Raw genomic sequence first — 57,671 nt, 5'->3', positions numbered from 1 at the left:
CATCAATGTATGACCAGCAACTCGCTCAGCAAATGTCGGCGGGTAAAGGGCTTGGACTGGCTTCCATGATTGAAAAACAGATGATGGGCCAGGGTATTGTCGGGAATGAACCCGCAGTGACGGCTCCGTTTAAGCCAGATACTCAACTAGCCCGAGCCATGCCTTCGTTTGTGCTGGAGCAAATGGTGCGTAAGGCGGTTCCCAAACTGCCGGAGAAATCCAGTGCGTTACCGATGAGCAGTACTGATTTTATCTCTCGCTTGTCAACGCCAGCCATGCTGGTTAGCCAGCAAAGTGGTATTCCTCATCATCTGATCATGGCACAGGCTGCTCTAGAGTCTGGGTGGGGGCAGCGGGAAATTCCTACTGCTGATGGTCGGCGTAGCCACAACATTTTTGGTATTAAAGCTGGTGGTAGCTGGGATGGCCCGGTCACGGAAGTGACCACGACAGAATATGAGCAAGGTATTGCTAAAAAGGTTAAAGCCGCTTTCCGTGTTTATAGCTCTTATCTGGAAGCATTAAACGATTATGCCAAATTGCTGACGCAGAACCCCCGCTATGCTGGTGTTGCTGCGGCAGCCACTGCGGAACAGGCTGCGGTTGCATTACAACAGGCTGGTTATGCGACTGATCCAGCGTATGCGAAGAAGCTGGTGAGTATGATTCAGCAGATGAAAAACTCGGGTGAAAAGGCGGTTCAGGCCTATACGCACGACCTGAGCGGGATTTTCTAATTTTCCTCAAGTTTTCAGCCCGCCTGCCGATAGCTATACAAGTTAATTTATAACGGCGATATCTTTTTGTGCCCGGTAATAGGTACTGCCCTGTCTGTGCATGAGTGAGAGTAAAAGGAACCCAGCATGTCCAACTTGATTAATACCGGAATGAGTGGTTTGAGCGCAGCTCAGGCAGCGTTGAGTACCGTGAGTAACAACATTAGTAATCAGGCTGTTACGGGATATAGCCGTCAAAATGCACTGTTGGCACAGAACAACGGCACAACGACCTCTGCTGGTTACATCGGTAACGGGGTGACGGTTGTCAGCATCAATCGTGACTATAACGACTTTATTGCCAAACAATTGCGTACCGCACAGGCAACAAGCAGTTCTACCACGTCGTATTACAGCCAGATCTCCAAGATCGATAACTTGTTGTCGAGTAGTTCATCCAGCCTGTCCACCACGATTCAGGATTTCTTCAAGAACCTGCAGAACCTGACCAGTAACTCCAGTGACTCATCTGTTCGTCAGACTGTTCTCGGCAAGGCGGAAGCCTTGGTCAATCAGTTTAAAATTACCGATCAGTACCTGCGTGATATGGACAGCAATATCAACGGTGAAATTTCCATCACCGTTACGCAAATTAATACTTATGCCAAGCAGATTGCGGATATTAACGATCAGATTATTCGACTGAAAGGGGCCAACAATGGTGCGTCACCGAACGACCTGTTGGACCAGCGAGATAACCTGGTTAATGATCTGAACAAGTTGGTTGGTGTGGATGTCGCGGTTCAGGATGGCGATGTTTACAACATCTCATTGAAAAATGGCCTGACTCTGGTTCAAGGTAAAAGTTACAACACACTTGTTGCTACCCAGTCCAGCACCGACCCGGCGCGTACCACGGTTTCCTATAATGATGCCATCGCTGGTGTAAGCGAAGTGAAAGAAAGCGCCATTACGGGTGGATCTCTCGGTGGTTTGCTCAGTTTCCGCACCAGTACGTTGGATAGCGCCCGTAACCAATTGGGACAGATGGCACTGGCGTTTGCCGATGCTTTTAACCAGCAACACAAAGCCGGGTACGATCTGAACAATGATCAGGGTGGGGATTTCTTTGGTATTGGCTCCTCTGTCACACTAAGTAGCGCCAAGAATACATCTGCAACTGAGTTGACCTCTTCCTATTTGAGCGATACTTACTCGATGCAGTACAACGGAACATCCTGGAGTGTGACCCGCTCTGACGGTACAACAGCAGCCTCAACCCTGTCAGGCTCGGCATTGACTTTTGATGGCTTCACTATCGATATTTCGGGTTCGGCAGCATCAGGCGATACGTTTAGTTTCAAAGTGTCACCGGGGCAATCCTCCATTTCGCAGACTGCACCAACAGGTTCGACTTCTGCCGCTTCTTTGACTCGTAATGACACCAATTACATCAAGGCGAGTGACTATAGTGTCAAGTTCGTTGGTCCGTCATCCAGTGACTGGTCAATTACGCGTTTGTCGGATGGTGCAGACCTGTCTTCTTCTGCGACGTATACCGCAGCCAGTGGTTCGACACCGGCTAGCCTGATTTTTGATGGAATGAAACTGGATATTTCCGGTACACCGGCAGCAAAAGACCTGTTTACGGTCAAGGGTGTACGCGATGTTATCGTGGATATGTCGGTGAAAGTGACGGATTCATCCAAGATTGCGGCCGCAGGCGTTTCGTTGACGTCAGCCGGTGGTGGTGTCAGTGATAATACCAACGCCAAAGCATTATTGAATTTACAGACCAGCAAAGTTGTCGAGAATAAATCCAGTGTCAGTCAGGCTTATGCCAGCCTGGTTGGGGATATCGGTAACAAAACCAGTACTGCCAAGGTTACCGATACATCACAGAAAAATGTGGTGTCGCAATTGACTACCGAACAGCAGTCTGTATCCGGCGTCAACCTGGACGAAGAATATGGTGACCTGGTTCGTTTCCAGCAGTATTACATGGCGAATGCCAAGGTAATCCAGACTGCTTCGACGATCTTTGATGCACTGTTGGCTATCCGTAGCTAAATTTGTGACGAGAAACAGTAAGGAATAAGTTATGCGACTGAGTACCAGTATTATCTTTCAGCAGAGCATGCAAGGCGTCACAGATGGATTGTCATCCTTCAGTAAAACGGGCCAGCAGCTCGCCAGTAACACTCGTGTGTTAACGCCTTCTGATGACCCCATTGCGGCATCCAAGGCGGTAATGGTTAACCAGTCCCAGGCTCAGAACGAGCAGTATACGCTGGCGCGTACTTTTGCCGAGAACGGTATGAACAGCGAATTGTCTGTTCTGACCAATGTGGCGACCGCACTGACCAGTGCCAGTACGACATTGTTAAGTGGCGACGGCACAAAGAATGATAACGATCGCCAGCTTATTGCAACCTCTCTGCGTGGTCTGAAGTCTCAGTTGCTCAATCTGGCTAACAGTACAGATGGTAATGGCAGCTATATTTTCGGTGGCTATAAAACGGACTCTCAGCCGTTTACTACTGATGCGTCTGGCACCGTTAGCTATGTGGGGGGCACTCAGGCCATTTCCCAGCAAGTGGATGCTAACCGAACCATGACGGTTGGGCATATCGGTTCTGACGTATTTAACAATGCTGGCGGCACCGCGGATATCTTCGGCGCGCTGGATAGCGCTATTAGTGCACTGGAAACCCCGCTGGAAGGTGCCACTGACGCCGTGAAAAGTGCGAATACAGCTTCAATCAATGCAGCTAGCCAGGGGCTTAAAAACGCGCTGACGAATGTGTCTTCTGCACAGGCAACGCTAGGCGTCCAACTGCAGGAAATCGATACGCTTGACGGTATTGGAACCGATCGTACTACGGCGAATAAACAGACATTGAGCGACCTGGTTGACATTGATTTGGTTGCGACCATATCCACATACTCAATGCAAAAACAGGCTCTGCAGGCTGCATACTCAGCGTTTAGTGATATGCAGGGGCTTTCGCTGTTTCAGCTTAATAAATAAAACGGAATAGCGACCCGTATTTGGATACGCTTAAACCGGGCGTATTCTTTTTGGCATGTCATCCTTAATAAGATGACATGCTTTTTTTTACCGTGTATTTGGCAATGTGATGGCATCAGGTCATTCTGTCTGGATAAACTGAAGGGTAAGGCAGAAAAATACCGAACAATAATGCGCGAGTTATCCGGCAAATCGGCTTAATAAGTCAGCCAACAAGTCGTAGGTTTCACCGAACAGTTTCTCTGCATAAGGCGAGAGCAGGAATACCAGAAAACCTACGGTGATGATGCCAGCAAAAAGGGTGATGGGAAAGCCGATAGCAAAGATGGTGAGCTGTGGCGCGAGCCGACTCAATAAACCCAGCGCCATATTGATAGTCAGCAGCAGTGTGATGAGGGGGAGGGCAAGCATCAGCCCGTTAGAAAATATCCTTCCACCAGCCTCGGCTAATGTCATAAATACATTACCGCTAATTGGCTCGGCACTGATGGGGATGGTATGAAAACTGTCAACCAGCAACGATATCAACCATAGATGCCCATTCATACTCAGAAAGAGCAGCAACGCCAGTAAGTTCATAAACCTGGCGATCACCGGCATATTCGGGCCGCCACTGGGGTCAAAAAAGGTCGCAAATGAAAGCCCCATCTGCAGGCCGATAATTTCACCAGCCAGACGGATAGCCGCAAACGCCAGTTGCATAGCAAAACCCAGCATCACACCTATCAGCACCTGCTGAAATAGCATCCAGATACCGGCTGCAGAAAATATTGGGGTTGAGGCGTGAGGGATACTCGGTGTAATGACAATCGTGATCAGTACCCCTAGTCCGATCTTTACCCGTCGAGTGATAGAGCGTTCGCTAAAGATCGGTGCGGTGCTAATAAGTGCGAGAATCCTGACCAGTGGCCAGAAGAATTGGTTGAACCAACCGATCATGTCGATGTTGCTGAGGGTGACCATGTCTATCCAATCATGTTGGGGAATTGACTGAACATCGTGCGCATATAGTCAAGAATGACACTGAGCATCCAGGGGCCAGCAACCACCAACGTAAAAAACACCGTCAAGACCTTGGGAATGAATGACAGCGTCATTTCGTTGATTTGCGTCGCTGCCTGGAGCAGGCTGATGATTAAGCCGCTGACCAGTGCAGCGATAAGTGGGGGGCCTGCCAGCATCAGCGCTATCTTCATTGCTTCATAGCCTAAAGCCATGACGGATTCAGGAGTCATACAGGCATTCCTCTGATGTGGTGAACAGCAGTAACCGCACCGACTAAGTATAGAAACTCTGGGCCAGCGATCCCAGCAACAATTGCCACCCATCAACCAAGACGAAGAGCATGAGTTTGAACGGTAACGAAATAGTAGCGGGAGGAACCATCATCATACCTAGCGCCATCAGCACACTGGCTACCACCAGGTCGATCAGCAGGAAAGGAATGAAAATTGTAAAACCGATCTGGAAGGCGGTTTTCAGCTCACTGGTAACATAAGCCGGCACCAATACCCGCATCGGGACCGCTTCCGGGCCTTGTAGCGAAGGAATCTGCGCAAGGCGGGTAAATAAAGCCAGGTCCGCTTCCCGAGTCTGTCGGAGCATGAACTCACGCAGCGGCTGTGAGCCTTTATCAATCGCGACTTCCATACTGATTTTATCTTCACTGAACGGGCGATAGGCTTCGTCATAGATACGGTTCAGTACTGGAGACATCACAAAAAAAGTCAGAAACAGACTTAACCCCAGCAACACCTGGTTGGGTGGTGCGGTTGGTGTTCCTAATGCATTGCGCAGCAGGCTCAGGACAATAATGATACGGGTAAAGCAGGTCATCATCAGCAATACTGCCGGAATAAAACTTAGCGATGTGATGAAAACCAGTGTCTGAATTGGCAATGACCAACTCTGCCCGCCGTTAGCTAAGGGTTGGCTGATAATACCCGGCAACTGAGCCAGAGCCTGAGGGGCGATCAGGAACAGAATGGAAACCGCAAGATAACGTAGCAGACGCAGCCATGCGGAGAAGGAAGTCGGACGCAGGGTGGTACTCATTCGGTTTTTTCCGGACGCGTGGTCGCTTTCTTGAGGAACTGGATAAAATTGGCTGGTGCAATTTTTTCTGTTGATGTCACGTTGCTAACAGGACGCGCAGGCAGAGTATGCAAATGGGTGATCTGCTGGGCTGTTATGCCTAGCACGAGCCAGGTATCATCAACTTCGACGATCACAATACGTTCGCGTTGTCCGACCGTACAAGACGACACCACTTTCATAATATTGCTGCTTTTGGCTTGCGGCGCGATACCAAGCTTTCGCAACAGCCAGGCGGCCAATAAAATAAGCAACAGTACACCGCTCAGCGCGGTGCCGACTTGCGATAACAACGCACCACCGGAAATAACGGATTCAGCAGCCGCGGGCGGCTGCTGAATTGTAGAGATAGTCTGTTGTGCAGTGCTCGCCATTTAACGGCCTAACCTGCGCATACGTTCCGACGGTGTAATAATATCAGTAATACGTACACCATACTTGTCAGAGACAACCACAACTTCACCCTGAGCAATCAGATATCCGTTAATCATGATATCCAGCGGTTCACCGGCCAGACCATCCAACGCTACCACCGAGCCCTGCGACAAACGCAGCAACTCTTTAATGGTCATTTTTGTACGACCAAGCTCCACTGTCAGTTTGACCGGAATATCCAAAATCAGATCAATATCTTGCATTGAACCCTGCGTGTCCTGCACATCAAAGTTCTTAAAGATACCTTCGGTACTGCCCGGCGCACTTTTTTCTGCCGACTGCTGCTCATTAAATGCATCAGCCCACAGATCGTCCACGGAATCCGTTTCTTCGGACGGTTTCTTGATGTCACTCATTGAGCGGTTCCTCGTCATTCAGAGAATTTAAAATGGGGTTAATCAAGTGTTCAACACGCAAGGCATATTGACCATCTAATGTACCGTATTGACAAGTCAATACCGGCACACCATCAACATGAGCCACCAGGCGTTCAGGTTTATCAATCGGCAGAATATCTCCGGGTTTGAGTTTCAAAACCTTTGACAGTCGAACCGGGATATCAACAAAGTTGGCAACCAGCTCCAGCTCAGAGTGCTGAACTTGCTTTGCCAATGTCTCACGCCAGTGCTGGTCTTCCTGCTGAGAGTTCTCCAGCGGAGGGTTAGCCAGCAATTCGCGTAAAGGCTCAATCATGGAGAACGGAATACAGATACTGAATTCACCAGTTAAAGTCCCGATTTCCAGATGGAAAGGGGTTGTCACCACAATATCGTTCGGCGATGTAGTGATGTTGGTGAATTTTACCTGCATTTCTGAACGCACGTATTCCACATCTAATTTGTAAATCGCATTCCAGGCATCACTGTAAGCGTCGAGTGCCAGTTTCAGCATTCGGCGCACAACGCGCTGCTCGGTATGCGTAAATTCACGACCTTCAACCTTGGTAGGGAAGCGACCATCGCCACCAAACAGGTTGTCCACGGCAATAAAGACCAGGCTTGGCGAGAATACAAATAGCGCTGTGCCACGCAGTGGCTTCAGATGTATCAGGTTTAGGTTGGTCGGAACCGGCAGGTTACGTGCAAACTCATGATACGGCTGGATCTTGATAGCCCCGACAGTAATATCCGGGCTACGACGAAGCAGGTTGAACAGCCCCATACGGAACTGACGAGCAAAACGTTCGTTGATGATCTCCAGTGCCTGCAGACGTTCACGAATGACGCGCCGTTGTGTATTGGGATCGTAGGGTTTGACATCCCCGTCTTTCTGCGAAGTAGCGTTGCTGGCATCAGCGCTACTATCGCCACTGTCACCGTTTAGCAGAGCGTCAATCTCTGCCTGTGAAAGAATGCTGTCACCCATAGTGATTACCGCAAAATGAAAGCAGTGAACAGGACATCGCTGACGACCTGGTTAGGTTGTCCAGGAACCAGCGGTGGGCTTAATACCTGCTTGATATCTTCAACCAGTTTTTGCTTGCCTTGTTCCGTTGCCAGAACAGATGAGCTCTGACGAGAAAACAACATAATCAAACGACTGCGAATTTCCGGCAGATAATTGGTCAGGCGCGCACGAGTTGCTTCATCCGGCACTCGCAGGGTGATCCCCACATACAGCACCCGATCCGGGTTGTTATCCGGAGATAACAGGTTAACAGTGAATGTATCCAAAGGCATAAATACTGGCGCTGGTGGCGGAGGCGGTTCACTGGCTGCCGTTTCGGCTTTTTTCTGACTTAATAACCACCAGCCTGCACCCGCAGCAGCCGTGGCCGCCAGGGCGATAACAATCAAGAGTATCAGCCAGAGGGACTTTTTATTACCGCCTGACTGGGCTTTCTTATTAGACGTAGCCAATGATATATCCTGTTATTTATCAGTATCTAATAGCTAAATTAGCCATTAGATAAATGCGTGATATCACGATTATCCCGCCTATTCACTGCTTCAATACAATGAATAAACAATAAAAAAAGCGTTAACTTCTTCATTAGGCAAAGATATCGACGCCATTAATACCGGTTGCTATTGATTGCAGCTGTGCTGGTACTGCCAGCGGTTCAATTTCAGCGGTGTTATGCTCGGACTGACCAAATTGCTGCTGATAAGACGAGGCGTTGCCACCGCCGTTACCATTGGCATTGCTTGCCACTTGCTGTTGTGACTGCTGCCAACTACTGGCATCTGATCCTACGCTGCTCTGCCCCAGGTTGATACCGCTCTCAGCCATTGCGCTGCGCAGATGGGGAAGGGCGGACTCCAGAGCGGATCGCACTTGGCTGTTACCGGAAATCAGGTGAATCTGCGCCTGATTATCTTCGATTTTTAGCATGATGTGCAGTGAGCCCAACTCTTCCGGGTGAAGTTTCAGTTCTGCAGTCTGCTGCCCATTACGGCTAAACATCACGACCTGCTGACCAAGGGCATCATTCCACTGCTGAGTGCCTAGTGGCGCATTGATCTGACTGGTCAGATGCTGGGCTGCGGGTTGCGTGGGTGTGGCGTTACTGGCGAACAGTGACGACAACGTCTGTAATGATGAGCTGGCGCTGGCATCAGCCGGTGCGGATGCAGCTATCGGATTACTGGCGCTGTCTTCCTTACGGGATGTCAGCAGAGAGTTATCTTTAGACTGGTCGGCGACCTGCAATCCAGTATTTTTGGCAACTGCAGCGGCGCTCGCGGACGCCGTTGAGCTATCCGTTGTTGTGGCTGCATTCAGTGCAAAATCACCTTGTGACGACGTATTACCGGTTTTTGCTGAACTCAGCAACGAGTTCAAAACACTGTTGCTGGTCTTGTCGTTTAATCCATCAGATAGCGATAGGCTCGACGCAGTGCCTTGGGCTGCCGTTTTTGCCTGAGCTGTAGTTTGTACTGGAATCATGGCAAACAACGCCTGCATAGCCAGTGCATCGGTATCGGTCGCTTTCTCGTCTTTTGCACTGACTTTCTTCTGAGCTTTGGCCAGTAGCGACTCAAGAGAATTGCCGGATTGCAAGTCGGCAAGCGTCAATGTTCCTTTCGTTAGTGCGCCCAGAATGGCATTCAATTCGTCACTGTTTGCTTCAATGCCGCTTTTTGCCAGTGCGTCTTTGAGGTCAGCACTTTCCTGATCACTGATAATGGTTTTCTTGGAGGATTGCACCGCTGACAATTTCTGCGAGAGCAACTGAACAAAATTTTCCGGTAGCTGGTCTTTGCCCAGCAGCGCAAGTAAGGAATTCCCCTGAGGTGCGGTTGTGCTTGCATCAGTCGTCGTGGTGATTGGCATTGCTGGCAAGTTCATAATTATGTTTTCCTCATTGATGCGCGTTGGGCGAATTCATCCATCCGCTTTTGTTCCAGGCGATTTTCATGCGCCAGCATTTTAGTTTGTTCACGCTGTTGCAGTGTACTAAATGCATTCAGTCGTTGCTGCTTTTCCTGCCAGGCTTTCATCGCCTGATCCAAACGAGAAGTCCAATTTAATAACTGATGCTGGTGCTGCTCGATCGCCTTTTCCAGAGTCAAAATAAACTGCTGATAATTTTGCCAGGAGGTATTGGCCATGCCTTCGGTCATTGAGTCATTGAGCCGTTGGCGGTAATCATCATGGTAACCTAACAACGTATTAAGTTGTTGTTCAGCCTGTAAATAGGCCTTCTGTACCAAGCCCAGATGCGTTGTCGCCGCATCAACCTCTTTTTGGGCCAAATCACGCAGCATGACGAAGGTAGACTGAGTCCTCATTCGCCCTCCTACCGATTATACGGGAAAATGTTATCCAGTGCCTGACAGGCTTCTTCAAATGAGCTTCGCTCAAACATTCCCTGCTGCAAAAAATGTTGCATTTGCGGATAAAGCTGTATCGCCCTATCAAGCAATGGGTCACTACCCGCGGCATAAGCACCGACATTAATCAGATCGCGGTTGCGTTGATAACTGGATAGCGACTGTTTGAATTGCCTTACCGCAGAATAATGGTTTTCATCTATCAATGCAGTCATTGCACGGCTAATAGACGCTTCGATATCAATAGCCGGATAATGCCCGGACTCTGCCAACTGTCGGGACAGTACGATATGACCGTCCAGAATGGCGCGGGCCGAGTCAGCAATTGGATCTTGCTGGTCGTCGCCTTCGGTCAGCACCGTATAAAACGCTGTAATTGACCCGCCACCGGAAATACCGTTGCCTGCACGCTCTACCAGAGCAGGTAATTTGGCAAAAACTGAAGGCGGGTAGCCTTTGGTCGCCGGGGGTTCGCCAATCGCCAGTGCGATTTCACGTTGCGCCATCGCATAACGCGTCAACGAATCCATAATCAACAATACATGATGACCACGGTCGCGGAAATCTTCTGCGATGCGCGTAGCATAAGCCGCGCCCTGCATACGCAGCAGAGGAGAAACATCCGCTGGGGCAGCGATCACCACAGAGCGGGCAAGCCCTTCTGTGCCGAGAATATTTTCAATAAAGTCTTTAACTTCGCGCCCACGCTCCCCGATCAGGCCGACGACGATGACATCAGCTTGAGTATAGCGCGCCATCATTCCGAGCAGCACACTTTTACCAACACCAGAACCAGCGAACAGTCCCATACGCTGACCACGGCCCACCGTTAGCAATGCATTGATGGCACGTACGCCAACATCCAGAACATGCTCGATTGGTGTGCGCTGGAGTGGGTTGAATGGGGCGCTCACCAGTGGCGCGGTGTAACCGGTATCCGGTGCAGGAAAACCATCCAACGGTCTGGCACTGCCATCGAGTACTCGGCCCAGCAATGCCGGGCCCAGCGGTAGCTGTTTACCCTGGCTGCTGCCGGAAAGACCTACGCGCTCATAGACCCGTGCTCCCGGTATGATCCCTTCGACCTCTTCAAGCGGCATCAGGAACAATTTCTGCCCATTAAAACCGACGACTTCGCTTTCAACTTCTTCAACCTGATTGCCGTTCTGGCGTTCAATCAGGCAGGTTGAACCTAGCGGCATATGCAGACCGGTCGCTTCAAGCACCAATCCCGTCGCGCGTGTCAGTCGTCCGTAACGCCGTATTGCAGGCGTATTGACGATGCGCTTTTCAAACGCATCGATCGAAGAAAGCCAACGGGAAAGACGCACTGTCATCAAAGTTCTCCCGGTGCGGCTAGTCGGCAAAGCTCATGCCAGCGGGTAGCAATACTTGAATCCAGGTCACCTTCCTCGGCGCTGACTTTACAGCCTCCTGGGTGTAACTGGTTATCCGCTAACAACCGCCAGCCGTGAAGGCTGAGGGTCGGGCCGAGGTGCTGTTCCACTCGCTCCAGATCAGAAGGGTGCACACGTAGTTGTGGCTTACCGCTGAACATAGGTTCCTGCTGGATCAACTGCTGTATTTGTCCCATTAATGCAGTACCGTCACAAACTGGCGACTGACCGATTACCTGTTTGGCGGCGGTTAAAGCCAACTGCATCAGTCGTGCGACAATGACACTGTCCAACGCGTCCAGCGTTTGCTGGAATTCATTGACCATTTGTTGCATCTGGGCAATAACTGGTTGCTGCTGTTGCGCTGCATCCTGTAAACCCTGCTGTGTACCCGTCTGGAGGCCGTCTTGATAACCGGCTGCGTAGCCTTGTTGCTTGCCTTCAGCAAAACCACTTTCCCGCGCCTGTTGTAGCACCTGCTCACGCAGGGTCGCCAGGTCATCCTCCGGCGGTTGAAAGTCAGACATGCCGAAGAAGTCATTGTCCCCTGGCTGCACCGCTGGAGAAATTGGAGAAGACGATATCGGCGCCACCACATCCGCGGCAGCGGGTCTAGGGGCGGAAAGGTCATCCAGTTTCCACGGCTGCCAGTCAAGATCGCTGGAAGAATTAGACAAACGCGTCATCGCCACCACCGATAATCATTTCGCCGCTGTCTGCCAGTCGACGTACAATGAGCAAAATGGCTTTCTGTTCGTTTTCCACCTGGGACATACGTACCGGACCACGGGTTGCCAGGTCGTCGCGCAGGATTTCCGCTGCACGCTGCGACATATTGCGCAGGAACTTCTCGCGCAGCGGCTGTTCTGCACCTTTCAGTGCGATCAGCAGAGACTCGGACTCCACTTCCTGCAGCAGACGCTGGATACTGCGGTCGTCCACTTCCACCAGGTTTTCGAACAGGAACATTTCGTCGATAATCTTCTGTGCCAACTCGCCATCGAATTCGCGTACTGCATCGATAACCGCTTCTTCGTGCTGCGTTTTCATCAGGTTGATGATCTCTGCCGCAGTACGAACACCACCCATCTTGCTGCGCTTGAGGTTTTGGCCGTCAAGCAATCCGTTGAGCACTTCAGTCAGTTCCGCCAGAGCCGATGGTTGCACCCCGCCGAAGGTGGCGATACGCAGCATGACGTCATTACGCATACGTTCGTCGAAGTGGGCCAGAATATCTGCCGCCTGCGCACGCTTGAGGTGCACCAAGATGGTGGCGATGATCTGCGGATGTTCGTCGCGGATGAGGTCGGCGGCGCTTTGCGGCTCCATAAAGTTGAGCGTTTCCATACCGGTAGACGTTTCCTTGCTTTCAAGGATGTCTTCCAGCAGGCTGGAGGCACGCTCTTCACCCAATGCCTTGACCAGGACAGAACGAAGGTATTCGCCGGCATTCACCCCTAACGCCGCATACTGCTCGGCCTCAATATCAAACTCGCGCAACACTTCCAGCAGTTCAGATTGAGAAACCTGCTTCATGTTGGCCATCGCAGTACTGAGATGTTGCACCTCACGGGTTGAGAGGTGCGTAAAAACTTCAGCTGCACGGTCTTCACCGATAGTCATCAATAAGACGGCGCTCTTTTCTGTACCAGTCAAACTCATAGTTCGTTACTCATCCAGTGGCGGATTACCAGCGCGACGACGCGAGGATCATTTTCGGCCAGTTCACGGATACGCTGGCTGTGCATCTCTGTGTGGGCCCGCTGTTCGGATTTCTTGTGCATTTCCTCTTCAATGCTACTGAGTGTGACAGTGACATCAGCATCCTGACCACGCAGTGCCGCCGCCGCCGCTGCCGCCTCTTGCAACTGCACACGCTTTTGCAACTGCGGGCGTACCAACTTACGATACAGAATCCAGCCGACAATCAGCACCAGTAACCAGCGACCAGCCTCAATCAGCAGATCAAAGAACGCTTGTTTTTGCCAGAAGGGCAGTTCGCCACCGGTGGCATCAGTGATGGTGAACGGTGTATTCACTACGTTCAGGGTATCACCGCGGTCACTGGAGAATCCCATGGATTCGCGAACCAACGCTTCGATTTTCTTCAACTGCTCATCATTGAGTGCAGCGGGTTTACCATCTTCACCCTGTGTGTAGTTAACCACGACAGCAACAGACAAACGCTGAATATTGCCGGTGTTTTGTTTGGTATGCCGAATGGTGCGATCAACTTCATAGTTGATCGTCTGATCGTGGCGGCTATTGTAGGTTTGATTGGCAGCATTGCTGGCAGATGTCTGAGTATTTGTGCCCGCCGCATTTGCATTATTCGCATTATTTGCGTTGTTTGTGTTATTGGCATTGTTCGCGTTATTGGCGTTGTTTGCCGGCGGGGTAGAGATTGGGGCAGTCGGTGCCGGTGTCGGCGTATTCGACAAAGCACCGGGCACGCCACCTACATTAGGACCACCGCGCTGATCACTCTGACTAATTTGCTGAGAACGAACCGCAGCCTGATTCGGCGGTTGGTTGGGTTGATACTGTTCGTCAGTTTGTTCACGGCTGGCAAAGTCGATCTGAGCGGTAACTTGCGCATGGACATTGCCTGCACCGACCACTGGCATCAGAATAGCTTCAATTCGGCGCTGGTAATTACTTTCAACTTCGTTGGTATATTTCAGTTGTGCGGCATTAAGGTCGCGGCCTGAACTGTCATTCTGCGTCAGCAGTTTACCTGTTTGGTCAACAACAGTGACTTTATCAGCCGGCAGGCCGGCAACGCTGCTGGAAACCAGATAGGTAATGGCGCTAATCTGGCTGTCATCCAGCGCACGTCCTGGTTGTAACGTAACGGTAACCGCCGCGGACGGAGACTTCTGTTCGCGCACGAACAGCGACGGCTTGGGAATGGCCAGATGTACGCGCGCACTCTGGATTGGCCCCAGGGTTTCCATTGTCCTTGCCAGTTCGCCTTCCAGTGCACGTTGATAATTAATCTGCTCACTGAATTGGCTGATGCCGAATTTTTCCTGATCAAGCAGTTCAAAGCCAACGGCACCACCTTTGGGTAAACCCTGCTGGGCAAGCTTCAGGCGAGTTTCATAAACCTTGTCCGATGGGATCATGATAGCCGCTCCGCTTTCACTGAAGCGGTAAGGGATATTCATTTTGCCCAGTTCGGAGACAATACTGCCGCCATCGCGTTCATTCAGATTGGTGTACAGAACCCGATAATCGGGGCCGCGAGCCCACAAGGACAATGCGACAATAATCGCAATAGTTGCAGCGGAAGCAATCAGTAACGGGATTTTAGGGTTGGCACGCAAACGGTTGAGTATTTCGCCAAAGCTTTTCCCACCGGTTGCGGCTCCGGATGTTAAGGCGTTCATACTCTTTCTCTGCCTGGTTGCTGAACGATATGGGTAACGTTGTAACGTAACAAAACAGAACTCCCTGATTGCGCAATCATAAAAACTCATCACCTACATTTACCGGCATGTCATTATTTTCCGTTACGGAAAATTTGATGGGTCGATAAGCTGGCATTTTTAATGTCATTTATACGATTTACTACTTTATGGATATGGTAGCGTATTGAACCTGTAAAGAGGTGTATGTGAAATAAACGACGCTGATGGCGCAGTTCGTTCGCTACATCTACATATGTTTATCATTTATTGGGCTTTTATATCATTCTCAATCTTTAGTTGAGGAAGTAGGCATGTCTATTCAGGGTATCGACGCAGTATTGCAGCAGATGCAGATTACCGCAACCAAAGCGGCCGGTGGAGCGGATTCTAACGTTGCGTCCCAGTCTGGTTTCGCTGGCGAGCTGAAAGCAGCGCTTGAAAAAATCAATGAAACGCGCACGCAGGCACAAGCGCAGGCAGAAGCATTTACGTTGGGTAAGCCAGGGGTTGCGCTGAATGATGTCATGGTTGACAACCAGAAAGCCTCTATTGCTTTGCAAATGGGGGTTCAGGTGCGCAATAAACTGGTTTCAGCCTACCAGGAAGTCATGAATATGACGATATAACCGGCAGGAAAAGCGCTGTCCGGTATTGATTTTTATATTTGAATCATTGTGGTCTTCAATGAAGAGCCTGAGGAAAGGGTGAATAACTCGTGGTTATTCGCCCTGATTTTTATGTAAAAAGAGCCCGTTCAGGTAAGCCGGGCTCATTCATATTGACGTGGTAGTAGTCAGGATTGCGGTTTTCCCGGGAGTATATCGCTGGAAAACTCAGCATAAGTGTTGTTAATCGATTTTTGATTTTGTGACTGTTGGATAAGTACCGCCAGTTCCTGCATCCTGTTTTGCAGCAGTTCTTTCACCTGCGATTCCGTATCCAGTATGTCCTGCAGAAGCTGCCGGAACTGTAATTGTATGGTACTTGGAATATTGGCAGGAACGGTAATCTGGCTGATTCTCTCTATTGACTGGATATAAATTATTTCCTGTTCGACAACATCATCCCATAATCCATTAAGCGCCATGGCCTTGATGTTTCGGATGAGTTTGAGTAACCCCTGATACTCAATGAGTAATGGAGAGAGGTTTTCCATTAGCGCGTTTCCGTCGTTGGTTGATAACCAGGTCCAATTTGTTTCCAGGCATCCGCAATATTACTGAGGAGAGTCTCCACTTCTATGATCGCCTGCAAATCATTATTGATATTGGCGTGTAATAACCGACGCACCATGTAATCGTAAAGATCGGAAAGGTTCTCCGCCAGCTCTCCACCTTTCTCCATATCCAGTCCGAGTTTCAACCCATTACTGATAATATCGATGGCTTTGGAAAGGGCATTCCCTTTTCCGACGATGTCATTTTGTTCAAGAAGAATTCTTGCCCGGACAAGCGCGCTCTTGGTGCCGTCAAATAACATAACAATCAGTTGATGCGGGCTAGCGCTCATTACCGCGCTTTCCACACCTACCTGAGCATAAGCCTGACTGACATTCTTTCTATACATGACCATGCGTTGGATAACCGATTAACAATAAATAAAAAGACTATAATTTTCATCACTGCGTGAAGTGCCGTGTAAATCAGCACTTCACGCATCACCCGGTTTAATTAGCTTGAACTGCTGGTTTTATTAAACTGCTGTGTCAGGTAACTACTGGTCGATGACAACGAGGCCAGCAACGTATTAAGTTGAGTAAACTGGGTCTTGTAACGATTCATCGTGGCATCAATGCTATCCTGAATACTAGTAAGCTGTTTGGTCACAGTAGCCTGACTGGTCTTGATGCTCGCCTGAGCCGATTTAATCAAACCATCCGACGAGTCCAGGGTCCGGCTCAGATAATTACCCGCCTGAGTTGCAAATCCAGTGGTGCTGCCGTCGCCAGTAAAAAACGTTGTTACGCTACTGGAACTGGTTTTCAGTGCATTGGTCAGTTTGGTGTCATCGACAAGTAGCTTGCCATCATTGGTTGGATCTTGAGTAATCCCCAGGTCAGCCATGGTATGCAGGGAACCACTACCACTCTGTAGATTGGTCATCAGGCTTTGTAACTGGCGCTGAATGGTACGAACAGTACTATCACCAACCAGTGCACCATTACTGGAGGATTGGCTACCACTACTTTGTTCATCTGCTGTCGGGGCAGTGTAATTAGTCTGAGTCTTGATGGTGCTCAGCACGTTGTTATAAGCCGTGACCCAATTCTGGATCGCTTGTTTCGTACTGGTAACATCTGAGGAAATAGTCAGGCTTTCAGCCGAAGAGCCTGTCGCTGACGCCGCTTTCAGATTCAGCGTTACACCACTAATAGCAGTAGTTACGGTATTACTCTGGCTGGTTACCGACATGCCGTTAAGCGTGAAGGACGCATCTTTGGCGGCAACCTGTTCAGTAAAACTACCCAGTGAACTGGACAGATTACCGCTTACCGAGATATTCATCGCAGATTGCGTACCGGTATCTTTTGCTGTCAGCATCAGGTAGTTGCTGGTGCCGTTGTTAATGATACTGGCACTGACGCTACCACCTGCATTGTTAATGGCATCACGAATATCATTTAACGATGTTTTATCATCGGTCAGCGTAATCGTCAGGGGCGTGGACTGGCTGGTCTGAGTGATGGTGATCGTACTGCTGGTACTGGAAGTGCCACCTGATACCAGAGCAGTGGATGCACTGCTAAAAGAGCCAGATATTTGCGACTGTGCTTGGGCAAGGTTATTGACGAAGATACTGTAAGTACCTGCAACTGCTGTGCTGTCGGTGGTGGCACTAAATGCAGTATTGGTACTGGTCACCGCTGTTGACGTGATACTCTTCATGTTCTGCAACGTGGTCGTTGCACTTTGCAGGCTCTTCATCGATGCTTCGACAGCGCTATACGCTGTCGCTTGTTTACTCAGACTGGTTTGCTTGTTGTTATAAGGTGTCAACCGCTGCTCTTCGACGGTTTGCAGCTTGGTGAGCAGTGAACTCAGGTCAAGCGAAGAACCACTAACAGAGGTACCCAAGTTCATACCTATCGATGAGATAATGTCTGAGTTACTGCTAACCGTCGTAGCCATAGAGATACCCTTCCGTTTAAATTGTGAACTGACAGTCTTATCGGCACTGTATCCGAAAAGTTTACAGACGTAATGTAAATTTCAGCGTAATCGTTATCCTCCCTGATTTCCATAGCGGCATAACCATCTGCAGGATTTAGTCCCGGCACGATGCATATGCTGCTGGGAACAATAGCGGTAATCGGGCGCGTTTCGACTTGCTAATGGTATTGAATGTGTTGCCTGAATCCGTTTGGCTGGCTGAATGTTAGATGCTTAGAGTCGCGTATCCACTGGTTGGTGCCATACCTGACACATGACGGTTATGTTGGTTTGCATGTGATGGAACCTTCATTACGCCTTGTCAGTAGGCCAGGAGCGATGCGCCAGATACTTTATATAAGTATAGTAAGAGAATGTACATATTAGAGAGGGTGAAGTCGGCGCTTTTCATGCGTCACCGCGTTGCCTATGGCTGACGCATGATGTTTGATAAGCACGGTGACGATGGCACTTACTTGCCTCATTACATTCTATGGCCTGTAGTGGTTGGTATGGCGCGACCGGTTATCACATTCTCTGCCAGTTGTTTCCGTTCATTATTTTCTTTGCTGTAAGTCCTTGCCGGACAGGTTTTTTGGGGGGAGAACGAAAATTTCAAAAAAAAACTAAAGGTTGTTTTACCCCGGCCGATACAGTTAGTGACGGTGATGACACCGGGGGCAACAGCCCATCCCCATTAATAGTGATGAAAGGAATATAATTATGGCAGTCATTAATACTAATAGTATGTCGCTGTTGGCCCAGACCAACCTGAACAAATCTCAATCCTCTCTGCAGACTGCTATCGAACGTCTGTCCTCTGGCCTGGCTATCAACAGCGCCAAAGACAACGCCGCAGGTTCTGGTATCGTTAACGGCATGACTGCTCAGATCAAAGGTCTGACTCAGGCTTCCAAAAACGCCAACGACGGTGTGTCTCTGGTACAGACCGCTGAAGGTAACCTGGACACCATCAACGACAACCTGCAGCGTATCCGTGAGCTGGCCGTACAGGCAGCGAACGACACCAACGGTACTAACGACCGTTCTGCAATCCAGACTGAAATTAACCGTCGTGTTGACGAAATCAACCGTGTTGCTGCCAGCGCAAACTTCAACGGCAAAGCGCTGCTGGACGGTTCGGTTACCGCTACCGGTTTCAACATCCAGGTTGGCGCCGGCACCACTTCTAACGATGCCATCTCTGTTGGCAGCTCTGCACTGATCAACGCCACTGCAGGCGGTCTGGGTATCACAACTACCAACACCGACGTGTCTACCGCTGCAGGTGCTACTGCACTGGTTGCGGCAATTGATACTGCTCTGCAGACCGTCAATACCGCTAAAGCGAACATCGGTGCGACACTGAACCGCTTCCAGTCTACCATCGACAACCTGAGCAACACCATCAACAACCTGAGCAGCGCTCGTAGCCGTATCCAGGATGCTGATTATGCAACTGAAGTATCTAACATGAGCCGTGCGCAGATTCTGCAGCAGGCTGGTACTTCTGTACTGGCTCAGGCTAACCAGGTACCGCAGACTGTTCTGAAACTGCTGCAGTAATCTCTGTTTACGCAGTCTCGAATTGAAAACCAACCCCTCGGGGTTGGTTTTTTTATTTTGTGACACAGTTCGGATAAGTGAATTAATTGGAATAAAAGTCGGCTTCTTAATCGACGAAATAGGGAAGTTATATTTTGATCCTCAGAGGATTGGTGAAAAGCGTTTTCTTATATACTACAAACAATTTTATCTCCGTATAAAGTATTGAAGGATATTTCTTGTGACCATGCCAGATACACAGCCTTTAGCGAATAATGACGACCTGGGTGAAGATACTGGTAAAATTCCATTGAGTTCGATAACGCCTCCCATTCCTTACTCTGCACCTTTCCATCTTCAGGCCACTGCACATCTTTACGGTGTCAGGTCGGCTGCGCCAGAAGCAGCGCGTGTGCTGGAAATTGGGTGTAAAGATGGTGGCAATTTACTGCCTTTTGCGCTTGCGAATCCGCAGTCGCAGTCTGTTGGTGTTGATCTTGATGCGGAGCACATTGAAAAAGGCAATGCACTGATAAAACAGCTGGAGCTGGATAGTATTGCATTATTTGCCCTGGACCTCGAATCTCTGCTGGCTTGTGATCCTGGGAAATTCGATTATATCATTATCCACGGGCTGTTTAGTCTTATTGGTGGTGAAACGCGAGAGGCATTGCTGCGTTTCTGCAGTGAGCACCTGACTGCAGAAGGCATGGTCTGCTATTGCTACAATACGTATCCGGGGTGGAAAACTGGCGAGATTCTGCGAGATGCCATTCAGCTTCACAGCAGTCTTGCCAATGATGAAAAGACGGCACAATCCAGTGCCCGAGCGATGCTGACCTATCTGTCGTTAGGAACTGCTCCAGACAATCCCCAGAATGCAGCGCTGAAAGCCTTTATTGAACAAGCTGAAAAACAGTCTGATGTAGATTTTGCGCTGCATTATTTACAGGGGCTGCATCAGCCTTGTTACTTCGTTGATTTCTATTCACAGATTACCCAAACCGGCTTTGCCTATGTCGGCGATGTTCGTGCTTACACAGAACTAGCTGGGCATTACGGCGATCAGGTTTCGCGTTTGCACGAGACGATTTGCCCTGAAAACACCACCTATCTGCGCCAGCAATACCTCGATTTTGCGGTTAACCGTTCTCAGCGTTTCAGTATGCTGATACCACAGACGAGAGCAGGGGATATTCTGTCTGAACCTGATCTGACAAAGCTGGCGGACTTGAACTGGGCTGGTAATTTTCAACGTGTTATGGCAAGTAATGGCAGTACGTTGAATGCCCACACGTCCGGTACTGGAGAAACCATCAGTACGGAAAACCCGCTAGTATTAAGTATTTTGGATACGTTGGGGGAGGCCTGGCCTGCCAGTTTGACGTTGGAACAATTGGTCTTTAATACCCGTTTACCGGAAAAGGAGTCCGAGAATCACCAGCAGGATGTATTGATCGCATTGAAAAACTTGTTTGTGAAAGGGATCAGCGGTATTTACACGCGGATAGGAAATTGTCCTTACCGGAACAGTAAGCATAAAATATTGACCGGTTTACCCGGTATTGCCACGACCGATCTGGCATTCAATTTCTGGCATGAGACAGTGTCGCTTGATAGTGATGAACGGCAGTTCCTGCAACAACTGTCATCATCGAGCCTGAGTAAAGATAGGGTATTTTATAGCCAGCTTTGGGCGCTGCGTAATAAAGGTGTGGTATGGGGCACTTCACGCGCATGGCGAGATTACTTGCAGGAAGCGATTGTTAATGCGGATGCCCGGCAGGTTGCTGTTTATATTCAGTCTCTGGTGATGTACACCAGTGAAACCAATGCTGGCGGTTTTGTTGAGCCGGAAAAATCGGCAGTGCATAAAAAGAATAAGCAGCAGGATAAAAATCCACTCAGTCGGAAAGTGTACGAAGAACTTGATCGACTAACTGCTCTGGGGCAGTTTGCAGAGGTCAGAGCACGAACGCAAGAGATTATCAGTACTTATCCCGACAATCTGGGGGTCTGGTATCCCTTTGTAAACACCTATGTTCGTACCGGCGATTTTGATGGTGCAATGGGAGTGATTACTCGGGCAATATCTCTGATGCCGTTCAACTGGGATTTTTATGTTGATCTGGCGGTGTGCTTCTGGAAAAAGAACGAATTGCATCAAGGTATGGCGCTAACCAGAAAAGTATTACGTTGTGATAAGCGCAAAGGACTGGCGTGGGATACACTGGCCGTACTATTAAATATCACCCATAGTCTTGATGCAGCATTTTTGTGTATGGAGAAAGCACTACAGATTGATCCAGAGAATCCCAACTTTATCAGTCATATGGGGATGGTGTGTCATAATCTGGGACGTAAGGATGCCATTAAGTATCACCGTAAGACTATTGAATTGATGCCACATGCGTTCCATTTATATAGTAATTTGTTGCTGGGCTTGTCGCACGATATCAGTATAACGCCGCAAGCGTTGTTTCAAGAGCACCTGATATTTGGTCAACGAGTGGAAGAAGCCGCAGCTCGTCATCACTGTCAGTTTGCCTATTCAATCAATAAAGATCCCCATCGGCCATTACGTATAGGCTTTATTTCTGGTGATTTTGGCGATCACCCGGTGACAAATTTTTTAGAGCCTATCTGGAATTCGCTTGATAGAAATGTGTTTTCGCTTTATGCCTACTCAAGTTTTCAACGTAACGATGCAAAGGCTGACAGCCTAAAACAGACTGCGGCTGGCTGGCATGATGTTGACAAGATGGGTGAGCTTGAACTGGCGAAACTTATTAATCAGGATGAGATCGACATTCTGATCGATCTATCCGGCCATACAGCATATAACCGTCTGCCGGTTTTGGCACTGAAGCCTGCGCCGATCCAGATGACCTGGATAGGATATCCCGGCACCACGGGGATGAAGACGGTTGACTACATTCTGCTTGATGAGCATTTCCTCATGAAGAGTAATCTGGATGCTTATTTGATAGAAAAAACTATCAGTATGCCATCGATAAAATTCTTTGAGCCGGATAAGAACAGCCCTGATGTTAATGGGTTGCCTGCATTGACCAATGGTTATCTGACTTTTGCCAGTTTTAATCGTCCACAGAAGATTTGTGATGAAAATCTCGCATCGTGGGCAAAAATTCTGGTTGCATTGCCAGACTCTAGGTTGATTATTGGCTATATGACGGGTCAGGAGACAATAGATTATTTGCGCAAGAAGTTGCTTGAGCTAGGTGTGAGATATGAACAGTTAGTATTCCGTATGCGTACTGGCTTACAGGAATATCTGAGAATGCACCATGAGGTAGATATTCTTTTAGATACTTATCCGTATACCGGCGGCACAACGATCGGTCATGCGTCTTGGATGGGGGTACCTGTATTAACCCGTGAGGGTGACTCTATCCCATCAAGACAAAGTAGTGCAATTATGCGGATTTTGGGATTGGATGAATTCATTGCACAGAATGACGATGAATTGGTAGAGAAAGCGCGATATTGGAGTGGTTCGCTGGATAAGTTAAGCGAGTTCAGGGCCAGAATGCGTAGCGTTATGGCAGCCAAAATTTATTCTGTGGATTCACCATCTATTTATTTTGAAAAAGCGATGCGTCAGGCATGGCAGATATATTGCGCTGGCGAGGTTCCTAAGTCATTCAGCATAAGTTCAGAGAGCAATTAAAGATCTGAGAGATAACGGTTGCTTTAGATTGTACTAGATGGCGATTTCTGCCATCAACTTGATAAAAAATGTGAAAATTCTGCTTAGCAACATAAGCGCAAGGATCGGTGAATGATGAGCAAGAATATCTATGTAACGAGCCCTTTGCTGCCCGAGCTTGATGAGTTTATGCCCTATCTGGAAAAGATATGGGATAACAAGTACCTGACAAATGGTGGGCCTTTTCATCAGCAACTTGAGCAGGAACTGGCAGAGTATCTGGGTGTTAAGCACCTGAGCTTGTTTACCAATGGCACGCTGGCGCTACTGACGGCATTGCAGGCATTGCGTATCACCGGTGAAGTTATCACCACGCCTTATTCGTTTGTGGCGACATCGCATTCGTTACTGTGGAATAACCTGAAACCTGTTTTTGTGGATATCGACCCCGTCACCTGTAATCTGGATCCTAAAAAGATCGAAGAGGCGATTACACCTCTCACATCCGCGATTCTTCCTGTCCATTGCTATGGTATTCCCTGTGATGTGGATAAAATTCAGGAAATTGCCGATGTGTATGGTCTAAAAGTAATTTATGACGCAGCACATTCTTTCGGCGTCAAAAAAGACGGAGCCAGTATTCTGAATTATGGCGATCTCTCTATCCTGAGTTTTCATGCAACCAAGGTATTCAACACCATAGAAGGCGGTGCGATTATCTGCCCTGATGCGAAAATGAAGAAGCGGATTGATTATCTGAAAAACTTTGGTTTTGCGGATGAGACTACCGTTGTAGCGCCAGGTATTAACGGCAAGATGAACGAAGTGCAGGCCGCGTTTGGCTTATTGCAGCTGAAATATATTGAACAGGCATTGGAAGATAGAAAGCGTATTTATCACTATTACCGTGACGGGTTAGCCCGGATTCATGGTTTAACAACGCTGAGCGTACCTGACTCAATTGACTGGAATTATGCCTATTTCCCGCTATTTATGGATGACTACTCATTCGATACTCGAGAGAAACTATATAGTGCGTTAAAAGCGCAAGGCATTATGTCTCGTCGGTATTTCTATCCGTTAATCAGCAGCTTCCCAATGTACCGAGGTATTAACAGCGCGAGTGCTGCTAACTTGCCTGTAGCGACGAATGTGGCCAACTCGGTGTTGTGTCTTCCTATTTATCCAGGGCTGGAAGCTGACGACCAGGATCGCATCATTGAGATTATCGAGCGCACGTTGAACGAAAACGTGTGTTAATGAACCGGCTCCCCTTATCGCGACTGAACGCGAGCAAAGGGGGCATATCTCCTCAGGAGATACCTGAAATTTTGTAACAGAGAATGGATATGTCGACGATAGATGCCTTAATGCTTGATGCCGGTTTTTCTGCGTTACCACTGCTGGAAGCGTGCCTGGAGCAGGGGGTTGCCATCGGTGTGTGTAGCGGTAAACCGGGCGATCCTGGTCATATCCGTGCAACCCGGTCGATTGTTGAAGATTATTCGGACAAAGAGGCAATCCTCGGTATTGTCAGAAAGGAAAATGTTAAGGCTATCCTACCCGGTGTGACGGATGTGTCTTACGAAACTGGGGCTTGGGTTGCTGAATCATTAGGTATGCCTGGTTTCGATTCGGTTGAGACAACCAACATTTTGCTGAGAAAAGATGAATTTCGTAGTTATGCTCAGCGCAAAGGCTTGCCTGTTCCCACTGCGGTACGTGATATTGCCTGCGCAGGACAACTGTCGTACCCAATTTTGGTGAAGCCGGTGGATGCCTATAGTGGCCGTGGTATTACGTTAGTCCAGTGTGAGCAGGATATTTTACCGGCTTATCAACTGGCTGCATCCTCCTCTGCAAGCGGTCAAGTCGTGATAGAAGAGTTCAAGCAGGGCTCATTGCACAGTCACTCGGCCTTTATTCGCAATGGTGAGATAGCCTGCGAGTTCTTCGTTAATGAATATTGCACCGTTTACCCTTATCAGGTGGACAGCAGCTGTGTCGCTCATCAAATGAGTGAAACGCTGAAAAATGCCGTCAGTGACTGTATCAACAGTATTGTTACCGATCTGAATTTATGTGATGGCCTGCTGCATACACAATTTATTGCCAATGGCGACGATTTTTGGCTGATCGAACTGACCCGGCGCTGCCCAGGAGATTTATATTGCCAATTGATTCGTTATTCCACCGATATCCCTTACGCGGAATATTTTGTGGCACCTTTTTTGTCGCTGCCGTCGACATTCACCAATAAGCGGCCAACGGCTCGCCATTATGTTGGCAGGCATACCGTATCGGTGTCTGAGAGAACGATCTTTAATGCGCTGCGTTATCACCAACTGCCCGGTGAATTATTGGAAAGTGTCGCGCTGAAAAAAAGCGGCGAAGTGTTGAACCCGGCACCAGGCGATCGCGCTGCCGTGGTGTTTATGACCTTCGATGAAGAAGCCGAATTGCTAAAAAGCACAGTGAACCTGAAAAATCACCTGGTGGTGAGCCACTCTTTTCTGGGGAAAGCGAAATGAAAAGTATGACAAACAACGGTGAGGCATTAAAAGTCGGGTTCATTGGCGGAGGTATTAATTCAGCAATCGGTGAAACACACAAGATTGCTTCGCAGATGGATGGACATTTCGAACTGGTGTCAGGTTTTTTCAGTCGGCATGATGATATCAATCAACAAACCGCTGCCAGTTGGGGAATTCATGAAGACCGTGTGTATCGCGATTTGAGCGGCTTTTTGCAGGCCGAAGCCAGCAAACTGGATGCGGTGATCATTCTGACACCGACGCCGACGCATAAAGATATTGTCATTGCTTGTATTGAGCATCAACTGCCCGTTATCTGTGAGAAGTCGCTGGCAACCAGTGTAGAGGAAGTGGCCGAGATTCAGCAGGCGCTGGAGCACATGAAGGGGACTCTGCTGGTTACTTTCAATTATTCCGGTTACCCGATGGTCAGGGAGTTAAAGCAGCGGATCGCCGATGGTGAGCTGGGCCAGATCAGGCAGGTTATGGTTGAAATGCCCCAGGAGGGGTTTCTGCGTCATGTGAAGAGTGGGGCGGTGCCGCGCCCGCAGGACTGGCGTCAGCATGATGGCGTGATCCCTACCGTGTCGCTGGACTTGGGGGTTCATGCCCATCAAATGGTGGATTTCATCATCGGTGAGCAGGCGCAGGATGTGTATGCGGTGCACCATCGATTCGGTGAGATTCCAGATGTGGTGGATACGGTTCACTGCATCTCTGGTTACACCAATCAGGTGGTGTGCAATTACTGGTACACCAAGGCAGCATTGGGTTACCGCAATGGGCTGCGTATCCGGGTTTATGGTAGCAAAGGATCGGCTGAATGGCTGCAAATGGACCCTGAACATTTGAAACTCTGCAATATTAACGGCGTTTCCTATGTAATAGACCGGACGCATCCGGATAACCTGATCGCATCCCAGCCACGATACAACCGCTTTAAAGCAGGCCACCCTGCTGGATTCATTGAAGCATTTGCTAATTACTACGAGGATGTTGCTTCCTATCTGAAAGAAGGTACACACGAGTATGTGTTTGGTGCCGATGTTGCGATGCGAGGTATTCGTTATCTCCAGGCCGCTGCCGCCAGCGCGCATTCTGGCGGGCGTATAACACTGTCATAATAACAGCATATAATGTCCATATGGTATTTTTATGCCATATGGTTGATAGTTTAAGTGCAGGAAAACCTTTTAGAAGGCTACTTATGAATAATTACATGCATATGAAATCCGCGCATCAGTATTATCGCGATGTGTTTAGTCGAGAAATTATGCTGGGTGATGTTGGTGATCTTCCTAAAGATATGATCATTGATTTAATTGGCAAAAGAAGTTGTGATATTTATCAGTTGAATAAAAAACTTGCTGAGAGTCCAAGTAATTTGCCTGAAGCACAGGATAAAGCACTGAGGTTGATGTTGCAGACTATTGCTCTGTCTAATCTGGCATTCGATGATAAATGGGGTGGGCAACAAGTCAAGTTACCTCCCGATTATGTAGAGGGTATAGTCAATTCACTTATTGATGCCATTAACTTGACACCAAACTTAGAATATTTAGTTGCATCGATACAAATTTTATTCCGTGTGGGAGCGGTAGAACATGCGGTTGCCTTAATAGAAAGTAACTTTTCGTTATTAGTTGATGTACCTGTCGTTTTCAAGATCTTATTGCTTACCTGTATTGTTGAAGAGAATTATGAGTACGCATTTCTTCTCGTTAAAAAGATGACTGAGAATTCGTACTTGATCGGTGAAGACCCATTGGCGTTGTTGATGATAGTGACGACCATATTTAAAAATGGTGCATATCCCAATAGTTATATTGATTTCACTTCTCTCGTTTCAGCGAGAAATCAACTGCCTTATGAAAGTTACACATGGCTATTGCAAAAAGAAAACAAAAATAAAAAACCTACGGTTTTAGTTTCCTGTGATGTAAAGTACTATCATCAGCATACTATTTATCTGCTATATTCATTATATGAAACCAATAAAGATAGCTTGAATGTTCACATCCATGTCTACAATATTGATGATGAAACGTTTAATGATATTAAAGCGAAAAAACAGCAATTCCCAGAGTTAAATATTTCATGCTCAACAGAGACATTTGGCGATGTCCCTGGGGTAAATGTTCACTACGCATCGAGACGGTTTATTTTTGCTAGTTATTTGTTGTCCATAAACGAAGGGCCACTATTGATTCTGGATGCGGATTGTCTGGTGAGGAAGAACTGGAGCTTAATCGAGCACTCTATTGATTTATCAGGTGATGTACTTATTACGAAAGACGATAACTCACCATTCTGGGAGAAAGTATTCGCAGGGTTTGTCTATCTTAAAGGTGGGGAACTGTCAACAGCCTTTATCGATAAAGTCGCTCACTTTATTTGGGATAATTTGTATAAAAATAATGTTGTTTGGTTTTTGGATCAGGTTGCTCTCTCTGCTGCAGTGGATGAGATACCTGAGATGCATGATATTTCGAGGATAGACTCGACCTCAGCATGTGACGTCAATCACAGAGAAAGTTCATTTGCCTGGGTGGTAACGACTATCAAGGATGCGCAAAATCGCTACTCGGAATACAAAGATTATCTTGTTGAAAAATATGAAAATAAAATTAACAACTAAGATTTGTTGAGCAACAGGAATAAGGCATCAATGGAATGGTGCTTTATTCCTTGGTTACCTTTTATTCTGTCGACCGTCAGAAATAGCGGTTTATCACCGTATATACCCATCATACTTCAAGTTGCAGGTGCGTTGGCTGCCCTCGTTCACCCTGGTCACTGACTTGAGTAAGCTCCTGGGGATTCACTCGATTACCGTCTTCCTGCAACTCGAATTATTTTGGGTATACCTTTATTGGTTGCCTGGTGTCGTTTCTGACATCATGACTATTATTGTATTAATAGTTTCTTGCATTATCAGTCAATAACTGCACATCACAAAAATGGTTGGTGCCGACTGCTGGAAGGTATCCACCTTACGCTATAGCGGCTACAATATTCAGGAAGGGCATCCGGCTCATATCTGAAAAAAGCCTTTTTTCTACACCTATTCTGCCGATTGCCATAGTATGCTAAACGCATAATGTTACTGAGCACCTTAATTTTATAGGTATTTATCACTGTGAGCGAACTGTATACCGCTGAAGGCACAATGGATAAAAATTCATTATGGAAGCGCTATGTTCCTTTGGTGCGCCATGAAGCCTTACGCTTACAGGTTCGTCTTCCGGCGAGCGTTGAACTCGATGATCTCCTGCAAGCGGGAGGAATTGGGCTGCTCAGTGCTGTAGAACGTTATGATTCGTTGCAGGGCACGGCATTCACTACCTATGCCGTGCAACGTATTCGTGGCGCGATGCTGGATGAGTTGCGCAGCCGGGACTGGGCACCGCGCAGCGTCAGGCGTAACGCCCGTGAGGTCGCTCAGGCAATGCAACAGGCTGAACAGTCACTCGGCCGGGCTCCAACCGAGCAGGAAGTGGCCCAAACCCTGAACATCCCGCTGGAGGAATATCGACAGATTCTTCTGGATACCAACAATAGCCAGTTGTTTTCTTACGATGAGTGGCGGGAAGAGCATGGGGATAGCGCTGAGGCGTTACTGGAAGGAAATGAAGAAGCCAATCCGTTAAATCAATTGATGGACGTGAATTTACGCCAGCGAGTGATGGATGCGATTGAGAGCCTACCAGAGCGGGAGAAAATGGTGTTGACCCTCTATTATCAGGAAGAGCTGAACCTAAAGGAGATTGGGGCAGTTCTGGAAGTCGGGGAGTCGCGCGTTAGTCAGTTGCATAGCCAGGCGATAAAGCGTCTGCGTGCGAAATTAATGAGTGATATTTAATTTTGGAGCACGCAGATATGTAGTTGTACCCACACTACTGTCAGGAATGGACTCATGCCTCAAGCAACCAGGAAGAAGCAGCTTCTTAGCCGTTATTTAAAAGACTTCAAACACAGGCAAACACACTGCGCCAATTGTGCCAAGGAACTGGATCGTGTTTCGCTGGTATTCCGCGATCAGCTCATCAATAAAAAGTCGATAGCCATGATGGATCGGTTGATTGACAACGCTATTTGGGAGTCTGTGCAAGAAGAACTCATCCCCTTATGTCGTTTTTGCAGTGAAGTTTTCTGCAATACGCACGCCAATTATTTCGATATCAAAGCGTTTACACAGTATCTGATCGAACAGACTGAAGTGCGTCATAGCACGATGCGGGAATATGTCATCCGCTTGCGGCGCCTTGATGAATTGCTGCTGTTAAAGAATTATCCGCAGGAAAGTTTCTCCTCGGATGGCAATATTCAGCAACGTATTTGCGATTATTTGCCTGATATCGAGCAGAATACATACCGCAGTGCTCTGCGGAAGTATGATCAATATCTACATTGGCAGAAGCATTACTAGCCTTCTCGTTCCTCCGCTGACGAGCGGAGGAAACCTGGCTCATAGTTTTATGTTATGGTGATGTGAAAACACTTGCCATACCGGGGCAAAATATAGCACTGTCATCGTAATGACATCTGTGGACGGTAATTTCATCTTCAGATGTCGGGTGCCTGATACGGTCAATCATTATTCACCCGAATAGTTATTGTCACAGTGAGGAGCGCGAATGGTAGAGTCCTTCCCTGGACGGAATAGCCAGCAAATTCGCCCGCATTTATCGGTTTATCGATGCGGAGGATCTCCCTCCCGCTTCATTTTCTCACTGCCCCCTGATAGTTACGATATGTTCCCTGGAGTGATTCCCGCTCCATTCTCCAACGCTGATGCCGAGTGCGCCGTCATACCTACAGTGGTGACAGCGCCAATTTTGCATCGGTTTTTTTCATCCCACCTGCGTTACGGCTTAATAAGGAAGCCAAACCTCATTTGTGAACAAAACACCGTCGGCTTTAGGTCGTTCGGTCAGTGAAACAAACTGTAAGGTGCCACTATGGGAAGACAAAAAGCAGTGATCAAAGCGCGTCGTGAAGCCAAACGTGTGATCAGACGCGAATCGCGCAGTCATCGTCAGCGTGAAGAAGATTCGGTCACTTCTCTGGTTCAGTTGGGCGGCATTGAAGCTATCGGTATGGCGCGTGAAAGCCGCGACACCTCAATGATTGAGGCCCGAACCCCAGCTCAGGAACACTACTTGTCTGCAATAGAAAATAAACAGTTAATCTTTGCCACCGGTGAGGCGGGTTGTGGCAAAACGTTTCTCAGTGCGGCCAAAGCGGCCGAAGCACTGCTTCATAAAGAGGTTGAACGTATTATTGTTACACGGCCGGTATTACAGGCGGAAGAGGATCTCGGTTTCCTGCCGGGCGACATCGCGGAGAAATTCGCGCCTTATTTTCGGCCGGTGTATGACGTGTTGCAACGTCGGCTCGGCTCTTCCTTCTTGCAGTATTGCCTGAGGCCGGAAATCGCCAAAGTGGAGATTGCGCCATTCGCCTATATGCGTGGACGGACGTTCGAGAATGCCGTAGTGATTCTGGATGAAGCACAGAACGTTACCGTCAATCAGATGAAGATGTTCCTGACACGTCTGGGCGAGAATGTCACGGTGATCGTCAATGGTGATATTACGCAATGCGACCTGCCCGTGGGCGTGAAGTCGGGCCTGCGTGATGCGTTGGAACGATTCACGGAGGATGGTATGGTGGGCATTGTCACCTTTGGCAAAGAGGACTGCGTCCGCTCCGAGCTGTGCCAGCGTACGCTGGTGGCGTATTCCTGAGCGGTTTTCCCAAATAGCAACAGGGCTGCTTTCGCAGCCCTGTTTTCAGAGAGAATGATGCTATTTTTGATTATTGACGTATAAGTGGGATAGCATCTCTTGTTTGATATTTTTGTGCGTCGATTAGTTTTTAGGGGTTAAAAGCAAAAAGCGCATCAGGCAAGGTCTCGCCTCAGATGTTAGCAATAAGCGGTTGTCATCAGTAAAATCGCGTAGGATATCCAGATGAACGGTGGGACGTTCGACACGATCCAATACATTGATATTGAAATATTGATCAAGAATATGTAGCAGCTCTCGATACTTACCGAGAAAACCGTCTATCCAGTTGTGAATTTCAATAATAATTGTTGCGCCTTGTATTTTTTCTATGAATGCCTCATTTAACACATCAAATTCAGCACCTTCAATATCAATCAGCATCAGAGCTTTATGGAAATCAACATGTTGAATCAGTGACAAGTTATTTGAATTGGCTTCTCCGAATATCTGCAGTTCTCCGACCGCACCATTCCTGCGCCAATTTTCTGCAATGACTTCTTGCCCATGTTTGTTCTGCTCAAAGCAGATAGCATGGCGTACTTTTTTGCTCAAAAGCATTCCACAGGCATAGTAGCCATCCGCTGCCCCAATATCGATAAATGTATCAAATTGGTTGGATTCGGTATGGCAGATAAAATCCAGGATTTCCTTCTCATAAAGGCCAAGCAGCATTGACCCTAAATCCGATTTTCCCCACCAGGTATCCTGGGTTAGTAATAAATTTTTAAAGGGGCCGAAAGCTACTTTTCCCTGGAGTCGTTGAAAAAGCTCCAGCGAGACGCGTTGACGCCGTTGATGCACATTTTCAGTGCGCCACATCAATTTATCTTCTTCCGTAGCATTTTTTTGTCTTTCCAGCATTGGCGCGAAATAAATCTCTTCATTTTCAATAAAATGCTGAATATTCACTGATTTATGCCTCTTAGGGTTAACATGATCTTTTGTAAAGTGCAGAACTTGGCCCCTATCATACTTGTCTCCGATAGTGACCCGGAATCCTTAAAACTGACGATACCGTCTTTACTCCGGGTATGCTATTAATATTTGAAACTATATATCAATCAGCTAAATAGCTTCTCATAATAGCGCTACACTTGTGAGAGATGACATCCCGCCAGCTCTGGAGCCGCGCAATGATAAGTGGAGCATTAATGTGAGAAGCTATTTAGTTGGAATCATGAGCTGTATAAATATTGGCTCACACAGTACGCTGAATGGTTATTGCATAATAGCGCTGCGCTTGTCTTTGTCTTTTCGCCCCGATACTGATGTTCAGCGTCCTTATGTCTCATTTAGTCATACTATTGATTCATAATATGAGGCTACTCGCCGTTACAAAAGATATCAACGTCAAGGATATAAGAGTCAGTAAGCCCAGTCGCTCGGATACTTCGGCAACGGAATAGCCGCGCTCCGTGATTTGACGGACGGCCTCTTCCTTAAATTCAGGTGTAAATCGTGGTGTGCCCATATGCTCCTCCTATGCTCAAACTATAGGGCAGGTTCGTCTACCGGAGCGGGGTCAGTTCAAACTGTAGGGCAGGATCGTCTACCGGTGTGGGGGCAGTCCAGTATAAGGAATGTGTAAGACAAATGTGGAGCGTCGCACGCATTATGGCTTTGTTAGTGGTGTCATATATTGTTGAAGGTGTTGTGTGATAGCCGCTGTTGGCGATAGCACATAAATTAGAGAAGGTGACGCTTGTCGGTTATTGCTGAGTGACAGAGCTCGTATGATGAGCAGACCCAGAAAATTGGTGAATCATGTTTAACATGGCGGTACGAGCTCTGAAAATGGACGAGAATGGTGCGTTCGCGACCTCCGGTTGTTAATAGCATGGGGCTGTCAATGCACTAAGGGCTGCGAAAGCAGCCCTGTTGTTAGGTGCGAAACCGATCAGTGATGGCCGAGGCGTAATGGCTGTATGTCGTTCATGGCATACGAGTCGGTAAAATGGCCGTTCCCCTGCAGTTTGAAGGCCTCCACCGACTGGCGCAATTTGGTGGCCTGCTCGTTGAGTGAGTCCGCCGCAGATGAAGCTTGCTCTACCATAGCGGCATTCTGCTGTGTTACTCCCTCCATCTGATTAATGGCCGTGTTAATCTGGGAAATACCGCGGCTTTGTTCTTCAGATGCCAGAGACACTTCATTGACCAGACTGGACACGTTCTGAATCACACCTTTCACGTTATTGATGGAATCACGGACTTCGTCAGCCTGGACTGCACCATGCCGCACGGCGGCAATCGCACTGTCGATCAAGGTCTTGATCTCTTTGGCTGCGGAGGAGGAACGCTGAGACAGCGTGCGGACTTCACCAGCTACCACCGCGAAACCGCGTCCATGTTCACCTGCCCGTGCGGCTTCCACCGCGGCATTCAGCGCCAGGATATTGGTCTGGAAAGCGATACCTTCAATGAGATTGGTGATATCGGCGACCTTTTCAGAGCCGTGAGCAATCTCTTCCATTGCACGCATCATACGCTGTACTGCTTCATCACCATGCTGGACTGCAACACCGGCCTGCTGGCCCAGGCGATTGGCCTGTGCGGTATTGTCGACATTACTTTCGATGGTGGATGAGATTTCATGCATACTCGCAGCTGTCTGCGCCAGCGAAGAGGCCTGCTCTTCCGTTCTGGCGGAGAGGTCTTCGTTGGCAGCGGCGATTTCACCGGATGCCGTCGAAACGCTTTCACTGGCGGAACGTACGTCAGCAAGCACGGTGGAGAACCGCTGGATCAGATTGTTAAAGGCGCTGGCGGTCTGGCCGATTTCATCGTTCTTTCTGCTGTCGGCTTGCAGGGTCAAATCCAGATTTTCACTCACGGTGATCAGTGTCTGGCGCAGGGCATTCAGGCTGGCGCGTACATAGCTGATAATTACCGTGGATAAGGCACCGGCGGCGAGCAGAGCCGCTACAATCAATCCGACCAGCCCGAAGAAAGCCTGTTTGAAACTGGTGTTATTCTGATCCTGCAATCCTCCGGCCAGGCCAACATTGTAGTTGTATTGATCTTGAAAGCCTTTTACCAATTTATCCTGAGCCTGAGTGATATAACCCTGAGAGGCAAAGGCTTTCTCCACGGCTTGAGCATCAGTTTGAGACTGCTGAAACAGCTTGTTTTCAGCGGCACGGAATTCGTTCAGGTATTGCAGGTTATCATCGGTCATCTGCGCATCTTTGTTGTCAGAGAGCAGGTCCTTTTTATAGGTGGCATTTAATTTTTCAACGTTGTTCAGCGAGTCATCAAGCGAACGTTTTAAGCTATTACGCTGTTGTTCATCGCGGGTAAGAAAAATAAGTGCCAGATTACTACGAGCATTGTTTAATGCATCATTCGACTTAACCAAATTATCAAGGCTGGGTAATGTGTTAATCATCACATATTCCAGACGATCTTTTGACTGGCTCAGTGAATAAAGACCAAAAATGCCTACGCCAATCAGAGCTAGAGAAAAAATACTGATTGCAATAGCTAATTTTTTCACAATGGTCATGGTGGGATGCTCCGCCAAAAATGAGGTTGGGGATAAAAAGTGTAATTATCTTACCGTACTGAATTTATTTTATTTAGATTAAGTGAACATTAATGATGATGAAAAAATGATTTTTTGTATGTTTCCATGGAAAATATAAGCCATCTAATTAATTATTTTTTATCTCTGGCTTTAATATCAGTGAGTTAATTATATTGGTGAAATGATACCCATATCTTGATGAAGACGTGCTGAAGAGCATAAATGCAAGGAAGTAGCATATAAAGAATTGCTTATACCCGTCATACTTCAAGTTGCAGGACAAAGCGCTCGGCGTTTTGAACAACACAATACGTTGGCCTTTTAGGGCAAGGCTCAGAGAGTCTTGTAGCGTAGCCAACGCACCTGTAACTTGAACAATGACGGGTATATAGGGGGCCAATTAATGAATGTTTTTTCTTTCTTGTGACGACTTATCGCTATCAGATTGTCGGAACCAAGCCGTTTTGTCGAACCCAGTCGAGGCTTCTCATCCGTTCCGTCACCGATTAAAAACAAAAACCCCAAACTTGCGTCTGGGGTTTTTGTTTTTAATCTGGCGGTGAGGGAGGGATTCGAACCCTCGATACGTTTTCACGTATACACACTTTCCAGGCGTGCTCCTTCAGCCACTCGGACACCTCACCGGATCGTCGCCGTCAGGGGCAACGGGGCGCTACTATAGGGAGTCACCCTGTTATGGTCAAGCAGTATTTCAGGCTTTTGAAACGTCTGGCTAACTGTTGTTCGACCTGAACGGAAGCACGCCAAATAACCGATAAAAAAAGACCACCGCCGGGGCGGTGGTCAGAATAATACTACCCAGCGGAATTAGTTCAGCAGGGATTTGATGTAGCTGGTCAGCTCCGCGTTGGTGCTGTTAGCGAAGAAATATTCCTGGAATTTCGGACCGGCAATAGCGCCTTTGACCAGATCCTGATCCAGACCTTTCAGGATGGTTATCAGATCACGGTAGGTGACTTCTTTAACCGCATCCAGGATTTTCTTGTTACGTTGCTGCGGAGCAACGCGATCGCTCGGGTAACCACGGCCGCCTTCTTCTTTGAACAACTGGGTAAACAGGTTTTCCAGGTTCAGTTCGGCACCCCAGCCAAAACCCTTGGCGTAAGGCAGAGAAACTGCATTACCGTTGTTGATCTGGGAGAACAGGTAAGCGTCGGACGGGTCAACAACCAGACCACAGATTACACCCGGGAAAGAGTTACAAGCCAGCATCGCACCCTGGCCGGTCCCACAACCCGTGACCACGAAATCAGCGGCACCGGAGTTCAGCAGGATGGCAGCCAGGATACCGTTCTGGATGTAGGTCAGCTGTGCCGCATCTTCAACGGCATATTGACCGTAGTTGTATACGGTGTGACCCTGCGGTTCAACGGCTTTAGACAGGGCAGCGGCGATGATCGCGTTCTTTGCGGCCTGGCTGTTCTCGTTAATCAGTGCAATTTTCATGTTCGTTCCTTTATGTGTGCGGACAACTACATTTTTTAAAACACTATTTCATTTAGATGGCCCAGTATACCTTGCTCGCCAGAAACCGCAAACCACCAGAAACCGGAATTGATCGCAAAAACGTGAGCTGATCGATCTCTCGTGGTTGTTGTCGCTATTGTGATTCTTGGGTTAAATTTATTTTTGATTGATCATTCAATTAAAAAAAGATTCAATGAACGTGGATAACCAGACAATCATAGGCAGACGCAGCCGTAATGCGTCCGCCGCAGGAGGAACTTATGCCCAAAGTGGGGATGCAACCGATCAGGCGACAGCAATTGATTGATGCCACATTGATGGCGATTGATGAAGTGGGGCTGCATGAGGCGTCTATTGCACAGATTGCCCGACGAGCAGGCGTTTCTAACGGCATCATCAGTCACTATTTTCAAGACAAAAATGGCCTGCTTGACGCCACCATGCGTTATCTGTTGCGCCTGTTGGGCACGGCGGTCAGGACGCGTCTGGCAACACTGACGTCAGACGATCCCAGATTACGTTTGCGGGCGATGGTGGCGGGTAATTTCGATACGAGTCAAACCAATGCCGCAGCGATGAAAACCTGGCTGGCGTTTTGGGCGAGCAGTATGCATTCCCCCAACCTTTATCGATTGCAGCGCGTCAGTAGCCACAGGCTTTATTCCAATCTTTGTGCCGAATTTCGTCGTTGTTTACCGCGTGAAGAGGCTCGTCGGGCGGCAAGAGGTCTGGCGGGGTTGATTGACGGACTGTGGCTACGCAGTGCGCTGAACGACAACGGATGTAGCCGGGAGGCGTCGCTGGCGGTTGCTTGTCACTTTATTGACTGCCTACTAAAGCCGGAGGCCTGCGTTATACCTGAACAGGAGAACTGATCATGTCACTTTATGGTTTACAACCACTGTTTATTCACGGCGAACGGGTCAACAGCGACGGTAACGACAGGTTTCCTGCCGTTAATCCGGCGACGGGTGACGTTATCGCGCAATTACAGGAAGCCACTGTCGGGGACATCGATCGCGCGGTTACGTCTGCGCAGCATGGGCAACGGGTATGGGCGGCAATGTCGGCAATACAACGGGCGAGAGTGTTACAGCGCGCCGTAGCGATACTTCGTGAACGCAATGACGAACTGGCATTGATGGAAACCCATGATACCGGCAAGCCACTGGCGGAAACCCGAACCGTTGACATCGCCACCGGGGCGGATGTGCTGGAATATTACGCCGGGTTGGCCCCCTCGCTGGAAGGGCTACAGATCCCGCTGCGTGAGATGTCCTTTGTCTATACCCGACAAGAGCCATTGGGCGTGGTAGCCGCGATTGGTGCCTGGAATTACCCGATTCAGATTGCACTCTGGAAGTCTGCCCCTGCGCTGGCAGCGGGCAATGCCATGATCTTTAAACCCAGTGAGTTGACCTCGCTGACAACCTTGCAACTGGCAGAAATCTACCATGAGGCGGGGCTGCCTGCGGGCGTATTCAATGTGCTGACTGGCAGTGGTAAGAATGTTGGTCAGGTGCTGACGCGTCATCCCGGCATTGCCAAAGTGTCTTTTACTGGCGGTGTGGCTAGCGGCAAAACGGTGATGGCGAATGCCGCTGAATCCAGCCTCAAAGCGGTGACGATGGAGCTGGGCGGCAAATCGCCGCTGATTATTTTTGATGACGCTGATCTGGATCGGGCCGCTGATATCGCTATGGCAGCCAACTTTTTCAGTAGCGGCCAGGTGTGTACCAATGGCACGCGGGTATTTATCCCGGCTGCGCTGAAGCGGGCTTTTGAGCACAAAATTCTTGAACGCGTGGCTCGTATCCGTATGGGGGACCCGACCGACCTGGCGGTGAATTTCGGCCCGTTGGCAAGTATGGCTCACCGGGAATCGGTGTTGCGTTACATCGAACTCGGCAAAGCACAAGGTGCCAGATTGTTGACTGGAGGCGGTGCGCCGGAGGGCGATGCATTCGCGCACGATGCCTGGGTGGCCCCCACGGTATTCACCGACTGTCGGGATGAGATGACCATTGTGCGCGAAGAGATTTTCGGACCGGTAATGAGCATCCTCACATACGACGATGAAGAAGAGGTGATTCGACGCGCCAATGCGACCGATTATGGATTGGCAGCTGGCGTGGTGACGCGGGATATCAGCCGGGCGCATCGGGTTATCCATCAACTGCAAGCGGGTATTGGCTGGATCAACACCTGGGGTGAATCGCCTGCGCAAATGCCGGTCGGCGGTTACAAGCACTCGGGTGTTGGGCGTGAAAACGGCATCGTCACGTTGCAAAGTTATACCCAAACCAAATCCATTCAGGTCGAACTGGGAGATTTCAATCCGATTTTTTAATGCTGACGGAGGATGACATGGATTATGACTACATCATTATTGGTGCCGGTTCTGCCGGCAACGTGCTGGCCGCCCGGCTGACGGAGGACCCGGATGTCAGCGTTCTGTTGTTGGAAGCAGGTGGCCCGGATTACCGGCTGGATTTTCGAACTCAAATGCCGGCTGCACTGGCCTGGCCGCTACAAGGGCGGCGCTACAACTGGGCGTATGAAACCGATCCTGAGCCGTATATGGATAACCGGCGCATGGAATGCGGGCGTGGTAAAGGATTGGGCGGTTCGTCGCTGATCAACGGTATGTGCTACATCCGCGGCAACGCTATGGATTTTGAGCACTGGGCGAGCTTGCCCGGCCTGGCTGACTGGGGCTATCGCGACTGCCTGCCGTATTTTCGTCTGGCGGAACGGCGCGATAGTGGTGCAGATGCCTATCACGGTGATCAGGGGCCAGTGTGTGTGACGACACCCAAAACGGGAAACAACGAGCTTTTTCATGCGATGGTCGCCGCAGGCGTACAGGCTGGTTATCCGCGTACGGATGACCTGAACGGCTATCAGCAGGAAGGGTTTGGCCCAATGGATCGCACAGTAACCCCTGACGGACGCCGGGCCAGCACCGCCCGCGGCTATCTGGACATGGCGCGGGGACGCCCGAATCTGACTATAGTGACTCATGCGCTGACTGATCGCCTTCTGTTTGACGGTAAACGGGCGACCGGCGTCAGCTATCTACGCGGCAACAGCAATCAGCCGCGGCGGGTTGCGGCCCGGCGTGAAGTCCTGCTGTGCGCAGGAGCGATTGCGTCGCCGCAGATATTACAACGATCTGGCGTCGGCCCGGCGGATTTGCTGCAGAGCCTGGCTATTCCGTTGGTACAGCATTTACCGGGCGTGGGGCAGAATCTGCAAGACCACCTGGAAATGTATTTACAGTATCGCTGCAAACAGCCGGTTTCGCTCTATCCAGCGTTGAAGTGGGTTAATCAGCCGAAGATTGGTGCCGAATGGTTATTTTTCGGTACGGGCATCGGTGCCAGTAATCAGTTTGAGGCCGGTGGGTTTATTCGCAGTAGCGAAGCGTTTGACTGGCCCAACCTGCAATTCCACTTTCTGCCAGTGGCGATCAATTACAACGGTTCTCAGGCCGTGCGTGAACACGGGTTTCAGGCGCATGTGGGATCAATGCGCTCACCGAGCCGGGGTCGCATCCAGTTGCGATCCCGCGATCCGCGCCAGCACCCGAGTATTCTGTTCAACTATATGTCGAGCGAACAGGATTGGCAGGAGTTTCGTGCAGCGATTCGTATTACCCGGGAAATCATATCGCAGCCCGCATTGGATCGTTATCGGGGGACGGAAATCAGCCCAGGGCCACAGGCGCAGAGTGACAACGAATTAGATGCGTTCATTCGCCAGCAGGCGGAAACCGCCTATCATCCATGTGGTTCCTGCAAAATGGGTCAGGATGCGATGGCCGTGGTGGACGGTCAAGGGCGAGTGCACGGGCTTTCTGGATTGCGGGTGGTGGATGCGTCTATCATGCCGCAGATTATTACCGGTAACCTCAATGCCACCACGATAATGATGGCGGAGAAGATCGCCGATCGTATTCGCGGACGGATACCGTTCCCCCCCAGTGAGGCGGCGTTTTATATTGCAAACTCCGCGTTGGCTCACTCGGTATGACACCTGAACAGGGACATCATCCAGTGACGTGTCATGATCGGGGAGTGGTTGTGCTGCAAAATCGCAGATAAAAAACGACGGTGCGAGGTGTATCGAAGGGAAAAGAAGGAAAGGGGAATCGCATCGTACCGAACGGCTCTGGATAGCAAAACGCGGCGTTAACGCCGCGTTTTATCCGCTATCAGAAGGTACTGGTATCTTTGAACAGACCGACTTTCAGGTCGGTTGCGGTGTAGATAAGACGACCGTCTACCAGAACTTCACCGTCTGCGATGCCCATGATCAGCTTACGGTTAATAACGCGTTTAAAGTGAATGCGATAAGTCACTTTCTTTGCTTCCGGCAGCACCTGACCGGTGAATTTAACTTCGCCCACGCCCAGTGCGCGGCCTTTCCCTTCACCGCCGAGCCAGCCGAGATAGAAGCCCACCAACTGCCACATGGCATCCAGACCCAGGCAGCCTGGCATCACCGGATCGCCGATAAAGTGGCAACCGAAGAACCACAGATCCGGACGGATATCCAGTTCTGCTTCCACGTAGCCTTTCCCATGCAGACCGCCTTCTTCGGTCATCGAGATGACACGATCCATCATCAGCATGTTGCCAGCTGGCAGTTGTGGCCCCTGCGGACCAAACAGTTCACCGCGTCCGCTGGCGAAAAGGTCTTCTTTGGAATAGGAATCGCGTTTGTCTACCATGTTTCTATAAGCCCTGTTTTTGTGGAGCACGCAGGTTAGCGTACAGATGTACGCTGAGCAAGTCCGTTACTTCTGGACCAACCAGTTTCCTCAGCGGAAAAACCATGGGAAGCGGCGGCGCTCCGGAGGTGCTAACTGTGCGATGCGCTCGCGGATCGCCGCCAGCAGACTCGGTTGTTGATCGTCATCATACGGCATTTGAGTTAACAGCATCAGTGCCTCGGGCACTGAATCCACGATGTAGATATGGAATTGCCCTTCGCGCACGGCGTTAATCACCTCCGGCTGCAGACACAGATGGCGCTGATTGGTTGCGGGTATAATCACGCCCTGCTTGCCGGTCAGACCACGGCGTTGACATACCTCGAAAAATCCTTCGATTTTTTCGTTGACGCCGCCGATCGGTTGCACATGCCCAAACTGGTCGACAGAGCCGGTAACAGCCAACTGTTGATTGATGGGGAGCAGCGATAGGGCACTGACCAGCGCACTAAGCTCTGCCAGTGAGGCGCTGTCACCATCGACTTCGCTGTAGGACTGTTCAAACACGATCGAGGCAGAAAACGGCAGTTGTTGTTCCAGTTCCAGCTCGGAAATCAGGAACGCCTGCATAATCATCATGCCCTTGGCGTGCAGGTTGCCGCCCAGCTCAGCCTTACGCTCGACATCGGTCAGCTCGCCGTCGCCAGGGTGCACCACGCAACTGATACGGGTTGGTTCACCAAACATCAGCGGATAACCGGGATACTCCAGCACTGACAGACCATTAACCTGACCGATCATGTCGCCTTCGGTTTCGATCAGGATCTGACCAAGCTCGATTTCATCCTGCATACGTTCGGACAGATAACCCTCACGCCAGCGACGCGCGGTAACGGCATCAATAATCGCCTGTCCGGTGATATCTTCCTGGCGAGCATAGAGCGCGGCGTGCTTGAGTTGATGGAGCAGCCACTGCGGGCACAACGGGACATTGCCCTGATCGCCGCTGTAGCGCACCGCCAGTGTAAACAGTTCCGGCCAGGCATCGGCGGCCAGCAGCGGCAACTGGTTCTCCAGACACAGCGCATTGATGTAGGAACACCAGTGCACCATGTCTTCGGGTTCGATCAACTGCAATTGTGATTCAAATTCGCCATAGATCGCCAATTCGCCCAGTTCTGGTTCCATCTCATGGATATCACCCAGGCTGTCACGGTCGCCAAGTACGATCAGCCGCAGGTCGACCGGCATCGGCGGGATCTCAACCGGTAGAGGCCGCCGTTCGTCGGGAGACAACCAGTGATACTGACCATCGATAATGATCTGCTTGAGTCGCAGCCACATCAGCGGCTGAGCCAGTAATGTTCGCGCAGACAGAATCAGCGTGCCGCCGTTGACGCGATGGATCAGGCCGGGCTGTAGGCGGATATCATCTTTGTATATCCGCACGCAGCCAAACAGCTGTTCCGGCTCGATCCACTCCTGGTAGCCGCAGCGCAGGGTGGCCGCAAAATTGTCGTCCGGGTATTGGGCTGGCTGGACACTGATTTGACGGCCGTCGATCTGATAACGGTTACCATGCAGCGTTTCTGATTGCCGGGTCGGTTGATGCTCGATGGCATTGGCAATCAATGCCAGATAGGCATTGTTCTCCTGCGCCTTCAATAACATGAATCGTGAAGGCGAGCGGGGATGGCAGAAAATCGTCAAGGCATCGGCCAGACGAGGCTGTACTGCTGAGAACTCGGCAGGAGCAAGTTGGGCGGCCTGGGAGAATAACGTCTGATATGGCGTATGATCGGGCAGCAGTTGCTGCCATTCGAGTCGGTTACTGGTCAAAGTATCTGCTGTAATCGTTTAAAGGAAAACCTCAATTATACAAGAATTCTTGGGGCTGCACATGCGCTGAGTCTGGAGATGAGAACCAGAGAACATTCATTGGCGAATTTTTGGGCAGGAAATGGTCAGCAAGGCATTGCTTGAAACAGGAATATCGGGCAACAATGGGCACAAGTTCAGGCACGTTACACGGTCACTAAAGAATAATGTATGAAATATCAACAACTAAAAAATCTTGAGTGCGGCTGGAAGTGGAAGTACCTGGTCAAAAAACATCGCGAAGGCGAGCCAGTCACGCGCTTTATCGAGCAAAGCGCGGCCGATGAGGCCGTAGGTCGATTGCTGAAAATGGAAAACCAGCCGACGTTGGTGCTGGAGTGGATTGCACAGTGCATGAATCCTGCACTGGAAAACCGTATGAAGCAGACGATTCGCGCCCGGCGCAAACGGCACTTCAACGCCGAGCACCAACATACCCGCAAAAAGTCCATTGATCTTGACTATCTGGTCTGGCAGCGTTTGGCAGCGCTGGCGCAGCGTCGTGGCGTTACCTTATCGGAGACGATCGTACAATTGATCGAAGATGCTGAGCATAAAGAGAAATATGCCAGCCAAATGTCACTGCTCAGGCAGGATCTGCAAGCAATGTTGGAGCAGCCGCCGGAAAACGAATAGGCCGGCTACGATATGACAGCGACAAAAAGCAGGCTGGCTGTTAACACAGAAGCGGTATCCTCGCTGGCAGCCTCTTATTCCCCGCACAATCCGCATTTTTCACCGGGCAGTAATATCAAGTCTGCTAATTCATTAAGTGATAATAATTAAAAAAATGAAAAAACGATTACCACGGGAAAACTTAATGGCCAGGTGATGCCGATTAATATTGAGGCCAGAAAGCGCATAGCCAGAGAATTATCTTTGCTCATAAAAAAAGTAAATAGCATCGAGACTACAAGGCCCATGAAATAGAGGGTTCTAATCATTTCCCACAGGTGATGGTGTGACACATTTACTTCCTTATGGTTATAGGGGCGCGTATTCTATGCTGTTAAAACTTTTCGATCAATTACTTAACCTATCCTGATGCTCAGATGCGTTCACGAATGGAAAAACCTCGCAATGCTGCTGTTGGCAGGTAGCCCAGGTTCTCGCCAGCATGGTGACGAATCACCATCTGTCGCTGATGTGCCAACCAAGTGTTAACAATCAACCAAGTGTTAACAATGTAGTATCGCCGTGTTGTTGCTGTCGGGCGTTATTGTCACTCTCGGTGGGCCATGTACTGTTGTAATAATATATTACGCGGGTTATCCATTTATTTTTGACGGATGTGTCAAAGAATACAGATTCCGGAACAATCCGAACGTCAATTGATAATTTTTTCAGCGGCTATTTATTTACACGTGGAACGGATAGTTAACTGTGTTAAATCTATCTGATTCAGATAACCGGTATGATAAAGGCAAAATGCTGAATGAAAAATGTGAGATAAAACCGAGATCTATATCACACCAAATGTATGCTTATTTTATGTTTTTTTGTGATTTTCATGACATTTATATTAATTTTTTGTTTCAGTATGGACTTTGTATGGAGAGTGGCATAGTTTGAGATTTTATCCTGCCATAAAGGTAATGAAATGAGTGAGATATCAAGTCTGTCACTGAAAATCCCGCTTGAGCTGAAAGAAAAGATCAAAGCGGCAGCGTTGGAGAACGACGTTTCGATCAGCGCTGAGGTCAGTGCGCGTTTGCTGAAAAGTTTTGATATCGAAGATCATGCCCATGACGCTGATGAGGCAGAGATCGTTGATAATCAGAATACGGAAGAGATCGTGGAGCAGCCGCTGACGGCGAAGGAAATCAAAAAACTTCGTCAGTTGCTGAAAGGCAAGGGCACCTCCAGGAAGAAGTAATTCCGGTTCTCCTATGCTGTATCCATTGCAGGGATACAGCATTTACCACACCTTCAGTACTATTTTCCCTTAACGTCCCCCTTCTTATTCTTCTCTTTTGACTCATGTATGAGCAGTGAGCTTCAGGTGAAAGTGCCTGCGGTGAGTGACGTCGGTAACCGATTACGTCGCATGATAAGGAACGTGTTTTCAGATAATCTGGTGGAACTCTTATGGCATTGTGCTTACTCAATCTCAAAGCACGATACACCTGCAACTTGAGGTATGACGGGTATAAATGAAATTAACTTTACTTTTACGTTAGAAAACTGCTTTGGAAGCGTAAATATTCAACTGAATTTCCACAAATTCGTCGAGCATTTTTCTGTTCTATCGCAGACTATGCCAATTTCATAAGAAAAATTTGGATCGTGATGATATTTGTTACCTGAATAATCACATAGGTTATCACGCGGTGTGATGGGCATTTCTATAAGTTTTTTTTTGTATTAACAATAACGCTCTTATCATTCCTTTTATAATGTGAAACAATCTGCTATCAGCGTGGTTTCAGACAAGGTGATTACGCTGATAATGGGGATGGCAGGATGCCGCATCCGATTATTGTTAATCAATAGCCGGAATAAATAATCGTGCCGCGGTTTAGGCTTTGGCCTGAACCGTGGCATGGTTACTTCACCTGCCGATTCACGGCGGGAATGGACTATCACGGAGGATAAAATGATTCCCAGGACAGGAATAACGCGTTGGCGCGTTCATCGCACCAACCTGATTGGTTCGACCTTTACCCATATCAGGTTCCATCATTCAGGCGCTACTGTATGGCGTGCAGGTCAGAGATCTGTGCTGTTACCTCATCCTATATCCCTGCTGTTCAGGCAGATATGGCTTGCCGCTGGTTTATTTGGCAATGGAATGACCTCCTTAAGGTATGAGGCCAGGTGAATATAAATTATTTGCCACACGATTTTTTAATTGGATTGTAACCGAAAGGATTTAATTAAAGGGGCTTATAATGAGTTTTTCTAATTTAAAAATAGGCTATAGACTGGCGGCCGGATTTTTATTTCTTATCATTATGTTATTGATTGCCGGGGCGGTGGCATTAAGTAATCTGAGCGATTTTAATCGCAAGATGGATTATACCGTTTCCGATCTTTACCCCATGACAGCAAAAGGGAATAAGCTTATTGATGAGTTGAATGATGCGTTGCTGGGGCAACAGTTAATATTAATGTTGGACTCTAAAGAGGATATCAAGCGAAAGAATGATGAAACTAGCGGGCATTCTTCAGAGATCACGGCTTTGCTGGCTGATTTAAGCAAAAATGCTAAAGATGCTCGCTCAGCCAGTTTATTAAGAGATATTCAACAGATTCGCAGTGAATATAGCGTATCAGGAAGTAAGCTGATGGAACTGGCCAGCCGTGGTAATAAGCAAGAGGCTGTGGCTGAATTGATAAATGTTTCTCTGGGATTACAACAAAAGTATAAGGCCAAAGTTACCGAATTCATCGATTATCAGGATGATCAGATGATGAGTGCCCGGGAAGCGGTACAAAAGAGCTATACCGATATTCGTACGATTTTGTGGCTGGTTTTTATTATTAGTATCGTGGCTGGAGGCGTGATCGCCTGGTGGATCACGCGTAGTGTGACACAACCGTTACAAGAAGCGTTGGTGCTGGCGGAAAAGGTCGCACAAGGTGACTTGACTACCGAAGCCTCTGTTTGTGCGCAGGATGAAACCGGTAAGTTGTTGCAGGCACTGTATGAAATGAATAGTAGCTTGCGTAACATTGTGAGTCAGGTACGGGATGGCGCTGAAACCATCTCTTCCGCCGCATCGCAGATTGCCGCAGGTAATCAGGACCTGTCCGCCCGCACCGAAGAACAGGCCAGCTCTCTGGAACAGACCGCCGCATCGATTGAGCAACTGACCGCTACCATAAAGAATACGGCGGCAAATACAGAACACGCCGCTTCGTTGGCGGGGCAGGCTTCCGAGATTGTTCGTCAGAGTGGCGAAATGATGGCGGATGTCACCCGGGAAATGCGCGAAATCCGAAGTGGATCCCAGCGTATGGCGGAAATCATCGGTGTTATTGATAGCATCGCCTTCCAGACTAATATCCTGGCGTTGAATGCCGCGGTGGAAGCCGCCCGAGCCGGTGAGCAGGGCAGGGGGTTCGCCGTTGTAGCGAGCGAGGTCAGGGCGCTAGCGCAACGCAGCGCTAATTCGGCCAAGGAAATCAAGGAGCTGATTGATAACTCGGTGCAGAAGGTGCAGGACGGTATGTCGCTGGTGGAAAATACGGAGCAGACCATGGGCGCCGTGATTGATAATGCGCACAATGCCGATGGCGTGATTACTGAAATCGCCAAAGCCAGTCTGGAACAGAGCGAAGGCATCAATCAGATTAACCTGGCAATTGGTCAGATCGATACCACGACACAGCAGAACGCGGCGTTGGTGGAAGAGTCTGCGGCAGCGGCGCTTTCTCTGCAGGAACAAGCGCAAACACTGGCGAAAACGGTCAGTGTGTTCAAACTGAATGGTAACGGGTCAGCGAAAGGAACGATGCGGCAGCAACCAGGAGGAAAAGGGCTGATGCTGGCAGGTCTACCTGGCGCGAAAGACACAACCGGGTCTGATACGCCGGAATGGGCAACGTTCTGATTTGTAGCCATATTGCATAAAAACCGTAGCCGATTATGACTGCGGTTTTTTTTACAACTGCCTGTATTGGCCGGGTGTGAGCTAATACACATTAGCCGATAACCTATGCCGACACGCATCCACCTGCTGGTTTGGTCAGATGGACGTGCTACACGGTCTGACGCTGGTGTGACCAGCGCCAGATATCAATCAACAGGAACATAGCCAGACTGACTCCCATCACGGGCAGGCTGATCGCCAGTGTACTGGTAATAACCAGCACCAGTAGCCGTAGACGACCACTCAGTTGCAAGAACGCGGTGGTCAGTGTCTGCAATGGGCTCGTGGCGATGGGGCGCTTTGGCCGCCGGTTCCACCACATCCGATATCCCCAGACGATCAGAGAACAGAGTCCGAGGCCGAATGCCGACAACAGCAACTGATTCGGCAACCCGAATAATACCCCCATATGCGCGTCAATCCCCCAACGTGTCAGTTTGGCTGCTAGCGGGTAGTCGGCAAAATTGACTTTGTCGACGATACGGAATGTCATCGGGTCAACCGCCACGGCATCAACCTGCGTGGGCCATGTCCGATTAATTTCGCTAACGGTCCATGCCCGCTGAAGTCTGGTTGCTGGGCGAATCTCTATTTTACCGGCATCAATTCCCGCTGCTCTGGCGGCGGCCAGTACGCTATCAAACGTTTGAGGATCCGTCTGAGATGTTGTCGGGTGTAATGGCATCGACATGAGGCTGTGTTCTGCATGGGCTGAAGACGGCGGCGCTGATGCTGTATCAAGGTGAGTATTGACCGACGGCGTCTGCCATCCCATGACCGCACGAAGCTGGGCGACATTATCTCCGGCCCAGCGCGACCAGGTCAGGCCAGTCGCTGAAAAGAATAGCAACCCGACCAACAGCAGCAGGCCAGTAGCGGTGTGGGTGCGGCGTAATCGCTGGCGTTGCCGGGCCGGGCTCCGGCTTACAGCGGCGGGACGCTGATGCAGGCGAGAATGGTTTTTGCGGGTCGAAAACCAGATGCACAGGCCGCCAAGAGCGGCAATCCATAGCCAGGATGCGGCCAGCTCACTGTAGTTTCGGCCAAGATCGCCCAGTAATAGACTACGGTGCAGATAATCCAGGCGGGTGCGAAACGGCAGAATTCCGCTGGTGCCATATACCGTGAGCGCGCCACGGATGTCGAGTGACACGGGATCTACAAATACGGCAAAACTTTCTGATGGACCAAGCTCGGGGAGTGAAAACATCACTCGTGTTGTTTGCCCTGTTTCCGGTGCCGGGCGAACAGCGGTCAGCCGGGCGTACTGGGCTTTATCGCCTAAAGCGTGAGTCGCTGCCGTAATTTGTTGCGATAGCAATTGAGGGGGACCCTCGCTGCCAGTAAATAACTGATGAGAATAAAGTCTTGATTCAATTTGTGGCGTCAGTACATACAGCGTGCCAGTCAACGCTGCAATAAAGATGAACGGGCCGACAAATAGCCCGATATAAAAATGTAACCGCATCAGTAATGCCTGCAACGCTGCGCGCTGTGAGCGGACCTGACTGTTGTGAGACACCTCATACGTCAGCGGTGTATCAATGACCGATTCCGCCTGAATGAAGGATGTCCCGGTTTTTGACTCGGACATAAAATCTCCCAATAGGGTAAGCCAGTAGTCGACAAGGATGAATGTAACTCCCGTCGACAGACATGGTTATTCGGCGGCATCGGATGATAAAAAACATCAACAAGCGTTGCCGCTAAGCCGTGCCAAACACGACTTTAATGAACAGGGAATTGTGATAGCGATGCTTTATGTACGAGGAGGGGCGCGAGGTAGCGGTGCCAGGAAACGTGGGACCTGGAACAGGAAAAAGACAGGGAGACGCGCGTGTCCGCGAGGTGACCAGTTGGCAACAGTCGGTTGAAGCAGGCTTGATAAGGCGAGTAACGGCAGATGAGAAAGCAGCACGCAGTAGCCGCAGGCAGCATGATCCATGCCCATGCCCATGCCCATCTCATCCATGTTTCTTTTGGGCGTCGCAGAGCGATCTAGGGAATGTTGACTGTGATGTTCCTGTACGGAGAGGCTGGCGGAAGGTGCATGATGATGCGTGCGTAACGATATTTGAACGTGATGACTGGCCCGCAATGATTGCGAGATAATGGGGGCCAGGAAGATCATGACAATGGCTAGTATTCCCAGCCAGGCTGGGGTCCGCCATTGTCTCAGTTCAAACAGAGACATGCGTTACATGTGACAACGAGAAAAGACAATATGGCTGACACTGTACCTGATCATGGAATAAGGGTTAAGAGAATGTTCTTTTTTGATCATCTGAGGTGAAAAAATTGCGTTCCGCTTTCCATAAAACACCGGTTAATGGCCGTCAAACCCAGAAGTTTCTTGCTACTGAGGTCATGTGAGAGGAAAATTTACGTTGGTTTCTCAACGGACTATTCCTAGGCATTTTTAGGGCGATATCCGTTATGGTTTTTCATCCTGAAAAGGCAGTTTGTCATTTAGGTGTGTCGATATTGTTTAAACGGTGACCTATTATGATGAACCATTCTTTTCTCAAGTTGTCGGAAAGCTAACTTATCCATTAATATGGGTTTTAGTTGATTTAGGCACACATACAGGGGGAGATGTGCTGGTTAATAAATTTAGGGTTAAGCAGCGGGTTGCTAATCTTCGCTGGGTTTCAGCTGCGGTTATGTTGTCTCTGACATCATTGCACGCATGGGCTTTTTCCATTGACGATGTTGCGCAAAAAGCGGAAAAGCTTGCTGAAAAGGGGTATGAAGCGCCAAAGAGTAATCTTCCGGCCCAGTTTCGCGACATGAAGTTCGCCGATTATCAGCAGATCCACTTCAACCAGGACAAATCCTACTGGAATTCGGACCAGACACCTTTCAAACTGCAGTTCTACCATCAGGGCATGTATTTTGACATTCCGGTCAAAATCAATGAAGTGACTGCCACTGAAGTCAACGAAATCAAATATTCTACCGACTATTTCAATTTTGGTTCCGTCAACCATGATCCGGCGACAGTGAAAGACCTGGGCTTCGCGGGTTTCAAGGTTCTTTACCCGATCAACAAAGCGGATAAGCACGATGAAATCCTCAGTATGCTGGGGGCGAGCTATTTCCGTGTGGTGGGTAAAGGTCAAGTGTATGGTCTGTCGGCCCGTGGCCTGGCTATCGACACCGCGTTGCCGTCTGGCGAAGAGTTCCCGCGTTTCCGCGAGTTCTGGATTGAACACCCGAAGCCGGAAGACAAACACCTGGTGATTTATGCGTTGCTGGATTCTCCGCGTTCCGTCGGGGCTTACCGCTTTGTGCTCTACCCAGGTAGCGACAGCATGATGGATGTGGAAGCCAAGATTTATCTGCGTGACAAAGTGGGCAAGCTGGGTGTGGCGCCGCTGACCAGCATGTTCTTGTTTGGGCCGAATCAGCCGTCTCCGACGCTGAACTATCGCCCGGCGTTGCATGACTCCAACGGTTTGTCTATCCATGCTGGCAACGGTGAGTGGATCTGGCGTCCGCTGAATAATCCGAAGCATCTGGCTGTGAGCACCTATACGATTGAGAATCCGAAAGGCTTCGGGCTACTGCAGCGTGGTCGCGATTTCTCCGGATATGAAGACCTGGATGACCGTTACGATTTGCGCCCCAGCGGTTGGGTTGAAACCAAAGGCGATTGGGGTAAAGGTAAGGTGGAACTGGTAGAGATTCCGACCGCAGATGAAACCAACGATAACATCGTGGCATTCTGGACACCGGAAAACCTGCCTGAGAAAGGCAAACCACTGGAAGTTAAATACCGCCTGCATTTCACCAAAGATGAAGAAGCGTTGCATTCGCCGGAACAGGCTTATGTGATGCAGACCATGCGTTCAACTGGAGATGTGAAACAGTCCAATCTGATTCGTCAGCCGGACGGCACCACTGCGTTCCTGGTCGATTTCGTTGGCGGTAAGATGAAGGATCTGGATCCGAATACGCCAGTTGCGCCACAAGTTAGTATTGGTGACAACGGTGAAATTGTGGAAAACAGTGTTCGCTATAATCCGGTAACTCATGGCTGGCGTCTGACACTGCGTATAAAAGTGAAAGACAACAAGCAGCCGACGGAAATGCGAGCAGCATTGGTCAATGGCGAGACTACATTGACTGAAACCTGGAGCTATCAGCTGCCTGCTAATGAATAAATCAACGACTACTCTCGACTATATCGAGAAATTGCCTCTGCCTGCCGGGCAGGCAGAGGCCCTGCGTGAGAGCTTGTCCGCGTCTCAGGATCTATCTTCCCTGCATCAGTCTTTGTCTGATGGTTCTGTCGTCACTACACAGTCACCGGATGATGTTCCTCTGGTTTCTGTCCCACGTCGCCTGGAGCTGGCATGGGAAGACGGGCTGAACGGCGGTAAGCAACTGGGTAAAGACTGTGAAGGGCGCACTGCGCTGCAGGCGATGCCGCGCATCACGCGTGCCTCTATGTTCCCCGATGCCTGGCAGACGAACCCGATGGTGCGCTGGTGGGATATGATCAACGGGCGCTCCAAGCCACTTCGTCATCAGTACAAGACGGCGGAAGAAAACGAAGCGGAAAATCGCTGGCGCAGGGTAGGGACGTTACGTCGTTATATCCTGTTGTTGCTGACGCTATTCCAAACCGCTATTGCCACCTGGTATATGAAGACCATTCTTCCTTATCAGGGGTGGGCGTTGATCGATCCGTTTGAGATGGTGCACCAGGACGTGTGGCGTACGGTTATGCAGCTGTTGCCTTATGTACTACAGAGTGGGATTTTGATCCTGTTCGCTATCTTGTTCTGCTGGGTATCAGCGGGGTTCTGGACTGCACTGATGGGGTTCCTGCAACTGCTGATTGGCAAGGACAAATACAGTATTTCGTCGACAACGACCGGTAATGAGCCGCTGAATCCGGAACACCGCACGGCACTGATCATGCCTATCTGCAACGAAGATGTGGAACGCGTATTTGCAGGGTTGCGGGCAACTTACGAGTCGGTTGAAGCTACCGGTGAGCTGGATCATTTTGACATTTACGTGCTTAGCGATAGCAATGACCCGGATATTTGCATTGCTGAGCAGAAAGCGTGGATGGACCTGTGCCGTGAAGTTGGCGGTGCCGGTCGTATCTTCTATCGCCGTCGCCGTCGCCGTGTGAAACGTAAGAGCGGCAATATCGACGATTTCTGCCGTCGCTGGGGCAATCAGTACAGCTATATGGTGGTGCTGGATGCCGATAGCGTCATGAGCGGCGAGTGTCTGACTTCGCTGGTTCGGCTGATGGAAGCCAATCCGAGAGCAGGGATTATTCAGTCTGCACCGCGTGCATCAGGCATGGATACGCTGTATGCCCGTTGTCAGCAGTTTGCGACACGTGTGTATGGTCCGCTGTTTACTGCTGGTTTGCACTTCTGGCAATTGGGTGAATCCCATTACTGGGGCCATAACGCCATCATTCGTGTTAAGCCATTCATTGAGCATTGTGCGCTGGCGCCACTGCCGGGCGAAGGGTCGTTTGCCGGTTCCATCCTGTCGCACGACTTTGTTGAAGCTGCGTTGATGCGCCGTGCGGGGTGGGGGGTGTGGATCGCTTATGATTTACCGGGCAGTTATGAAGAACTGCCGCCTAACCTGCTGGATGAATTAAAACGCGACCGTCGCTGGTGTCACGGTAACCTGATGAACTTTAGGTTGTTCCTGGTTAAAGGTATGCACCCGGTACACCGTGCGGTGTTTTTGACCGGGGTTATGTCTTACCTGTCCGCGCCGTTGTGGTTCATGTTCCTGGCGCTCTCCACGGCATTGCAGGTGGTGCACACGCTGATGGAGCCGCAGTACTTCTTGCAGCCTCGCCAGCTGTTTCCGGTATGGCCGCAGTGGCGGCCGGAACTGGCAATAGCCTTGTTCTCAACAACATTGGTTCTGCTGTTCCTGCCGAAGTTGCTGAGTGTCATTCTGGTGTGCGCTAAAGGTGCTAAATCATACGGTGGATCGGCTAAGCTGTTTATCTCCCTGTTGATTGAAATGCTGTTTTCCGTATTGCTGGCACCGGTACGTATGCTGTTCCACACCGTGTTTGTGGTCAGTGCGTTTCTGGGATGGTCGGTACAGTGGAAATCACCGCAGCGTGATGACGATGCAACACCCTGGAGTGAAGCTTTCACTCGTCACGGCTCTCAGTTGCTGCTGGGGCTGGTTTGGGCACTGGGCATGGCGTGGCTGGACTTACGTTTCCTGTGGTGGTTAGCCCCTATCGTATTTTCGTTGATCCTGTCGCCTCTGGTTTCTGTTCTGTCCAGCCGTGCGGGTATGGGATTAGCCTGTAAACGAGCCAGATTGCTGCTGATCCCGGAAGAATATGATCCTCCGCGTGAATTGGTCGCGACTGATGAGTATTTCCGCCTCAATCGTGAACGCAAGCTGGAGCATGGTTTCATGCAGGCTGTCTTTGATCCGTCAATCAATGCGCTGAGCAGTGCAATGGCAACGGCGCGTCACCGTTTCAGCACGCCGATTGAGAATATGCGTGAGCAACGTGTCAACGATGCGTTGAGCCGCAAACCTCAGGATGTTGATGGCAATCTGCGTCTGGCGTTGATTAGCGACCCGGTAACGTTGGCTCGTCTGCACCATCGGGTGTGGAGCCAGCCGGATACTCACAGCGAGTGGCGAAGCCATTATCAGACGCTTGCTGCTCCGGTGATTAAAAGCGCCCAGTAAGTTAGGGTGATAGAGAAAAAGCAACGGCCAGTCCGTTGCTTTTTTTATGGTCGGAATCAACCCATCATCAGAATGACTTTCACCTCACATAGGGAAAGCGCTTTACTCAGGTTCGGATACTGGTATGCGATTGGGCTTGCGACGCAGAGAGAACCATGAGTAGAACGCGTTAATCATCACGACGGCAGCGGTAACCAGAAATACGGATCTGAACCCGAAACTGGCGGAAATGCTGGCACCCAATAATGGTCCGGTCACATTACCGACATCACGGAATGATTGGTTATAGCTGAATATCCGGCCAGCGACCTGATGGGAAGAGTGATAGACAAGCAATGTTTGCACCGCGGGCAGCAGCGCGCCTTCAGCCGCACCCAGCAAGAAACGTAATACAGCCAGTTGCCAGGGCGACTGTACGAATGCCATCGGAATCAGCAACAATACTGATAGCATCAACATGGCTATCAGGATGCGCTCCGGGCCAATCTTGTCGCCGAGCCTTCCTAACCGTGGCGCGCTCAACAGTGCTGATACCCCTGGAATGGCGGCAATAGCGCCGCTTATGAAAGCCAGATTATCGGTCTGCCCTGCCAGTTCACGCACATACAATGTCAAAATTGGCGCGATGGATCCTGTCGCTATCTGGATAATCATGGTTGTCACAAACAGGCTCATCACCAGGTGCGGGTTTTTTAGTGAAATCATCACTTGTCGCCCACTCAGCATGTCCTTTTTTCGAATGGGTTCAATTCGTTCTCGGATGAGAAAAAACGTAATCAGAAAACAGATGAACAAGACCACTGCCGTGATGAAGAAGACTGGCCGCAAGCCAAATGTATCCGCCAGGTAGCCGCCTAATAGCGGACCGAGCAGAGCACCCCCCACTGCGCCAGTGGATAAGGTTCCCAGTGCCCAGCCGCTACGATTGCGCGGAACCTGGGTGGCGATCAGCGCATTGGCATTCGGCACAAAGCCGCCCAGAATACCCAATGCTGCTCTGAGCAGCAGGAACTGCCAGATATTTTGCACCAGCCCCATTAACGCCATCACTATCGCCATTCCTAACGCCGAGCGCAGTAGCATCAACTTGCGCCCTTTACGATCGGCAAGGCGTCCCCAAAACGGCGACGCGATAGCTGAAAACAGGAAGGTAATGCTGAAAACCACCCCCGACCACAAATTCAATGCCTCATGACCCTGTATGCCAAGTTGCTCGACATACAGAGAAAGAAAAGGCATGACCAGACTGAAGGCGGCCCCGGTAAAAAAACACCCCAACCAGGCAATGTAGAGGTTGCGTTTCCAGTCAATTGGGGCTGTGTTATCCATTGTATTTTCCTGACTGGGTAGCCCCAGGGCTTAGTACAGCGAAGGTTCCCCGGCAGGACGTGTTTTGAAGCGTCGATGCAACCACATATACTGGTCCGGAGCTAACAGGATATTTTCTTCAACGAGCTTATTCATCCAGGTGGCGGTTGCTTCTTCGTTGTCCAACGGGATATCCAACTGCGCAGGCTGAATAATCAATTCATAGCCCCTGGCATCCGGCAGGCGACGAGGAACAAACGGCACGATGGCAGGTTTGGCAGCCCGGGCTAACATGTAGCTACCGACGGTGGTCGCCGCTTTCTCAACGGCAAACAAGGGCGCGAATACGCTGCTACGCGGACCGTAGTCATGATCAGGGGCGTACCAAATAATTTCTCCTTGCTTCAGCGCGCGAATCATGCCTTTTAAATCCTTGCGGTCCAGCATGGATTTGTTGGATCGCATTCTGCCCCAGGTTTGTAGCCAGTCGATCAGTTTATTGTCATTAGGGCGATAAACACCGATCCCGGCATTTTGCAGGCCGAAGATGCGCGCACCCAATTCCAGGGTCAGAAAATGCAGACCAATCAATAATACGCCGCGTTTTTGCTCACGCAGGGGGTGCATATTTTCAATACCGATCACCTTGAACCAGCGCTCGACTCGCCAGTCAGGCCAGAACCATGCCATACCCGTTTCCATGACGCCCATGCCGACGGACTCAAAGTTTTTCTTCACCAACTGTTCCCGCTCTTCTGCCGTCATCTCCGGGAAACAGAGTTGCAGATTGCGATGGGCGATAGCAACACGGCGTTTTAGAAAACGCATGGACAATCTTCCCAGCCCTGTACCGATACGGTAAATGAGAGGATAAGGCAGCAGTACCAGCAGGTAGAGAAGCACAATGCCTGACCATATTGGCCAATAGCGAGGATGTAATAGTGAGCGATGGAAAGAGGGAGTTTGTGTCATAGCCTCAGTATCAGAATTTAAAAACGGCAGTCAACGCACCGACGGTTAATGTAATAAGCTTGCGCTTTCCAACAGCGTAGCCGAAGCGGCGTAGTTAATAAAAAGAATATGCCTGTTGCTTTTATCCGCAAATTCAACACGGTATTCATAATAACATTTGAGGAATACGGGTTTTAGCGTTTGGTGACATTAGGTGGCGCTGCCCCGCACTGTGCGGCGGGGGCTTTACGTTATAACGGGCTGAACAGCCCTTTGGCATAGTGTGGTTCGCAGCGCCAGTACTGTGGCGGCGCAGTAACCTTTTCTTTCAGCCGAATGGCCGCGTGCCACGGCCAGCGCGGATTGAACAATATCGCGCGAGCAAGGGCTACGGCATCCGCTTCTTCCGTTGCGAGAATCGCTTCTGCTTGTTCAGGTTCGGTGATCAAGCCGACAGCGATAGTCACCAGCCCGGTTTCCTGACGAATTTTTTGTGCGAAAGGCACCTGATAATTGGGAGCGGGATGAATTTGTTGTAAGGGAGACAAACCGCCGCTGGAAACATGAATATAGTCACATCCTAGCTGACGTAACCGCTGTCCTAACGCTATAGACTGCGCCAGGTCCCAGCCTCCTTCTACAGCATCAGTGGCAGAAATGCGGATGCCCACGGCTTTATGCGGCGGAAACACCTCTCGTACCGCCATATAAACCTCACGCAACAGGCGTATACGATTGGGTAGTGATCCCCCATATTCATCGTCACGCTGGTTGGTCAATGGTGAAAGAAATTGATGCAGCAGATAACCATGAGCAGCATGAATCTCGATCAAATCGAACCCCAGTCGATCCGCCCGTTTGGCTGAGGCGGCAAAAGCGTCAATCAGATTTTTGATTTGATCGTGGCTCATGGCAACTGGCGGGGTATCATCCGGGTGATAAGGTAAG

At 49.6% G+C, this 57,671-nt stretch carries 48 protein-coding genes, 1 tRNA gene and 1 pseudogene (2 of these 50 cut by a window edge); 21 read left to right on the top strand and 29 right to left on the bottom strand.

Annotated features, from left to right (window positions below):
- The 3 genes from flgJ to flgL all read left to right on the top strand — a co-directional run.
- Positions 1-737, top strand: the 3' portion of a protein-coding gene (gene flgJ, locus OB87_RS01650) for a flagellar assembly peptidoglycan hydrolase FlgJ (RefSeq protein ID WP_033567700.1). Its footprint begins 214 nt before the window's first position; 737 of the gene's 951 nt are visible here — the last part of the coding sequence; the start codon falls outside the window, past its left edge; its stop codon occupies positions 735-737.
- A gap of 126 nt (positions 738-863) precedes the next feature.
- Positions 864-2,786 (top strand): flagellar hook-associated protein FlgK, encoded by a 1,923-nt coding sequence (gene flgK / locus OB87_RS01645; protein ID WP_033567699.1) that lies wholly within the window; start codon positions 864-866, stop codon positions 2,784-2,786.
- 31 nt (positions 2,787-2,817) lie between these two features.
- Positions 2,818-3,747: a flagellar hook-associated protein FlgL gene (gene flgL / locus OB87_RS01640; RefSeq protein WP_033567698.1), complete on the top strand. Its 930-nt coding sequence runs from the start codon at positions 2,818-2,820 to the stop codon at positions 3,745-3,747.
- Positions 3,748-3,927: 180 nt separating this feature from the next.
- Here flgL and fliR read toward each other — a convergent pair whose 3' ends face one another.
- The 13 genes from fliR to fliF all read right to left on the bottom strand — a co-directional run bounded on the left by fliR (position 3,928) and on the right by fliF (position 14,841).
- Positions 3,928-4,710: a flagellar biosynthetic protein FliR gene (fliR, locus tag OB87_RS01635; RefSeq protein ID WP_033567697.1), complete on the bottom strand. Its 783-nt coding sequence runs from the start codon at positions 4,708-4,710 to the stop codon at positions 3,928-3,930.
- 2 nt (positions 4,711-4,712) lie between these two features.
- Complete coding sequence (fliQ, locus tag OB87_RS01630) at positions 4,713-4,982, bottom strand: flagellar biosynthesis protein FliQ (RefSeq protein ID WP_012769291.1); 270 nt, start codon at positions 4,980-4,982, stop codon at positions 4,713-4,715.
- Positions 4,983-5,025: 43 nt separating this feature from the next.
- Positions 5,026-5,802 (bottom strand): flagellar type III secretion system pore protein FliP, encoded by a 777-nt coding sequence (fliP, locus tag OB87_RS01625; RefSeq protein WP_033567696.1) that lies wholly within the window; start codon positions 5,800-5,802, stop codon positions 5,026-5,028.
- On the bottom strand, positions 5,799-6,215 hold the full coding sequence (fliO, locus tag OB87_RS01620; protein WP_033567695.1) for a flagellar biosynthetic protein FliO: 417 nt from the start codon (positions 6,213-6,215) through the stop codon (positions 5,799-5,801). Before fliO ends, fliP begins: the two co-directional genes overlap by 4 nt.
- The gene (gene fliN / locus OB87_RS01615) at positions 6,216-6,632 is read right to left on the bottom strand and encodes a flagellar motor switch protein FliN (protein ID WP_022634073.1); all 417 of its coding nucleotides are present in this window, start codon (positions 6,630-6,632) and stop codon (positions 6,216-6,218) included.
- Entirely contained in the window at positions 6,625-7,641 is a 1,017-nt protein-coding gene (gene fliM, locus OB87_RS01610) for a flagellar motor switch protein FliM (RefSeq protein WP_033567694.1), read from the bottom strand. Before fliM ends, fliN begins: the two co-directional genes overlap by 8 nt.
- Before the next feature lie 5 nt (positions 7,642-7,646).
- Positions 7,647-8,135, bottom strand: coding sequence for a flagellar basal body-associated protein FliL (gene fliL / locus OB87_RS01605; RefSeq protein ID WP_033567693.1), 489 nt, complete (start codon positions 8,133-8,135; stop codon positions 7,647-7,649).
- A 133-nt stretch (positions 8,136-8,268) separates the two neighbouring features.
- Complete coding sequence (locus tag OB87_RS01600) at positions 8,269-9,567, bottom strand: flagellar hook-length control protein FliK (protein WP_033567692.1); 1,299 nt, start codon at positions 9,565-9,567, stop codon at positions 8,269-8,271.
- Between the two features lie 2 nt (positions 9,568-9,569).
- Positions 9,570-10,010, bottom strand: a complete 441-nt coding sequence (gene fliJ, locus OB87_RS01595; RefSeq protein ID WP_033567691.1) for a flagellar export protein FliJ — start codon at positions 10,008-10,010, stop codon at positions 9,570-9,572.
- Positions 10,011-10,018: 8 nt separating this feature from the next.
- The gene (gene fliI, locus OB87_RS01590; RefSeq protein ID WP_033567690.1) at positions 10,019-11,389 is read right to left on the bottom strand and encodes a flagellar protein export ATPase FliI; all 1,371 of its coding nucleotides are present in this window, start codon (positions 11,387-11,389) and stop codon (positions 10,019-10,021) included.
- Positions 11,389-12,144, bottom strand: coding sequence for a flagellar assembly protein FliH (gene fliH, locus OB87_RS01585; RefSeq protein WP_152605859.1), 756 nt, complete (start codon positions 12,142-12,144; stop codon positions 11,389-11,391). The genes fliI and fliH overlap by 1 nt, the downstream gene beginning before the upstream one ends.
- Complete coding sequence (fliG, locus tag OB87_RS01580) at positions 12,119-13,111, bottom strand: flagellar motor switch protein FliG (RefSeq protein WP_013318489.1); 993 nt, start codon at positions 13,109-13,111, stop codon at positions 12,119-12,121. Before fliG ends, fliH begins: the two co-directional genes overlap by 26 nt.
- Positions 13,108-14,841: a flagellar basal-body MS-ring/collar protein FliF gene (gene fliF, locus OB87_RS01575; RefSeq protein ID WP_033567689.1), complete on the bottom strand. Its 1,734-nt coding sequence runs from the start codon at positions 14,839-14,841 to the stop codon at positions 13,108-13,110. Before fliF ends, fliG begins: the two co-directional genes overlap by 4 nt.
- Positions 14,842-15,173: 332 nt before the next feature.
- Here fliF and fliE point away from each other — a divergent pair, with 332 nt between their 5' ends.
- Positions 15,174-15,488: a flagellar hook-basal body complex protein FliE gene (gene fliE, locus OB87_RS01570; RefSeq protein ID WP_033567688.1), complete on the top strand. Its 315-nt coding sequence runs from the start codon at positions 15,174-15,176 to the stop codon at positions 15,486-15,488.
- A gap of 167 nt (positions 15,489-15,655) precedes the next feature.
- Here fliE and fliT read toward each other — a convergent pair whose 3' ends face one another.
- From fliT to fliD, 3 genes are all read right to left on the bottom strand, one after another.
- Positions 15,656-16,018 carry a flagellar protein FliT gene (gene fliT, locus OB87_RS01565; protein ID WP_033567687.1) on the bottom strand — a complete coding sequence of 121 codons (363 nt, stop codon included), beginning with the start codon at positions 16,016-16,018 and terminating at the stop codon, positions 15,656-15,658.
- Complete coding sequence (gene fliS, locus OB87_RS01560) at positions 16,018-16,428, bottom strand: flagellar export chaperone FliS (RefSeq protein ID WP_033567958.1); 411 nt, start codon at positions 16,426-16,428, stop codon at positions 16,018-16,020. The genes fliT and fliS overlap by 1 nt, the downstream gene beginning before the upstream one ends.
- A gap of 104 nt (positions 16,429-16,532) precedes the next feature.
- Positions 16,533-17,990, bottom strand: a complete 1,458-nt coding sequence (gene fliD, locus OB87_RS01555) for a flagellar filament capping protein FliD (RefSeq protein ID WP_050515602.1) — start codon at positions 17,988-17,990, stop codon at positions 16,533-16,535.
- 744 nt (positions 17,991-18,734) lie between these two features.
- On the opposite strand from fliD, the gene OB87_RS01550 reads away from it, so the two are divergent.
- The 9 genes from OB87_RS01550 (at position 18,735) to phoH (ending at position 31,510) form a co-directional block, all read left to right on the top strand.
- The gene (locus OB87_RS01550; protein WP_033567686.1) at positions 18,735-19,577 is read left to right on the top strand and encodes a flagellin N-terminal helical domain-containing protein; all 843 of its coding nucleotides are present in this window, start codon (positions 18,735-18,737) and stop codon (positions 19,575-19,577) included.
- 226 nt (positions 19,578-19,803) lie between these two features.
- A complete protein-coding gene (locus OB87_RS01545; RefSeq protein ID WP_050515601.1) occupies positions 19,804-23,247 on the top strand; it encodes an O-linked N-acetylglucosamine transferase family protein in 3,444 nt (1,147 codons plus the stop codon).
- A 114-nt stretch (positions 23,248-23,361) separates the two neighbouring features.
- A complete protein-coding gene (locus OB87_RS01540; RefSeq protein WP_033567955.1) occupies positions 23,362-24,486 on the top strand; it encodes a DegT/DnrJ/EryC1/StrS family aminotransferase in 1,125 nt (374 codons plus the stop codon).
- A gap of 89 nt (positions 24,487-24,575) precedes the next feature.
- Positions 24,576-25,757, top strand: a complete 1,182-nt coding sequence (locus OB87_RS01535; RefSeq protein WP_050515610.1) for an ATP-grasp domain-containing protein — start codon at positions 24,576-24,578, stop codon at positions 25,755-25,757.
- Positions 25,754-26,884 (top strand): Gfo/Idh/MocA family protein, encoded by a 1,131-nt coding sequence (locus OB87_RS01530; protein ID WP_033567684.1) that lies wholly within the window; start codon positions 25,754-25,756, stop codon positions 26,882-26,884. The genes OB87_RS01535 and OB87_RS01530 overlap by 4 nt, the downstream gene beginning before the upstream one ends.
- A gap of 95 nt (positions 26,885-26,979) precedes the next feature.
- A complete protein-coding gene (locus OB87_RS01525) occupies positions 26,980-28,398 on the top strand; it encodes a hypothetical protein (RefSeq protein WP_235425217.1) in 1,419 nt (472 codons plus the stop codon).
- Positions 28,399-28,899: 501 nt separating this feature from the next.
- A complete protein-coding gene (locus OB87_RS01520) occupies positions 28,900-29,622 on the top strand; it encodes an RNA polymerase sigma factor FliA (RefSeq protein ID WP_033567682.1) in 723 nt (240 codons plus the stop codon).
- 54 nt (positions 29,623-29,676) lie between these two features.
- Positions 29,677-30,189 (top strand): flagella biosynthesis regulatory protein FliZ, encoded by a 513-nt coding sequence (fliZ, locus tag OB87_RS01515; protein ID WP_033567681.1) that lies wholly within the window; start codon positions 29,677-29,679, stop codon positions 30,187-30,189.
- 532 nt (positions 30,190-30,721) lie between these two features.
- Positions 30,722-31,510, top strand: a complete 789-nt coding sequence (gene phoH / locus OB87_RS01510; protein WP_033567680.1) for a phosphate starvation-inducible protein PhoH — start codon at positions 30,722-30,724, stop codon at positions 31,508-31,510.
- Between the two features lie 123 nt (positions 31,511-31,633).
- Here the strand turns inward: phoH and OB87_RS01505 are convergent, their stop codons facing one another.
- The 5 genes and pseudogenes from OB87_RS01505 to OB87_RS01490 form a co-directional block, all read right to left on the bottom strand.
- A complete protein-coding gene (locus OB87_RS01505) occupies positions 31,634-32,461 on the bottom strand; it encodes an FkbM family methyltransferase (RefSeq protein ID WP_033567679.1) in 828 nt (275 codons plus the stop codon).
- Between the two features lie 460 nt (positions 32,462-32,921).
- Positions 32,922-33,023, bottom strand: a pseudogene (locus tag OB87_RS19565) (transposase); the annotation flags it as partial.
- Between the two features lie 426 nt (positions 33,024-33,449).
- The gene (locus tag OB87_RS01500; protein WP_033567678.1) at positions 33,450-35,054 is read right to left on the bottom strand and encodes a methyl-accepting chemotaxis protein; all 1,605 of its coding nucleotides are present in this window, start codon (positions 35,052-35,054) and stop codon (positions 33,450-33,452) included.
- Positions 35,055-35,629: 575 nt separating this feature from the next.
- Positions 35,630-35,719 (bottom strand) — tRNA-Ser (locus OB87_RS01495).
- Between the two features lie 184 nt (positions 35,720-35,903).
- On the bottom strand, positions 35,904-36,542 hold the full coding sequence (locus OB87_RS01490) for an RpiB/LacA/LacB family sugar-phosphate isomerase (protein ID WP_033567677.1): 639 nt from the start codon (positions 36,540-36,542) through the stop codon (positions 35,904-35,906).
- 281 nt (positions 36,543-36,823) lie between these two features.
- Between OB87_RS01490 and betI the strand changes: the two genes are divergently transcribed.
- The 3 genes from betI to betA are packed head-to-tail and all read left to right on the top strand — an operon-like array spanning position 36,824 to position 40,598.
- Positions 36,824-37,438, top strand: a complete 615-nt coding sequence (gene betI, locus OB87_RS01485) for a transcriptional regulator BetI (RefSeq protein WP_033567676.1) — start codon at positions 36,824-36,826, stop codon at positions 37,436-37,438.
- A gap of 2 nt (positions 37,439-37,440) precedes the next feature.
- On the top strand, positions 37,441-38,913 hold the full coding sequence (gene betB, locus OB87_RS01480; RefSeq protein WP_033567675.1) for a betaine-aldehyde dehydrogenase: 1,473 nt from the start codon (positions 37,441-37,443) through the stop codon (positions 38,911-38,913).
- A 17-nt stretch (positions 38,914-38,930) separates the two neighbouring features.
- Complete coding sequence (gene betA / locus OB87_RS01475) at positions 38,931-40,598, top strand: choline dehydrogenase (RefSeq protein ID WP_033567954.1); 1,668 nt, start codon at positions 38,931-38,933, stop codon at positions 40,596-40,598.
- A gap of 181 nt (positions 40,599-40,779) precedes the next feature.
- Here the strand turns inward: betA and fabA are convergent, their stop codons facing one another.
- Positions 40,780-41,298 (bottom strand): bifunctional 3-hydroxydecanoyl-ACP dehydratase/trans-2-decenoyl-ACP isomerase, encoded by a 519-nt coding sequence (gene fabA / locus OB87_RS01470; RefSeq protein WP_033567674.1) that lies wholly within the window; start codon positions 41,296-41,298, stop codon positions 40,780-40,782.
- A gap of 90 nt (positions 41,299-41,388) precedes the next feature.
- Positions 41,389-43,119 carry an AAA family ATPase gene (locus OB87_RS01465; protein WP_033567673.1) on the bottom strand — a complete coding sequence of 577 codons (1,731 nt, stop codon included), beginning with the start codon at positions 43,117-43,119 and terminating at the stop codon, positions 41,389-41,391.
- 210 nt (positions 43,120-43,329) lie between these two features.
- Here OB87_RS01465 and matP point away from each other — a divergent pair, with 210 nt between their 5' ends.
- Complete coding sequence (gene matP, locus OB87_RS01460) at positions 43,330-43,794, top strand: macrodomain Ter protein MatP (RefSeq protein WP_033567672.1); 465 nt, start codon at positions 43,330-43,332, stop codon at positions 43,792-43,794.
- A gap of 146 nt (positions 43,795-43,940) precedes the next feature.
- On the opposite strand, the gene OB87_RS01455 is transcribed toward matP, so the two are convergent.
- A complete protein-coding gene (locus OB87_RS01455; RefSeq protein ID WP_050515600.1) occupies positions 43,941-44,126 on the bottom strand; it encodes a GhoT/OrtT family toxin in 186 nt (61 codons plus the stop codon).
- A gap of 632 nt (positions 44,127-44,758) precedes the next feature.
- On the opposite strand from OB87_RS01455, the gene OB87_RS01450 reads away from it, so the two are divergent.
- Positions 44,759-45,034: a hypothetical protein gene (locus OB87_RS01450; protein WP_033567670.1), complete on the top strand. Its 276-nt coding sequence runs from the start codon at positions 44,759-44,761 to the stop codon at positions 45,032-45,034.
- Positions 45,035-46,049: 1,015 nt separating this feature from the next.
- Positions 46,050-47,714: a methyl-accepting chemotaxis protein gene (locus OB87_RS01445; RefSeq protein ID WP_033567669.1), complete on the top strand. Its 1,665-nt coding sequence runs from the start codon at positions 46,050-46,052 to the stop codon at positions 47,712-47,714.
- Between the two features lie 148 nt (positions 47,715-47,862).
- Here OB87_RS01445 and OB87_RS01440 read toward each other — a convergent pair whose 3' ends face one another.
- Positions 47,863-49,347: a PepSY-associated TM helix domain-containing protein gene (locus OB87_RS01440; RefSeq protein WP_033567668.1), complete on the bottom strand. Its 1,485-nt coding sequence runs from the start codon at positions 49,345-49,347 to the stop codon at positions 47,863-47,865.
- 165 nt (positions 49,348-49,512) lie between these two features.
- Positions 49,513-49,947 carry a DUF2946 domain-containing protein gene (locus OB87_RS21125; protein WP_072025402.1) on the bottom strand — a complete coding sequence of 145 codons (435 nt, stop codon included), beginning with the start codon at positions 49,945-49,947 and terminating at the stop codon, positions 49,513-49,515.
- A gap of 469 nt (positions 49,948-50,416) precedes the next feature.
- On the opposite strand from OB87_RS21125, the gene OB87_RS01435 reads away from it, so the two are divergent.
- Both OB87_RS01435 and mdoH read left to right on the top strand, forming a co-directional pair.
- On the top strand, positions 50,417-51,919 hold the full coding sequence (locus tag OB87_RS01435; protein WP_123249954.1) for a glucan biosynthesis protein G: 1,503 nt from the start codon (positions 50,417-50,419) through the stop codon (positions 51,917-51,919).
- Entirely contained in the window at positions 51,912-54,464 is a 2,553-nt protein-coding gene (gene mdoH / locus OB87_RS01430; RefSeq protein ID WP_033567666.1) for a glucans biosynthesis glucosyltransferase MdoH, read from the top strand. The genes OB87_RS01435 and mdoH overlap by 8 nt, the downstream gene beginning before the upstream one ends.
- 102 nt (positions 54,465-54,566) lie before the next feature.
- On the opposite strand, the gene mdtG is transcribed toward mdoH, so the two are convergent.
- The 3 genes from mdtG to OB87_RS01415 all read right to left on the bottom strand — a co-directional run.
- Entirely contained in the window at positions 54,567-55,793 is a 1,227-nt protein-coding gene (mdtG, locus tag OB87_RS01425; protein ID WP_033567665.1) for a multidrug efflux MFS transporter MdtG, read from the bottom strand.
- Positions 55,794-55,823: 30 nt separating this feature from the next.
- Positions 55,824-56,744: a Kdo(2)-lipid IV(A) acyltransferase gene (locus OB87_RS01420; protein ID WP_033567664.1), complete on the bottom strand. Its 921-nt coding sequence runs from the start codon at positions 56,742-56,744 to the stop codon at positions 55,824-55,826.
- A gap of 230 nt (positions 56,745-56,974) precedes the next feature.
- Positions 56,975-57,671: the 3' portion of an NADH:flavin oxidoreductase/NADH oxidase gene (locus OB87_RS01415; protein ID WP_033567663.1), read on the bottom strand. It continues 401 nt past the right edge of the window; the window shows 697 of its 1,098 coding nt (coding positions 402-1,098); the start codon falls outside the window, past its right edge; the stop codon is at positions 56,975-56,977.

The organism is Dickeya undicola (assembly GCF_000784735.1).
Taxonomy (GTDB): Bacteria; Pseudomonadota; Gammaproteobacteria; order Enterobacterales; family Enterobacteriaceae; genus Dickeya; species Dickeya undicola.
This window is presented reverse-complemented; position numbering and strand designations above follow the sequence as displayed.

Coding starts and splice junctions, on each gene's coding strand:
- flgK (WP_033567699.1), top strand. CDS start 864: ATGTCCAACTTGATTAATACCGGAATGAGTGGTTTGAGCGCAGCTCAG.
- flgL (WP_033567698.1), top strand. CDS start 2,818: ATGCGACTGAGTACCAGTATTATCTTTCAGCAGAGCATGCAAGGCGTC.
- fliR (WP_033567697.1), bottom strand. CDS start 4,710: ATGGTCACCCTCAGCAACATCGACATGATCGGTTGGTTCAACCAATTC.
- fliQ (WP_012769291.1), bottom strand. CDS start 4,982: ATGACTCCTGAATCCGTCATGGCTTTAGGCTATGAAGCAATGAAGATA.
- fliP (WP_033567696.1), bottom strand. CDS start 5,802: ATGAGTACCACCCTGCGTCCGACTTCCTTCTCCGCATGGCTGCGTCTG.
- fliO (WP_033567695.1), bottom strand. CDS start 6,215: ATGGCGAGCACTGCACAACAGACTATCTCTACAATTCAGCAGCCGCCC.
- fliN (WP_022634073.1), bottom strand. CDS start 6,632: ATGAGTGACATCAAGAAACCGTCCGAAGAAACGGATTCCGTGGACGAT.
- fliM (WP_033567694.1), bottom strand. CDS start 7,641: ATGGGTGACAGCATTCTTTCACAGGCAGAGATTGACGCTCTGCTAAAC.
- OB87_RS01600 (WP_033567692.1), bottom strand. CDS start 9,567: ATGAACTTGCCAGCAATGCCAATCACCACGACGACTGATGCAAGCACA.
- fliJ (WP_033567691.1), bottom strand. CDS start 10,010: ATGAGGACTCAGTCTACCTTCGTCATGCTGCGTGATTTGGCCCAAAAA.
- fliI (WP_033567690.1), bottom strand. CDS start 11,389: ATGACAGTGCGTCTTTCCCGTTGGCTTTCTTCGATCGATGCGTTTGAA.
- fliG (WP_013318489.1), bottom strand. CDS start 13,111: ATGAGTTTGACTGGTACAGAAAAGAGCGCCGTCTTATTGATGACTATC.
- fliF (WP_033567689.1), bottom strand. CDS start 14,841: ATGAACGCCTTAACATCCGGAGCCGCAACCGGTGGGAAAAGCTTTGGC.
- fliE (WP_033567688.1), top strand. CDS start 15,174: ATGTCTATTCAGGGTATCGACGCAGTATTGCAGCAGATGCAGATTACC.
- fliT (WP_033567687.1), bottom strand. CDS start 16,018: ATGGAAAACCTCTCTCCATTACTCATTGAGTATCAGGGGTTACTCAAA.
- fliS (WP_033567958.1), bottom strand. CDS start 16,428: ATGTATAGAAAGAATGTCAGTCAGGCTTATGCTCAGGTAGGTGTGGAA.
- fliD (WP_050515602.1), bottom strand. CDS start 17,990: ATGGCTACGACGGTTAGCAGTAACTCAGACATTATCTCATCGATAGGT.
- OB87_RS01550 (WP_033567686.1), top strand. CDS start 18,735: ATGGCAGTCATTAATACTAATAGTATGTCGCTGTTGGCCCAGACCAAC.
- OB87_RS01545 (WP_050515601.1), top strand. CDS start 19,804: ATGCCAGATACACAGCCTTTAGCGAATAATGACGACCTGGGTGAAGAT.
- OB87_RS01540 (WP_033567955.1), top strand. CDS start 23,362: ATGAGCAAGAATATCTATGTAACGAGCCCTTTGCTGCCCGAGCTTGAT.
- OB87_RS01535 (WP_050515610.1), top strand. CDS start 24,576: ATGTCGACGATAGATGCCTTAATGCTTGATGCCGGTTTTTCTGCGTTA.
- OB87_RS01530 (WP_033567684.1), top strand. CDS start 25,754: ATGAAAAGTATGACAAACAACGGTGAGGCATTAAAAGTCGGGTTCATT.
- OB87_RS01525 (WP_235425217.1), top strand. CDS start 26,980: ATGCATATGAAATCCGCGCATCAGTATTATCGCGATGTGTTTAGTCGA.
- fliZ (WP_033567681.1), top strand. CDS start 29,677: ATGCCTCAAGCAACCAGGAAGAAGCAGCTTCTTAGCCGTTATTTAAAA.
- phoH (WP_033567680.1), top strand. CDS start 30,722: ATGGGAAGACAAAAAGCAGTGATCAAAGCGCGTCGTGAAGCCAAACGT.
- OB87_RS01500 (WP_033567678.1), bottom strand. CDS start 35,054: ATGACCATTGTGAAAAAATTAGCTATTGCAATCAGTATTTTTTCTCTA.
- OB87_RS01490 (WP_033567677.1), bottom strand. CDS start 36,542: ATGAAAATTGCACTGATTAACGAGAACAGCCAGGCCGCAAAGAACGCG.
- betI (WP_033567676.1), top strand. CDS start 36,824: ATGCCCAAAGTGGGGATGCAACCGATCAGGCGACAGCAATTGATTGAT.
- betB (WP_033567675.1), top strand. CDS start 37,441: ATGTCACTTTATGGTTTACAACCACTGTTTATTCACGGCGAACGGGTC.
- betA (WP_033567954.1), top strand. CDS start 38,931: ATGGATTATGACTACATCATTATTGGTGCCGGTTCTGCCGGCAACGTG.
- fabA (WP_033567674.1), bottom strand. CDS start 41,298: ATGGTAGACAAACGCGATTCCTATTCCAAAGAAGACCTTTTCGCCAGC.
- matP (WP_033567672.1), top strand. CDS start 43,330: ATGAAATATCAACAACTAAAAAATCTTGAGTGCGGCTGGAAGTGGAAG.
- OB87_RS01450 (WP_033567670.1), top strand. CDS start 44,759: ATGAGTGAGATATCAAGTCTGTCACTGAAAATCCCGCTTGAGCTGAAA.
- OB87_RS01445 (WP_033567669.1), top strand. CDS start 46,050: ATGAGTTTTTCTAATTTAAAAATAGGCTATAGACTGGCGGCCGGATTT.
- OB87_RS01440 (WP_033567668.1), bottom strand. CDS start 49,347: ATGTCCGAGTCAAAAACCGGGACATCCTTCATTCAGGCGGAATCGGTC.
- OB87_RS21125 (WP_072025402.1), bottom strand. CDS start 49,947: ATGTCTCTGTTTGAACTGAGACAATGGCGGACCCCAGCCTGGCTGGGA.
- OB87_RS01435 (WP_123249954.1), top strand. CDS start 50,417: ATGTTGTCTCTGACATCATTGCACGCATGGGCTTTTTCCATTGACGAT.
- mdoH (WP_033567666.1), top strand. CDS start 51,912: ATGAATAAATCAACGACTACTCTCGACTATATCGAGAAATTGCCTCTG.
- mdtG (WP_033567665.1), bottom strand. CDS start 55,793: ATGGATAACACAGCCCCAATTGACTGGAAACGCAACCTCTACATTGCC.
- OB87_RS01420 (WP_033567664.1), bottom strand. CDS start 56,744: ATGACACAAACTCCCTCTTTCCATCGCTCACTATTACATCCTCGCTAT.